A 55057-nucleotide genomic window follows, 5' to 3' on the forward strand; every position below is an offset into this window, starting at 1 on the left:
TGATCCCGGGCAAGGTGGTGTTCACGGTGGATTTCCGCAGCCCGGACCTGTCGGTGATCGAGGATATGGAGGCGCGTCTGCGCGTCGAGGGCCAGAAGATCGCCGATGCGATGGGGCTGGAGGTCGCCTTTGAAAAGGTGGGCGGATTCGATCCGGTGGCCTTTGACGAGGGCTGCGTCTCGGCCATCCGCAATGCGGCCGAGCGGCTGGGATACAGCCATATGAACATCATCTCGGGTGCCGGCCACGATGCCTGCTGGATCAACCGGGTGGCGCCGACGGCTATGGTGATGTGCCCCTGCGTGGACGGGCTGAGCCATAACGAGGCCGAGGAAATATCCAAGGACTGGGCGGCGGCCGGCACCGATGTGCTGTTTCACGCGGTGGTCGAGACGGCGGAAATCGTGGAGTGATCGGGGCCAACCCCCAAACCCCCGGAGTATTTCCGGCAAAGTGAAGGACAAGAGATGCTGCCGGATACGGCCACATTGCGCAAACGAATAAGGGCGGCGATCGAGGCCGATCTTTCCGACGCGCCGGTGGATGCGGTGGGTCGGGCCACGCTGCGCGATTTCGCGGCAATGCGGCAGGAGCCGGAGGCGGTCGAGGTGCAGTTCAGCGGCGGCGTCATGGGGCAGGGCTGGGCGGTCACGCGACCCAATGGCCCCTATCTGGTCGTCTACCTGCCGCAGGCGGGGTGTTTCTCGCTCTGTGTCGAGGGGCCGTTCGGACCGCTCGATATCGGGGTGCATGGCAATGCGATCGGCTGTTTCGGGTCGGTCTGACAAGAAAAACAGGGAGTTCAAGCATATGAGCACAGTCATCAGGAACGGCACCGTTGTGACCGCCGATCTGACCTACAAGGCGGATGTGCGGATCGAAAACGGCGTGATCACCGAAATCGGCCCGGGGCTGAGCGGTGACAAGGAGTTGGACGCCACCGGCTGTTACGTGATGCCCGGCGGCATCGATCCCCATGTGCATCTGGAGATGCCCTTTATGGGCACCTATTCCAGCGACGATTTCGAAAGCGGCACCCGCGCCGGGCTGGCGGGCGGCACCACGATGGTGGTGGATTTCTGCCTGCCCAACCAGGGTGAGAGCCTGCTGGATGCGATCAAGCGCTGGGACAACAAGTCGACCCGGGCCAATTGCGACTATTCCTTCCACATGGCGGTGACCTGGTGGGGCGAGCAGGTGTTCAACGACATGAAGACCGTGATCGAGACGCGTGGTATCAACACGTTCAAGCATTTCCTTGCCTACAAGGGCGCGCTGATGGTGAACGATGACGAGTTGTTCGCCTCGTTCAACCGACTGGCCGAGCTGGGCGGGATTGCCATGGTGCATGCCGAAAACGGCGATGTGGTGGCCGAGATGACGGCCAAGCTGCTGGCGGCGGGCAACACCGGCCCCGAGGCGCATGCCTATTCGCGCCCCTCTCAGGTCGAGGGCGAGGCCACCAACCGCGCCATCATGATCGCCGACATGGCGGGCGTGCCGCTATACGTCGTACATACCTCGTGCGAGGAGGCGCATGAGGCGATCCGGCGCGCGCGGATGCAAGGCAAGCGCGTCTGGGGTGAACCGCTGATCCAGCATCTGACGCTGGATGAAAGCGAGTATTTCCATCCCGATTGGGACCATGCGGCCCGGCGCGTGATGTCGCCGCCCTTCCGTAACAAGCAGCATCAGGACAGCCTGTGGGCGGGGCTGCAATCGGGCTCGCTGAGCGTGGTGGCGACCGATCATTGCGCCTTTACCACCGAGCAGAAACGCTATGGCGTGGGTGATTTTTCCAAGATCCCCAATGGCACCGGCGGGCTGGAGGACCGGATGCCGATGCTGTGGACCCATGGCGTGGCCACGGGGCGTCTGACGCCGAACGAGTTTGTGGCGGTTACATCAACCAACATCGCCAAGATATTGAATTGTTATCCGAAAAAGGGTGCGGTTCTGGTGGGTGCCGATGCCGACCTGGTAGTCTGGGACCCGGAAAAATCCAAGACGATCAGCGCAGGCAGCCAGCAGTCGGCCATCGATTACAACGTGTTCGAGGGCAAGGAGGTCAAGGGCCTGCCGCGCTTTACCCTGACCCGCGGCCAGGTGGCGGTGCATGACGGCGAGATCCGCACTCAGGAGGGCCATGGCAAGTTCGTGGCGCGCGAGGCGAACACGCCGGTGAACCGAGCTTTGAGCAGCTGGAAAGAGCTGACCGCCCCGCGCCCGGTTGAGCGCAGCGGCATTCCGGCGACGGGGGTCTGATGCGCCTATTCGGGCACAAGCGCGTCCAGTTCGGGCAGGAGAACGACACTCTCCTGCTCGTGCGGATCGGTGCGGGCCAGGATGGCGACGGCCTCGCTCTTGCCGGTGTTGATCGGCAGATGGGGAACACCGGCGGGGATGTAGATCAGATCACCGGCATTGGTTTCCATCTTGTGTTCAAGGGCATGGCCCCAGTACATGACCGCCGACCCCTCGATCACATAGATCGCGGTCTCGTGCTCGGCATGAAGATGGGCCTTGGCCCGGCCACCCGGCGGAATGCGCAGCATGTGCATGCAAATGGATCGGGCGCCGGTTGTCTCGCGCGCGATCCCCTGAAAATAATCGAACCCCTGCTTGCCGGCATAGGTTTCGCCAAGGCGGAGTTTTTGGCAGGTATCTGGCATCTGATCGGGCATCGCTCGGGGGTCTCCAACAGGATAATGACACTATGAATGGGACGGGGCAGCAGCCGGAGTTGTCAAGCGTGGTTTCCGCCAAGGGGCTGGATCTGACGTTTCAGACCAATGACGGCCCGGTTCACGCGCTCAAGGACGTGAACCTGGAAATCAACAAGGGCGATTTCGTCAGTTTCATCGGACCGTCGGGCTGCGGCAAGACGACATTCCTGCGCTGCATCGCGGCGTTGGAAACACCGACGGGTGGCAGCCTGACGGTGAACGGGATGACGCCTGACGAGGCGCGGCGCAAGCGCGCCTATGGCTATGTGTTCCAGGCGGCGGGCCTGTACCCGTGGCGAACCATCGCCAAGAACATCAAGCTGCCGCTCGAGATCATGGGGTTTTCCCGGCAAGAGCAGGAAGAGCGTGTGAGAAAGGTCCTGGAACTCGTTGATCTGGCAGGGTTTGGTGGCAAATTCCCCTGGCAGCTGTCGGGCGGAATGCAGCAGCGGGCGAGCATCGCCCGCGCGTTGGCCTTCGATGCCGATATCCTGCTGATGGACGAGCCGTTCGGGGCGCTGGACGAGATCGTGCGTGATCACCTGAACGAACAGTTGCTGGCGCTGTGGGCGCGGACGGGCAAGACAATCGGCTTTGTCACCCATTCGATCCCCGAGGCGGTCTATCTGTCGACCAAGATCGTGGTAATGAGCCCGCGACCGGGCCGGATCACCGATGTGATCGAAAGCCCGCTGCCCAAGGACCGGCCGCTGGATATCCGCGACAGCGCGGAGTTCATCGAGGTCGCTCATCGGGTGCGCGAGGGGCTGAGGGCGGGCCATGCCGATGACTGAGCAAGGTTTCGGGATGCGCGGCGGCGAGGCCGGGTGGAACCGGAATTCGGCTCGAATTCCGGCCCGATTTCCTTGCAGGAAATCGGTGTTGCGCGCGCGGGGAGGGACAGCATGAAATCTCTGCTTGCGGTCCTGACCGTCCTCGCCGTGATCGTGGGGCTCTGGTATGCAGCTTGTGTGCCGATGAACATTCACGGTGTTCTGGTCGCGGCCGAACGCGGCGGGGCGGTGGTGGAACCGGCCGATGGTGCCGCCCGGCGCGGCATGAGCGGTGTCTCGCTGGCGCTGAAGAACCGGTTTGCCGTGCCCGAGACCTGGGCGCAGGAGCGTCCGCGCCTGCCGGCACCCCATCAGGTGGCAATCGAGCTGTGGGACACCACGGTGATGAAGAAGATCACCTCGAAGCGCAGCCTGGTCTATCATGGCTGGGTGACGCTGAGCGCCACGCTGTTGGGCTTTGGTATCGGCACCGTTCTGGGGGTGTTGCTGGCGGTGGGGATCGTGCATTCCCGTGTCATGGACATGTCGGTGATGCCCTGGGCCATCGTCAGCCAGACCATCCCGATCATCGCGCTGGCGCCGATGATCATCGTGGTGCTCTATTCGGTGGGCGTTCAGGGGATCATCCCCAAGGCGGTGATCTCGGCCTATCTGAGCTTTTTCCCGGTCGTGGTCGGCATGGTCAAGGGGCTGCGCAGCCCCGATGCGATGCAGCTTGACCTGCTAAGAACCTACAACGCCTCGCAGGGCGAGACCTTTTGGAAACTGCGCCTGCCGGCCTCGATGCCTTATCTCTTTGCCTCGCTCAAGATCGGGATCGCGGCCTCGCTGGTCGGCGCCATCGTGGGTGAATTGCCGACCGGAGCTGTTTCGGGCCTGGGTGCGCGGCTGCTGGCGGGGAGTTATTATGGTCAGACCGTGCAGATCTGGTCGGCCCTGTTCGGGGCGGCGATTCTGGCGGCCTGCCTGGTGGGGCTTCTGGGGGTGATCGAGCGGCTGGTTCTGAAACGGATGGGGATGGCATGAGGATGGCATGGCATAAGGGGGGCGCTGCCCCCGTCGCGCAGGCGCGACTCCCCCGAGGTATTTGGGAACAGAAGAAGGATTGGGGGGCGCGCGGATGATGCTGGTTCTGGTGGCCTTGCTCGTCTGGGGCGCGGCCTGGTGGTTGAATACCCGTCTGGCCGAGGGGCCGCAGGCCGGGACCCGCCCGGTGCGGCTGGCGGTGCCGCTGATCTTTGGCGCCACGATCCTGGTGGTGTGGGAACTGGTGGTGCGGGGGCTGGAGGTGCCGCTGGTGATCCTGCCCGCGCCCTCGCTGATCGCGGCGCGGTTTGCGGGCAGCCTGCCGATCCTCTGGGCCGATTTCGTACAAACCTTTGTCAAGGGCGCGCTGAGCGGCTATCTGATCGGCTGCGGTGCGGCGTTCGTGATGGCGGTGGCGGTAGACCGGTCCGAATTCCTGCGGCTGGGCCTTCTGCCGGTGGGCAATTTCGTGGCAGCCTTGCCGATTGTCGGCACCGCGCCGATCCTGGTGATGTGGTTCGGCTTTGACTGGCAGTCAAAGGCCGCCGTGGTGGTGGTGATGGTGTTCTTTCCGATGCTGGTCAACACCGTGGCGGGCCTGCGTGAGACCACCGCGATGCAGCGCGACCTGATGGAGACCTATGCCGCCAGTTATTGGCAGAGCTTCTTCAAGCTGCGGCTGCCGGCGGCGATGCCCTTTATCTTCAACGGGCTCAAGATCTCGACCACGCTGGCCCTGATCGGGGCGATCGTGGCCGAATTCTTTGGCTCGCCGACGCTTGGCATGGGGTTCCGCATCTCGACCAGTGTCGGGCAGCTGGCACTGGACATGGTCTGGGCCGAAATCGTTGTGGCGGCGCTGGCCGGGACGCTGTTCTATGGTCTGGTGGCGCTGATCGAACATCATGTCACCTTTTGGCACCCTTCCCAAAGGCGTTAGGCTGATCCCATATCCGACAAGATCCCGGACCGAACCGGGGCAGAGAAACAGACAACCAACAAGGAGTGAAATCATGAAGAAACTGATGAATGGTGCGGCGCTAGCCCTGGCCCTGGCGGCTGGTCCGGCTCTGGCGGCTGACGAGGTCAAGCTGCAGCTGCAATGGGTGACCCAGGCGCAGTTCGCCGGCTATTATGTGGCCCTGGACAAGGGGTTCTATGACGAAGAGGGGCTGGACGTGACCATCCTGCCCGGCGGTCCCGACATCGCCCCGCCGCAGGTGCTGGCCGGTGGTGGCGCCGATGCGATGCTGAACTGGATGCCCTCGGCGCTGGCGGCGCGGGAAAAGGGCCTGCCGGTAGTGAACATCGCCCAGCCCTTCAAATCCTCTGGCCTGATGCTGACCTGCTGGAAGGATACCGGCATCACCGGGCCGCAGGATTTCAAGGGCAAGACCATCGGCGTCTGGTTCTTTGGCAATGAATACCCGTTCCTGAGCTGGATGAGCCAGGAGGGGATCAGCACCGACGGCGGCGCCGACGGGGTGACCGTGCTGAAACAGGGTTTCAACGTCGATCCGCTGCTGCAGCGCCAGGCCGATTGCATCTCGACCATGACCTATAACGAATATGGTCAGGTGCTTGATGCCGGTGTCAGCGAGGACGAGCTGGTGACCTTCAAATACGAGGATATGGGCGTCGCCACGCTGGAAGACGGCATCTATGTGCTTGAAGACAACCTCAAGGACGAGGCCTTCAAGGACAAGATGACCCGCTTTGTGCGGGCCTCGATGAAGGGCTGGAAATATGCCGAGGCCAACCCGGACGAGGCTGCGGGCATCGTTCTGGACAATGACGCCACCGGTGCCCAGACCGAGGCGCATCAGGTCCGCATGATGGGCGAGATCGCCAAGCTGACCGCCGGCTCGAACGGCGCGCTGGACCCGGCCGATTTCGACCGCACGGTCGGTACGCTGCTGGCGGGTGGCTCTGATCCGGTGATCACCAAAACACCCGAAGGGGCCTGGACGCATGAGATCACCGATGCGGCGCTGAAGTAAGTCTGACGAGCTGAACCGGGGTCATCCCCGCGATACGCGGTCCCTTTCGAGGGGCCGCGTTTTTTCATGCGGGAATGTCGGTTTTGTTTGGGACGATATGCAGGGGCATGATATGAAAATCACTGCAAGATAACGCGATTTGAGTCCAAGAGAGAGCAACCAGGGAAATAATGCAAAGTTTTGCGCAAGAAATGCAAGCTGCGTTTACCTTGATCCTGGCCGGTGATTCCGAACTGCTGGGCATTGTCGCTTTGTCGTTGCGGGTGTCGCTGCTTGCGGTTCTGTTTGCGGCGCTGATCGGTATGCCGCTGGGCGCGGCGCTGGCGGTGGGACGCTTCCCGGGTCGGCGCGCGCTGGTGGTTCTGGTCAATGCGCTGATGGGGCTGCCGCCGGTGGTGGTGGGGCTGCTTGTCTATCTGATGCTGTCGCGCTCGGGCCCGCTTGGGGTGTTGCAACTGCTCTACACGCCAACCGCGATGATCATTGCGCAGGTGGTGCTGGTCACCCCGATCATCGCCGCTCTGACCCGGCAGGTGGTCGAGATGCTGGATGCCGAATATGCCGAACAGATGCGCAGCCTGGGCCTGTCGCGGCTGGCCACGGTGCCGGTGCTGTTGTGGGACGGGCGGGTGGCCCTGCTGACCGCAGTTCTGGCCGGGTTCGGCCGCGCCATTGCCGAAGTGGGCGCGGTGATCATCGTCGGGGGCAATATCAACCATGTGACGCGGGTGATGACCACCGCCATCGCGCTTGAGACCTCCAAGGGCAATCTGGCACTGGCGCTGGCGCTTGGGGCGGTGCTGATCGGTATCGCCATCGCGGTCAATGCGCTGGTCAGCCTGCTGGGCGCGCGCAGCCGGGCCGAGGTGATGGCCCATGCGTGACCTGGTCGAGGAAAGCGGGCTGATGATCGAGGCGCAGGGCCTGCGTATCGCGCGCGGCGGTCAGCGCCTGCTGGATGTGGCGCATCTGCGGTTGGGCGGGCCGGGGCCGACCGTGATCCTGGGGCCGAACGGGGCGGGCAAGAGCCTGCTGTTGCGCTGCCTGCACGGGCTGATCGGGGCCGATGTCGGCGCCGTGCGGCAGAACGGGCGCCCGCTAGACGGTGACGAGCGGGCGCGCCAGGCCATGGTGTTCCAGCGACCTGTGATGCTGCGCCGCTCGGTGGCGGGCAATCTCGATTTCGTCCTGCGCCGCCGGGGTCTGGCCCGTCGGCAGCGCCAGGACCGGATCGCGGATCTGCTGGCGGAGGGCGGCTTGCAGTCGCGAGGCGGGCAGAGTGCGCGCTCGCTCTCGGTGGGCGAGGCGCAGCGGTTGGCGATCCTGCGCGCGCTGGCGACCGAGCCCGAGGTGCTGTTTCTGGACGAGCCCACCAGCGCGCTTGACCCGGGTGCGACCCAGGCGATCGAGGCGTTGGTGCTGCGCGCCAGCACCCGGGGCGTGCGGATCGTGATGGTGACCCATGATATCGGCCAGGCCCGTCGGCTGGCGGCGGATGTGGTGGTGATGATGGGCGGGCAGGTGGTCGAACAAGGCCCCGCCGCGCAGGTGCTGGACGACCCGGCCAATGGCGCGGTGCGCCGTTTCCTGGCCGGAGAGCTGATTTTCTGAACATTTACGGAGACTGGATATGATCGGAAGTGTTTTCCGCATGGGCGCGCTTGTGCTTGGCCTGATGGCGGGCTCGCTGGCACAGGCGGGTGACTTCATCGTGGTACAATCCACAACCTCGACCCAGAACTCGGGCCTGCTGGATCATATCCTGCCCGCGTTTGAGGCCGAGACCGGCATCGAGGTGCGGGTGGTCGCGGTGGGCACCGGCCAGGCGATCCGCAATGCGGCCAATGGCGATGGCGACGTGCTGCTGGTTCATGCCAAGGCGGCGGAAGAGAAATTCGTGGCCGAGGGCTGGGGCGTCGAACGCTTCGATGTCATGTATAACGACTTCGTGCTGGTCGGCCCGGCCTCGGATCCGGCGGGGGTGCGCGGTGGCAGCGATATCGTTGCGGCGCTGAGCGCGATTGCCGGGGCCGAAGCGCCCTTTGCCTCGCGCGGAGATGACAGCGGCACCCACAAGGCCGAGCTGCGCCACTGGGCCAGCGCGGGTATCGATGTGAGCGCCGCCTCGGGCGGGTGGTATCGCGAGACCGGCTCGGGCATGGGGGCGACGCTGAACCTGGCGGCCGGCATGGGTGCCTATGCGCTGAGCGACCGCGCTACCTGGATCGCCTTTGGCAACAAGGGCGATCTGGTGGTGGCGGTCGAGGGCGACGCACGGCTGTTCAACCAGTATGGCGTGATCCTGGTCAACCCAGCCAAACACCCCGGCGTCAAGGCCGAAGCAGGGCAGCGGTTCATCGACTGGCTGACCGGTGACGAGGGGCAGGCGGCGATTGCGGGCTATACGCTGGACGGCCAACAGCTGTTCTTTCCCAACGCCAAGTGAGCGCATTCGCTATCGGCAGGGAGAGATTTTTCGACGAAAAATCTCGCCTCCGGCGGGAGCATCTGGAGCGAAATGAAGGGGCGGCACTGTCTGGTGCTGCCCCTGTTTCGATCAGCCGCTGGCGCCGTTGTGATGCACGGTGCCAAGGCCGCTGAGGTCATAGCCCCCCATCTCGGTGGCGCGGGTCGCGAAGGCGGGGCCGCGCAGGAAGCTCATCAGGCGCGTCATCGGCGGGTCGAACGCGGCGCGTCGCCAGATCGCCAGATCGAAGCGTTCCTCATGGGTGGGCAGGAAGCCCAGCCCGTGCGGAGAGGCCAGCGCGCCCAGGCCGAACCCCGCCTCGGCCTTGCCCGATTGCAGCAGCATGGCCAGATCCTCTTCGGTTCGGGCGCAGGCGGGGTCGGGGGCAAGATCGGCGGGGGTGATCCCCAGGTTCTCCAGTTCAGCAAGGAACAGGTGCTGGCTGGCGGCGCTGGACTGGCGCATCGCCACCCGGCGCCCGCGCAGATCGGCCAGTCCGGTGATACCGCTGACCCCCGGGGCCAGCAGCAGCCCACGCTGACGTCGCGCGATCTCGATCAGCACCACCGGCGCCTCTCCCAGCGCGTCGCGCAGCGAGGCGGTGTTGAACCCGTCTGCCTCGCGGATATGCAGCGCGGCGGCCTGCGCCTTGCGCTCCTTCAGCCGGGTCAGCCCGTCGAACGAGCCGTCATAATAGGTGGCCAGCCCCGCGCCGCTCTCTCGCAGCGCCCAGTCGAGCAGCGGATCGTGGCTGCCCGCCAGGATCGGGGGCAGGGGCGGCTCGGCCACCCGCGGCCCCGCGCGCGAGGCATTGAGCCAGGCCAGCACCTCGGCCCGGGGAAACAGCAGCTTGCCCATGGCGCGCACATGCGGCACCTCGCCCGAGGCGGCGAGGTCATAGGCCTTGCGCTCGCCGATCCTGAGCAGATCGGCCAGCTCTCGGGTGGTCAGGAACTCGGCCATTCAGTCGAGACGCACATCCGCCCCGGTGCCGCGCTCGGCGGCCGAGAAACCGGCACGGCTCAGCACTTGCGGCGCGGCGACGGTGATGACGGCCATCAGGACAACGGCGCTGAGAAAGGCTTTCATGGGGACTCCTTTGCCAGGGTGGCCCGGCGCAGATAGGCGATCAGGTCGGCGCGGTCCTGGGCGCCGGTGATCCGTTGCATGGGCATCTTTGACCCCGGAATGTAATGGTCCGGGCCCAGATCGAAAAGCGAATTGATGCTCTCCTCGGTCCAGACGATATCCGAACCCGCCAGCGTGTCGGAATAGAGATAGCCGGGCAGGGTGCCGGCGCGGCGGCCAAAGACCCGGTACAGCGTCGGCCCGGCGCGCCGCCCGCCCTCGGGCGTCAGCGCGTGGCAGATCGAGCATTTGCGGGCAAACTGGCGCTCGCCATTGTCCATCTGGTCGGGGTCCTTCAGAAAGCTGCGCTCGCCGCTCGCCATCTTGCCATGTTCCGAGAGTGAGGCCACCGGCCAGCTGTACATGGTGTCGTCGATGCCGCCTGCATGGATATTCGCGCCATCCGGCGAAAAGGCCAGCGCCCAGACCGGCCCGCGCAGGGTGGCGCGGAAGTCGCGGGCGATGCGCCAGCTGGCGGTGTCGATCACCATGATATAGCCTTCGCCATCGCCCACCGCGAGCTGGCTGCGATCGGGGCTGAGCGCCAGCGCCAGAACCGGGCGACGGTCGAGGGTAAAGTCGCGCTCGGCCCCGGTGGCAAGGTCGAGAATCCGCGTCACCCCATCGACCGCGCCATAGGCCAGCCAGCCGTCTGCGTCATTCAGTACGATCTCGTTGATGCCGAACCCGTGCCGGGTGATCTGGCGCAATTCGCTGCCGCTCGCGACATCCCATAGCCGCAGCACGCCATCCATGCCGGCAGAGTAAAGCAGCGTACCATCGGGAGAAAAGGCGACCGCGTTGACCCCGCTGGCGGCATCAAGGCTGCGCGGTGCCCTGCTGTCCAGCGGCCAGAGGCCGATGGTTCCGTCCCAGCTGGCGGTGGCGGCGAGGGTCTCCGACAGGGCAAGACCGGTGATCTTGCCCTTGTGGCGGCCCAGGATGGTGCCTTCGGGCCAGCGGCGCAGGGTGAAATCGTCGCCTGCCGAGTAGAGCACGCCACCCTGAAACGCCACCGTATTGACGGCGGCCTCGTGCCCTTCGAACCAATGCGGCGCCCGCCCGGTCCACAGCCCCACGGAATTGTCGAAACTGGCGGTGGCGATCTGCCCCTCCGGGCCGACGGCAATGCCCATCACCGGCCCGCCGTGCCCCTTGAGGGTGAAGAACTCTGCCGCCGCGCAGGCGGGCCAGAGCAGCAGCGCCAGCGCCAGCGCGCGCATCATTCCGCCGGGCTGGGCCTGGCCTTGCTGGCCTCGGCCGATTTCACCTCGTCCAGCCACAGCGAATGGTGCTCGCGCGCCCATTGCTCCTCGACCTCGCCCGAACCCATGGCATCGAATGCGCCCTCCATCCCCAGCGAGCCCAGATAGATATGGGCGATGATGATGGTGATGAACGCAAAGGCCACGATCAGGTGCCAGAGCTGTGCATATTGCATCTCCTGATGCGGGGTCATCACCTCGGGCAGGGACAGGCCCATGGCCTGCGGCAGGCCGGTTGCATTGGCCAGCGCAAAGGTCTTGGCAAACATCGGCATTTCAAAGGGAAACAGCAGCGACAGGCCCGAGAGCGAGATCGACAGGCCCAGCAGGATGCACAGCCAGAAGATGATCTTTTGCCCGGCATTGAACTTTTTCGCGGGCGGGTGCAGCCCCTTGCTGAACAGGCCACCGCCCACGGCCAGCCATTTCAGGTCGTGCCGGTTGGGGATGTTATGGGCGATCCAGTTCACCGTCACGATGGCCAGACCGATCATGAAGGCCCAGGCGATGTTGTTATGCACCCATTTGCAGGCCAGCGCGAGGGTGGCAAAGGCCTCCTTGCCCAACAGCGGGATCAGGACGTCGCGCCCATAAAGCGTGATCAGCCCCGACACCGCCAGTACCAGGAACGACCCGGCAAACAGCCAGTGTCCGAACCGCTCGAAGGCGGCGAAACGGGTGACGCTGCGCCCGGTCCTGGCGCCGTCGATGCGGATGCGGCCGCGCAGCAGATAGAATAGCGCCAGCACCACGATCATGCCAGCCAGCGCATAGGTGCCATAATCGCGCAGCGCGCCTTCGCGCAGGCTCAGCCACCACATGCCATCGTCCTGGATGATCACATCGGCGGCAGGTCCGCGCGCCGAGACGGTGACATCCGCCGCGCCATAGCGCAGGGCGCGAAAAATCTCGCTGTCCGAGGCACCGCCGCGTACGCCCAGCTGAGCCTCAAGCGGCGCGGTCTGGCTGCCGGTATCGGTGGCGCGATAGGCATCGTCGACCTTTTCGCCCCGCTGGCGGGCCAGAATATCCTCTAGCGTGGTGGCGCCGCCGGTGGCGGAGCGGTCCGGTGCCCCCTCCTGCGCCACGGCGGGCAGGGCCAGACAGAGCAGACAGATCAGAAGTCGCAGAACCGGCATCGGAACCTCATGTGCAAACCGCACCGCCGGAAAGCCGCGAAACAGCGCGGCGGCGCGAGAATTTTCGCAGAAAATTCTTGGTCCTGCGGCGCAAATTTGATGCGCCGCAGGGGATCAGGCAGCCTCAGCCGCCCTTCTGGTCATAGGCGGTGCCCCAGCCCCAGGCGCCTGTACCAAAGCCGCGCGCCACGACGCGTTCGCGGTAGATGGCCGAGACCACGTCGCCGTCACCGGCCAGCAGTGCCTTGGTCGAACACATCTCGGCGCAGATGGGCAGCTTGCCCTCGGCGATCCGGTTGCGCCCGTATTTGGCGAATTCGGCCGTCGAATGGGTCTCTTCCGGGCCACCGGCGCAGAAGGTGCACTTGTCCATCTTGCCGCGCGATCCGAAGTTGCCCGCCTGCGGATATTGCGGCGCGCCAAACGGGCACGCGTAGAAGCAATAGCCACAGCCGATGCACAGATCCTTGGAATGCAACACCACACCGTCTTCGGTCTGATAGAAGCAGTCCACCGGGCAGACCGCCATACAGGGGGCGTCCGAGCAATGCATGCAGGCCACCGAGATCGAGCGTTCGCCCGGTTTGCCGTCATTGATCGTAACCACCCTGCGGCGGTTGATGCCCCAGGGCACTTCGTGCTCGTTCTTGCAGGCGGTCACGCAGGCGTTGCACTCGATGCAGCGCTCGGCGTCACAGAGAAACTTTGCTCTTGCCATTTTCAGTCCTCCTTACGCTGCCGAGATCTTGCAGAGAGTGGCCTTGGTCTCCTGCATCTGGGTCACCGAGTCATAGCCATAGGTCTGCGCGGTATTCGAGGCCTCGCCCAACACATAGGGATCGGCGCCCTTGGGGTATTTCTCGCGCAGATCGGCGCCCTGGAAGTGACCGCCGAAATGGAACGGCATGAAGGCCACGCCGGCACCGACCCGTTCGGTCAGCATCGCCATCACCTTGACCTTGCCGCCCTCGGGACCCTCGACCCAGACCTGCTGCCCGTCGCGAATGCCCAGATTGTTGGCATCGCGCGGGTTGATCTCGACGAACATGTCCTGCTGCAATTCGGCCAGCCAGGGGTTCGACCGGGTCTCTTCCCCGCCACCCTCGTATTCGACCAGACGTCCCGACGTAAGGATTATCGGGTAATCCTTTGAAAAGTCGTTCTTCTGGATCGAGGCATAGAGGGTGGGCAGGCGATAGGCATGCCGGTCCTCATAGGTGGGATAATCCGCCACCAGGTCGCGCCGGTTGGTATAGAGCGGCTCGCGATGCAGCGGGATCGGGTCGGGGAAGGTCCAGACCACGGCGCGGGCCTTGGCATTGCCGAAGGGCGCGCAACCATGCTTGATCGCCACCCGCTGGATACCGCCCGAAAGGTCGGTCTTCCAGTTGGTCTTGGGTCCGGCCACCGCGTCGATGGCGGCACGTTCCTCACCCGTCAGATCGCCGTCCCATCCCAGATCCATCAGCATCTGCATGGTGAATTCAGGGTATCCGTCCTGAATTTCGGCGCCCGGGTTCGACACGCCCTCGGCCAGCAGGTTGTCACCGTCACGTTCCACCCCGAACCGGGCGCGGAAGCAAAGCCCGCCCTCGGCCACCGGTTTGGACATGTCATAGAGGTTCGGCGTGCCGGGATGGCCCATTTCCGCCGTGCCCCAGCAGGGCCATGGCAGACCATAGTATTCACCATCGTTGGGACCGCCCACCGCTTGCAATGTCGTGCGGTCGAAGGTGTGCTGATTGGCCATGTGGCTCTTGAGCCGCTCGGGCGACTGGCCGGTATAGCCGATCGTCCAAAGCCCCGCGTTGAACTCGCGGGTGATGCTTTCGACATTCGGGGTCTCCGCATCGTCCATCTCGATATTGCGGAACAGCCGGTCGGCCCAGCCGAACTTGTTGGCGAACTTGGCGATGATGACCTCGTCCGGCAGGCTTTCGAACAGCGGATCGACCACCTTGTCGCGCCATTGCAGCGAACGATTGGAGGCGGTGACCGAGCCACGGGTTTCGAACTGCGTGCACGCAGGCAGCAGATAGACCCCGTCGGTGCGGTCATGCATGACGGCCGAGACGGTGGGATAGGGGTCGATCACGACAAGCATGTCGAGCTTTTCCATCGCCGTCTTCATTTCCGGCCCGCGGGTCTGGCTGTTGGGCGCGTGGCCCCACAGCACCATGGCACGGACATTGTTGTCCTGATCCATGTTGGCCGGATCTTCCAGAACGCCGTCGATCCAGCGGCTGACCGGGATGCCGCTTTCGTTCATCAGCGGCTTGTCCTTGCCATCCTTGTCCTTGATCGAGGCGAACTGTCCCTTGAGCCAGTCCAGATCCTCGCCCCAGACACGCGCCCAATGGGCCCAGGCACCGGCGGTCAGGCCGTAATAGCCGGGCAGGGTGTGGCTGAGCACGCCCAGATCGGTTGCGCCCTGCACGTTGTCATGGCCACGGAAGATATTGGTGCCGCCACCCGAGGTGCCCATGTTGCCCAGCGCCAGCTGGAGCACGCAATAGGCGCGGGTGTTGTTGTTGCCATTGGTGTGCTGGGTGCCGCCCATGCACCAGATCACGGTGCCGGGACGGTTGTTGGCCATGGTACGGGCCACACGTTTCAGCTGGCTGCCGGGCACACCGGTCACGCGCTCGGTCTCTTCGGGTGTCCAGTTGGCCACCTCGGCCTTGATCTGGTCCATGCCCCAGACACGGGTGCGGATGAACTCCTTGTCTTCCCAGCCGTTTTCGAAGATGTGCCACAGGATGCCCCAGATCAGGGCCACGTCCGTACCGGGGCGGAAACGCACATATTCATCGGCATGCGCGGCCGTACGGGTAAAGCGCGGATCACAGACGATGAGCGGCGCGTTGTTCTGTTCCTTGGCCTTCAGCACATGCAGCAGCGAGACGGGGTGCGCCTCGGCCGGGTTGCCGCCGATGATGAAGATGGCCTTGGAATTGTGGATGTCGTTATAGCTGTTCGTCATCGCGCCATAGCCCCAGGTGTTGGCAACACCTGCAACGGTCGTCGAGTGACAGATACGGGCCTGGTGATCCACGTTGTTCGTGCCCCAATAGGCGGCGAACTTGCGGAACAGATAGGCCTGTTCGTTATTGTGCTTGGCCGAACCCAGCCAATAGACGCTGTCCGGGCCGCTTTCGGCGCGGATCTTCATCATGCCGTCGCCGATCTCGTCGATGGCCTGTTCCCAGCTGATCTGCTTCCACTCGCCACCCTCTTTCTTCATCGGGTACTTCAGGCGGCGTTCGCCATGGGCGTGCTCGCGGACCGAGGCCCCCTTGGCGCAATGGGCGCCCAGGTTGAACGGGCTGTCCCAGCCGGGCTCTTGCCCGATCCAGACGCCGTTCTTGACTTCGGCGACGACGGTGCAGCCCACCGAACAATGGGTGCAGACGGATTTCACGGTCTCAACCGCCGATCCGGCGGCTGTCTGGGCGCTGGCCTGCGTCACGGTTCCGCCCGTGGCGCTGATCGCGGCCAGGCCGCCGATCGCCAGACCCGAACCGCGCAGGAACGCGCGGCGGTCGACATGGCTGTCGCCGACCTGGGACAGGATCGAGTTCCGCTGGGGGCGTCGCGCAACCCCGTTGGTCTTTTTCCTTAGCATCTTCTACCTCCCGTGCTGGCCACTGGTTGTGGCTGGCTTGGTACCTGTTGGAACCGGCGTCAGGGCCTCACGCAACCGTCTGCCGGGGGATGACGGCGTCCATTCGTCAGAAACGGGCGCTGTCCAGATAGGCGCGGGTATGCGCGGTGTCTTGAAGGCGGGTCTCGTCGGTGGGCAGCGCCGCTGCCTCGGCCTCGCTCCCCAGGGCCGCCGCGGCCACCGCCGCAGGAGCCGCCGTTCCGGCCAGTTTCAGGAAGTCCCGGCGGCTGGCGCCGTCTTCTCTGGTCTTCTTGCTCATGGAAACCTCCTGTTCCATTTGCGGGTCTGGCGCCCCCCTTTGGCGGGGGATGCCGGCGAAAGGCGGCTCAGGCCGCCGTCATCCGGAAGGCTTCGCGCTCGATCTCCATGAACACGCGGCCGGCGGCGCCGACCGAGGCATAGAGGACCGAGGCTTCGGCGCCTTCCAAATCCGAATAGAAATGCCCCGCCCAGGGGCCGATATGGCGCGACCAGAACAAGCGCTGGTCGGCCAGCGGGGCCGGGGTTGAGAACCGCCCCACGATCATGCCCGCCATCATCTCCATCAGCGAGGCGATATTGTCCTCGGGCTCGAATACGTTGGGCGCGCGGGTGATGGCGCGGGCAGCCATGTCCTGGCGCAGCTGGGCCAGCGGCTTTTCGTTCAGGAAACCGGTCAGGTAATAGCTGGCATAAGGCAACAGTTCGCCCCGTCCCAGCCCGATGAACAGCGCGTTGAACTCGCGTTCTGCGGCGGCGGGCTTGGTCACCCGCGCCACCCGGGCCAGCGCCCCGATGGCCTGGCCCAGATCGGTCTCGTCTCCGGAAAGGCCCGCGATCTGGTCGAGCAGCAGCTGGTCGGGCGGGGCCGACAGAAGCAGGCCGAGGAAATTGTAGAAATCCGCACGCAGGCGGTCCTCGTCGCTGATCGGTGCTGGGGCTGTCTCGGTCCGGGTCATTCCTTATCCTTCAAAGGTGAAGCGCATGCGCCGGGGCGCGGGTGGGGCGGTGGTGTCGCCCTCGGGGTGGGTGGCGTCAGGGGGCGCGGGCGCCTCGGGGTCCCGCAAGGGGACCGCCTCGTTGCCCGCCTCGGCTGCGGGCGCAGCCTCGGTCGCGGCCATGGCCAGCGGTTCCTCGGTGGGCAGGTCGGGCGTATCGGTGTCGGGTTCGGGGGCGGCCTCGGCTTCGGCCTGTGCCGCCAGCGCCTCGACATGGCGCAGCATGCCCCGGCCCACCTGATAGGCGGTCTGCAACCCTTCGATCACGCGGGTCGCATCGGTGAAATCCTCGCCGTAATCCACCAGCCCGTCCACATTGGCCAGCACTGGGTTCAGCCGCCAGAGACGGCGCAGCGCCCGGCGGCGCAGACGGTCGGGCACCAGTTCGCTCATGAAGCGGCTGACATCGTCGCCCGGTTGCAGCAGGTCGGGATCGGGCAGGTCCAGACGCGCCAGGATCTCGGCATCGTCCTGCTGCTCCAGCTCGGCCTGTGCCTCGGCCCGGGCGCGCAGCTCGAGCGCGGCCGTCTCGGCCCGCTCTTCGGCCGCGACACCGGCGCGCCGGCGGCTCCAGAAATCGCCCCGCGCGCTCATTGCACCAACCGCCGTTTGGGGGCGCGATAGACATCGCCCTGTTGCCGGATGCGCGCGTCGCCGCGCCCATCCTCGACCAGGTCCACCCGCTTGCGGTCGCGCCGCCGTTTGACGAAAGGTTCGGCATGGTGGTGCTGCAAGGTGAAATCGCGCACCCAGGCCACCAGCCCAGGCGTCATCGGGATCTTTTCCACGATATCGTCCGCCGTATCGGCATAGTCCTGCCCCTCGTAAGGAGAAGCGGTGACCAGTACCGCCTCGAGCGGGCGGTCGGCATGGTCGGTTTCGCGCAGGACCAGATAAATCGAGGGCACGCCATCGGACAGGTTGATCCGGTAGGCCTCGGCATCGGCGGCCCAGAGGATCAGTGGCAGGGTGGCGGCGTGATACTCGACCGCCTCGCCCTCGCGCCGGAGCTCGGCCCAATCCGCAGGTCCCGCGCCCGGCAGCACCGCAACCGCGCGCCAAGACCACCGGGCCCAGCGGGTCACCCCCGGTGTCTTGCGGACGACAACGCCCAGCGGCATCTCGATGTGAACTCTGGCGGCCTGGGCCAAATGATCCTCCCCGGAAAGCTCTCCCCTTCTTTCCGTCCGGGAAACTATGGGGCGGAAAATCCGGGCTGCCAAGACATTTTGCCCGATTGGCCTGAAGAGTTGACCAGTTTCACACGCGGTTGTGAATTCCCGCCCAAGCGCAATAGGACTTTAGTACCACTCGACCCCGGTGCGGATGCCGGTTGGATGATCCCGACAGGGCCTTTACCGGCGGTCCGGGCTGGGCCAAGCTTGGCCGCGCATGTGGTCCGGCGCGCCGGGCGAAAGGGGAGCGACATGACCGAGACGTTGATTTTATGCGATTGCGGCGGCAGCCAGACACTGGACCGCGAGCAGATCGCCAGCGGCTGCGGCGCGTCCTGCTCGCGGGTGTTTCGAGCGCTGTGCACTGACGAAATCGCCAGGGCGGCCGAACTGATGCAGGCGGGCGATGTGGTGATCGCCTGTGGCCAGGAACAGGCGGTATTCACCGATCTGGCCACCGAACTGGGGGTCGAAACGCCCGGTTTCGTCGATTTGCGCGATCGCGCGGGCTGGTCCGAGCAGGGAGCTGAGGCCGGGCCCAAGATGGCGGCGCTGGCCGCCGAGGCGCTGATGCCGGTAGCACCGCCCCCGGCGGTCGATGTGATCAGCGAGGGGAGCTGCCTGATTGTCGGTCCGGCGGATGTGGCCTGCGATCTGGCCGAACAGCTGGCCGGGCCGTTGGCGGTCACCGTGCTGCTGGACGCGGGCGATCCGCCGCTCAGCCGCGCCTATGACGTGGTGGCGGGGCGGCTGACCCGCGTCGAAGGGGCATTGGGCGGCTTTCGCCTCAGGATCGACGGGTTCCGGCAACTGATCCCGGGCGGGCGGGGCGCGTTTGCCTTTGGTCCGCCGCGTGACGGCGCGATCTCGGCCTGCGATATCGTGATCGACCTGACCGCAGGAACACCGCTTGTCCCGGCTCCCGACAAGCGCGAGGGCTATCTGCGCGCCGATCCGCGCGATCCGCTGGCGGTGGCGCGGCTGGCGCTCGAGGCGGTGCAGCTGACCGGCACGTTCGAGAAACCGCTCTACGTGCGGCTCGATGAAAGTTTGTGCGCCCATTCCCGCGCCGGGCAGCGGGGCTGTTCAAACTGCCTCGACATCTGCCCCACTGGCGCGATCACATCGGCGGGCGATCATGTGGCGATCGATCCGATGGTCTGTGCCGGCTGCGGCGCCTGCGCGGCGCTTTGCCCCTCGACCGCGATCACCTATGAGGCGCCGACCGTGGCGACGCTGCTGGCCCGGATGCAGCGGCTGGCGCGCGCCTATCGTGCGGCTGGCGGCGCGGCGCCGCGCCTGCTGGTGCATGATGCCCACGGGGGAGAGATGATCCGCCTTGCGGCCCGGTTCGGGCGCGGCCTGCCCGCAGATGTGATCCCGCTGGAGCTGGGCACCGTGTCGGGCCTGGGCCATGCCGAGATGCTGGCGGCGCTGGCGCATGGGTTTGCCAGCCTCTCCGTCCTCATGGGGCCCCGAACCGAGCGCGACGCGCTGATCCGCGAACTGGCGCTGGCCGAGGCGATTGGCGGGCAAGGGCGGCTGGAGCTGCTCGACTTTGCCGATCCCGATGCGCTCTCGGATCATCTGTATGAGGCGCCGGTGCCCGAGGCGCTGGCCACGCCGGTGCTGCCGCTGGGCAACCGGCGTCAGATCACCCGGCTGGCGGCGCAGGCGCTCAACCCCGGTGGGCCGGTGCTGGACCTGCCCCAGGGCGCCCCCTATGGCGCGGTGGCGGTGAATACCGATGCCTGCACGCTCTGCCTCAGCTGCGTGTCGCTCTGCCCCTCAGGCGCGCTGATAGACAATCCCGACCTGCCGCAACTGAACTTTCAGGAGGACGCCTGCCTGCAATGCGGCATCTGCCGGACCATCTGCCCGGAACAGGCGATCACGCTGGTCCCCCGGCTCGACCTGTCCGATGCAGCACTGGGGCAGCGGGTACTGAACGAGGAGGAGCCCTTTGCCTGCGTCGAATGCGGCGCGTTGTTCGGGGTGCGCTCCACCGTCGAGCGGATCATGGAGAAACTGGCCGGCACGCATCCCATGTTTGCCCAAAGCGCCCAGGCGCGGATGATCCAGATGTGCGACGATTGTCGGGTGGGAGCGCATTTTGCGCAGGAAAACAATCCGTTGTCCTCCAACCCTAAACCGAGAACCGTCACCACCGAGGATTATTTTACCAAGCGCAAGGACCATTGAACGACGCCCTTGTCTTCCTTTAGCCCAAAATACGCCCGCCGGGGGCGCAGATTTTTCGACGAAAAATCTGCGGGGCGCCCGGCCTCGGCCCTCGCGCGTGTTGCCTGTCACTTCACGATCAGCGGCGCGCCCAGATCGGCGGCGCCAGTGGCCGCGACAAAGGCCAGGATCGCCTCCAGTTCGTCGATCGTCACCGTCACCGGATGGATCGGCGGCGGGCGTTCGGCGTCAAACGGCGCGGTGACGCCCGGTATCTGGGTAAAGGCCGGATGCGGGCGCAGCACATAGAATTGCTGGAACCGCGCGTCCCAGTCGGGCAGGCTGCGCAGCACCGCGAAAGACGGGGTCGACCCGATCCCCTTCATCCGGTTCTCGGCGCCGGTCACGTGGCAGCGTCCGCATTTACCCTGGGCCAGGCTGGCCCCAAGCGCCGCGTCGCCTTCGAAATCGACGGTCTCAACCGCCGCCGCTTCGTCCCTCAGCGCGACGAATGCGGGCCCTTCGGAGGGGGTGAAGCTCTCGATCGTGCGCTGGCCGATCTCCGAGCGGAGCCAGTCGCGAAACCGCTCCTGTCGTGGCTCGGCCTCGATCTGGAGCAGATAGACCGTGTCGCCCTGCCGGAACACGCGGGTGCCATCGCCCTCGCTGACCAGTCGCATCGGCCCGACCGGATCCGCGACAACACGAATTCCGGTCTTGAGCGAGAAGCGCGGCAGAATATGTTGCAAGAGACCCGACCGTGTCAGAACCTCTGGGCTGGCAAGACCAATCGCCTCCTGCGCGTTGCAGGGGGTGGCGAAGGCGAGCAGGCTGAGGCACAAGAGGGCATGTCGCATGTCCCGCAGCCTAACGGCGGCGCGGGCACTGCGTCAAATGACGCGTGGGATACAGGAGAGACCGGGCCATGAGCGGCGATTACAACATGTCGATGCGCAAGTTCCTCAAGCAGGTGGGAGTCACCGGCCAGCAGGCGATCGAGGAGGGGTTGCGCAAGGCGGGCAGCCCCGAGGGCGGCGCCTTTCGCGCCCGGATGGTGCTGACCATCGAGGGGCTGGATGTCAGCCACGAGGTTACCGGCCTGATCAAGGATGGTGACGCATGAGCCTGCGCGAGGCCGTTCTGGCCAATCTCAAGAAGATCACCGACCCGGTTTCCGGACAGGACATCGTCAGCGCCGGCATCGTGCGCGCGCTCAATGTCGAGGGCGACACCGTGCGCTTTGTCATCGAGATCGACCCCAAGCTGGCCGAGCGGATGGAGCCGGTGCGCGCCGCCGCCGAGAAGGCCGCCCAGATGGTCGAGGGTGTGGCCAAGGTCTCGGCCATGATGACGGCGCATTCCGACAAGGCGCCGCCCGAGCTGAAGCCGCGCGCCAAGGCAGCGCCGCAAGGGCCGCAGCCGGTGGCAGGGGTCGACCGCATCGTCGCCGTCGCCTCGGGCAAGGGCGGCGTGGGCAAATCCACCGTGTCGGCCAACCTCGCCTGTGCGCTGGCCGCCGAAGGGCGGCGCGTCGGCCTGCTCGACGCCGATGTCTATGGCCCGTCGCAGCCGCGCATGCTGGGCGTGTCGGGGCGGCCTGCCAGCCCGGACGGCAAGACCATCCTGCCTCTTCGCAATCATGGCGTCACGATGATGTCGATGGGGCTGATGACCAACGAGGGGCAGGCGGTGGTCTGGCGCGGTCCGATGCTGATGGGCGCGCTGCAACAGATGATGAACCAGGTGCAATGGGGCGGGCTGGATGTGCTGATCGTCGACCTGCCGCCGGGCACCGGCGACGTGCAACTGACGCTGAGCCAGAAATTCGCCGTCGATGGGGCCATCATTGTGTCGACGCCGCAGGACGTGGCGCTGATCGACGCCCGCAAGGGGATCGACATGTTCCGCCAGCTCAAGACGCCGATCCTGGGCATGATCGAGAATATGTCGACGCATATCTGTTCCAATTGCGGGCATGAGGAGCATGTGTTCGGTCATGGCGGTGTCGCGGCCGAGGCCGAGAAACTGGGCGTACCGCTACTGGGAGAGATCCCGCTGCATCTGGATATCCGGGTCGCCGCCGATGGCGGCGCGCCGATCGTGGTCAGCAAGCCCGACAGCCCGCAGGCCGAGGCCTTCCGCAGGATTGCCCGCGACCTGATCGCCAAGGGACAGGCATGAGCACGCCCACCTTTCCGCCGCTGATGCAGGGTGTCGCCGCCCAGGGAGGTGACGCCCCGTTCGAGCGGGCGCAGGCCCAGGCGGCGCTTGGCTGTGATGGCGGGACGGTGGTGCACAGTGTTCAGGCCGACCGGCTGCGTGCGGCGCTGGTGCTGGCGCCCGAGGTGGCGCTGGCCGATGCGATGGCGATGCTGCCGCTGTGTGCGGTCGGATTCCAGAACGCGCTGGGGGCGCTGGCCCCACCCGAGGTGGCGGTGCATCTGGACTGGGCTGGCGATATCCATGTCAACGGCGGGCGCTGCGGGCGGCTTTGCGTGGCCGCCTCGACCCGTGATCCGCAGGTGCAGCCCGACTGGCTGGTGATCGGGCTCGATCTGGCGCTGCTGCCCACCTCGGACATGCCCGGTGCGCATCCCGACGAAACCGCGCTTTACGAGGAAGGCTGCGCCGATGTGACCGCTGTCACCCTGCTGGAAAGCTGGACCCGCCATGTGATGACCTGGATCAACCGATGGGAGGACGAGGGCAACGCGCCGCTGCACGCCGAATGGATGGGCCTGGCCCGTGGCGTCGGCGAAGAGGTGACGCGCGCCAACTGCACGGGGACCTTTCTGGGTGTTGACGAGAAGTTCGGGATGCTGATCCGTACCGGTGCCGATACCCGCCTGATCCCGCTGACCGCCTTGCTGGAGGACCCCTCATGAACCTGGCCCGGGCCATTCATTTCGACGAAAGCGACCTCAGGGTCTTTCACAGCCCGGCGCGCACCGGGGAATGGTGCATCTCGGGCGGGTTCGAATTCTCGAACTGGTCGGGCGCCGATCTGGAGGGCAAGGCGCGGCAGGCCTTTGCCAATGGCTGGCTGGGGCTGGAGACCTTCGGGAGGGTCACCTTTGTGGCAGTCACTCGGATCGAGGAGGGCGAGGTGGCGGCGCTGGCCGAGAACCTGGCGCGCCATTTCGTCAGCCATTACGGCGCCCCCTCGATCGAGGCGGCGCTGGAGGTGGCGCGGGGCGAGATCGCCCAGATGGCCGATCTGTGCGAGGGTCACGACCCCAACACGCTGCTGACGGTGGCGCGGGACCTGTCCGAGGCCGGTGTGCGCGAGGCCTATCGCACCATCCAGCCTCAGGAGGCCGAGCTGGACCTGCTGGCGGTGCATGTCACGCCCGACGAATAGAGCGCCGCGCCCGTTGTTGTCAAAAGGAGCGCCTGTGGCGCGCGCCTTTGGTGCCGCGCCTTGCGGCGCGGGATGCGAGGCGCTGCCTCGCGCTCCGGGATATTTGGGGCAAGAGGAAAGGGGCGGCGGAGCCTGATTTTCAGAGCAGGTCGGTGAAGCCGCCATATTGGCCGCGCTTGAACATCAGACCCTTGCCGGGGCGATGGGTGGCGCGCAGCACCTGGCCGACCAGGATCAGGTGATCGCCCGCCGGATGGCGCGCCTGGATTTCGCAATCGAACCGCGCCAGTGCGCCAACCAGTGTCGGCACCCCGTTCAGGCCCGGCGCCCAGTCGACGCCATCAAAGTCGAGACCGTCCAGCGCAAAGCGCTGCGCGATTGCATGTTGCCCCTCGGCCATCACATGGATCGCGTAGTGGCGGGTATTGGCGAAAGTTCCGAAACGGGCCGAGTCATTGGCCAGGCTCCACAGTACCAGCGCCGGTTCCAGCGAGACCGAGGCAAAGGAATTGGCGGTGATCCCCGCGGGCCCATGCGTGGATTGTGCCGTGATCACGGTCACGCCGGTCCCGTAACAGCCCAGCGCGTCGCGAAAGGCGCGGGCGCTGTCGGGGCCGGGGGTGAATGTGGTCTCGGTCATCTCAGCCTCGGGTCGGGATCGCGCCCCCACGTGCCATGGCGGGGCGGGATTGTCCATGCCGGGGATCGCCTGAATATCGGCGGTCGAGAGATCGGGTTTTCGGTTCATGCCCGCAGCAAAACACCAAAATATGCGTTTTTGATGTTAGAATTGCGCCGCATGGCGGCCGGGTCGCGACCGGATCAGTTCAGATCTTCGATCAACCGCCCGTGTTTGCGGGTTTCGCTGATCACCGCGCCAAACGTGTCGAGCCCGCGCGCGCGCAGCATCGGCAGCATCCGGCACAGCACCTCGGCGGTGGCCTGGGCATCCCCCAGGGCGGTATGGCGCAAAGGCGCGGGAATGGTGACACCCAGCCGGTCGCAAAGCGCGTCCAGTGTGTGGGTCTCGCTGGCGCCGAACAGCACCGCCGAGAGCAGCACCGTGTCGAGGATCGGGTGATCCCAGTCCAGCCCGCAACGCGGCCCGTGACGGCGCAGGAAGGCAATGTCGAAGGGCGCGTTATGGGCCACGATCACCGCGTCGCGGGCGAACTGGTGGAACTGGCGCGCGGCGGCCACGATATCCGGGGCGCCCGCGACCATCGCGTCGGAGACACCATGCACCCGGGTCGAGGCGGGCGGGATCGGGCGGCCGGGATCGACCAGCTGGTCGATCCGCTCACCCGGCACGATCCGCCCCTTGACCACCCGCACCGCGCCGATCTGCACGATCTCGTCCTTGTGCGGCAGGAGCCCGGTGGTCTCGGTGTCGAAGACGGCAAAGACCAGGCTGTCCAGTGCGCGCGCCTCCAGCGCCGCCTCGGCGGGCTGGTTGAGAAGGTCGAAATCATAGACCAGCGGGCGCGCCGCCTCGGGCGCGATGCGGCTGCTGGCCTCGTCGAGGATCAGCATGTAGCCCGGCGCGTCACCCAGCGGTTTCATTCGCGCCTGATAGCTTTGCGCGCCGTCGGTGCCGGTCAGGGTGCAGCTTTGCTCCAGCCCGGTCTTGACCAGCCGCGCATAGGCGCGTTCAAGCCCGGCGCGCTGGAAATAGTCAAACAGCGAGGCGTTGAGACGGGGATGGGCTATCTGCGCCAGAACGCCCGCCGCCTGCCCGTCATAAAGCACGATCTGATGGGCGGGGTTGGCCAGCAGCATGGCGACCGGGATCTCGGTCAACAGCGCGGTCAGCCGCGCGGTCTCGGCGGCCAGATGCGCGGTCTCTGACGCCACGGCGGCGGCAGTGTCCATGGCGCTGCTGCTGAGCTGGCCCGCAAGCCCGGCGGCAGCGGGCGCCAGATCGCCAAGATAGCGGGCCGCGTGCAGGTCGAGATCGCCCGCCACGCCCGCATGGGCGCGGGCGCGCATGCTGGCCGACAGACGCTCGATCGGTTTGGCGATGTTTTCGTCGAACAGCAGCCAGACGCCGGCCACCAGCGCCAGCAGGCCGAAGCCCGCGCTCAGCGCCGCCAGCACAAAGGCATCGAGCAATTCGGGAGTGCCCGCGCGGGAATAGGCCAGCCAGAGTGCGCCCAGCACCACCGCCAGCCCGCCCGCCGCCAGCAGGCAGAAGAAGAGAAAGATGCGCAGGCGCAGGCTCAAACCGGTCAGCATCTCACACCTCGCAGGCGGCCTGAATGACCGGGTCGCCTGCGGGCGGGCGGCGCCAGTCTGCTCCCGCGACGCTGCCATCGGCGGCGAACTCGGCCCCATCGGCCAGGCTGGCGCGGCGCAGGCTGTCGCAATCGACCAGCACCGGCAGGCGGTTCACCGCGGCCCAGCGGCCGAAGAAATAGAGATCGAAGAGGCGCTGGCCGGGCTGACCCGGATGGGTCTTGAGGCTGGTGGAATCCAGCGCGGCGAAGCGGTCGACATAAGGAACGAGATAGGTCCAGGGACGGTAGAGGGCGCGGCTCTCGACCGTTTCGATCACCACCATGCCCTCGGGCAGGGCGGCGCGGGTGCGGCTGTACCAGCCGTATTCGCTGGCGATGGTCACGCCGATCATGCCGCAGCCGGCGGCCACCGGCGCCAGCCAGCGCGGCAGCCGCCCGCCCAACAGCCGGTTCAGCGCCATCACCACGCCAGCCATGGCCAGACCCGCCACCAGGGTTCCGATCAGTTCCAGAAACATCGCCTCTTCTCCTCCAGCCTTCCAGGGGGCCAACCGTGCGGCAGGGGCAAGATTTTTCGTCGAAAAATCTCTGCCCGCGCGCCGGTCAGCTCAGCATGCCCTTGCCATGGCCCACTGCCGATTGCATCGTCTTTACCACCACGAAGGCATCGCGCAGATGACTTCGCTCAAAGTCCGACAAAGATGTGGGCGCCAGATAGTTGTCCGGCGCCTCGCCGCGCCGCACCAGCGCGGCCTGATGCTCCAGCCGGGTTTCGGCGATCAGGTCATAGGCGTCCTTGAGATCGCGCCCCCCCGACGCGCTGAGCACGCCCGCCGCTTCGGCGGCCTCGAGCCGGGCGCGGGTGCCGACCTCGGTCAATTCGCCCTGTAGCGCATAGATGCGGCCCAGATCGACCACTGGCACGACGCCATTGTGTTTCAGGTCGAGCGTATTGCGATGCTCGCCCGAACGGATGGTGGCGAAACCGCGCAACAGCCCCAGGGGCGGCGTGTGTTTCAGCGAGTTCGAGATCATATGCGCGACAAAGATCGAATTGGCTCGCGCCGCCCGCAGGGTTTCGGCCTGAAGATCGGTGAACAGCGCCTGATGCCCGCCGATCGGACGCAGGTCGAACATCACGCTCGCCAGCATCTGCGCCTCGGGGTTGGGCTTGGCAATCCAGCCGCGGAAATAGTCGCGCCAGACCCGCACCGGCTGGCACCAGCGCGGGTTGGTGGCCATCATCTCGCCAGGGCAATAGACATAGCCGCAGGTGTTGAGCCCGTCGCAGACGAACTGCGCCAGCTCACCGAAGTAAGGCATCTGGGCCTTGGTCACCGCGTCGTCCAGCATCAGGCAATTGTCCTGATCGGACACGCCAGTCTGTTCCTGCCGGCCCTGGCTGCCGCAGGCGAGCCAGAGATAGGGCACCGGTGGCGGCCCGAGCTTCTCTTCGGCCAGCGCCAGCAGGCGGCGGGTGGCGGTGTCGGCGATATCGGTGATCAGGCGGGTGACCACCTCGTGCCGGTTGCCGCCGGCGACCAGCTGCACCAGCAGGCGCGGGATCTCGGCGGTGACCTCGGCCATCTCAGCGGCACTGGTGGCGCGGGCGAGGCGGCTCACCAGTTCGGCGGAACTGACCGCCTGGAACCGGGTCAGATCGGTCTGGGTGACCATGCCCACCAGCCGCCCGGCCTCGACAATCGGGATATGCCCAATATGGCGCTCCATCATCGCGTGCAGCACGTCCGATCCGATGGCCGAGGGGGCGAGGGTGAGCGGGGCAGGGGTCATCACCTGATCGACCGGGGTATCGGGGCTGCGCGCCTCGGCCACCACCTTGCCCGAGAGATCGCGCTGGGTAAGGATGCCGACCAATGCACCGTCTTCGCAGACACAGAGAGAAGAGATCGAGCGCGCGCGCATCTCCTGCGCCGCCGCCTGTACCGTGGTATCCGGCGCGCAGGTGGCAGGATCGCGGGCCATCAGGGTCTCGACCCGGCTGGTGGCGAGGCTTTGCACCTGTGGGCGCGGCGCGCGGGCGCGGTTGAAGAATTTCGCCACCACCGGATGGGCGGCCATGAGGTCCGAGAACAGATCGGGCGGCAGCACCAGCAGCACCGAATGGGCATCGGCGCGGGCCGAGGTGACGGCGTGCCCGTCGCGCATCAGTCCACGCTCGCCAAAGGAATTGCGCAGGCCAAGGTGTGAGACCACCGCGCCGTTTTCATCACGGATCTCGATCTGGCCCTCGTAGACGATGAACAGGCCCGGAAGCTTTTCGCCCAGATCGTAGACGGCGAAATCGCGCTCTACCTCCCAGGCGTCCAGCCGGGTGGCGATCCGCTCCAGTTCTTCCAGCGGCAGCGCATCATAGGGGTGCACCGATTTCAGGAAACGGGTGATCTGGTCAGGGGTAAGGGGCATGGGTCAGCACCGGGTCTTGAATGAAAAAGTCCCGCCGGGACAGGGCCAGGCGGGACATGGTCAGTAAAGGCGGTCCGCAATCGGGAGGGAGTGCGGGCCGCCTTGCATCTCAGTGATCCTGAGCTGCGCCTGCGCCTCGGGGGATGCGCACGCTTTCGACCAGGTCCTTGATTTCCTGCGGGGTCTCCTTGGTCATGCCGGCGACCAGATAGGCGACGCCGAAGTTGACCGCCGCACCGATGGCGCCGAACGAGGTCGACTTGACCGTGCCCAGAAGCGGGTCGGCATCGGTGAAGGAGTTGGTGCCGGGGATGAAGAACCAGCCCTTGTGCAGGAAGATATAGAGCAGGGTCACGACCAGACCGGCCAGCATGCCAGCCACCGCGCCGCTGTTGTTGATCTTCTTCGAGAAGATCCCCATCATCAGCGCCGGGAAGATCGAGGCCGCTGCCAGGCCAAAGGCCAGTGCCACGGTCTGCGCGGCAAAGCCCGGCGGGTTCAGACCCAGATAGGTCGCCACCCCGATGGCCACGGCCATCGCGATCCGTGCCGACAACAGCTCTCCCTTTTCCGAGATGTTCGGATTGATCGAACCCTTGATCAGATCGTGGCTGACCGCCGAGGAGATCGCCAGCAGCAGACCGGCGGCGGTGGACAGCGCGGCGGCCAGACCACCGGCGGCGACCAGACCGATCACCCAACCGGGCAGGTTGGCAATCTCCGGGTTGGCCAGAACCAGGATGTCGCGGTTGAAGTTGGTCAGCTCGTTGCCGGCCCAGCCCTTTTCCGCGGCCTTGGCGGCCATGGCGTCGGATTTGTCGTTGTAATACTGGATCTTGCCGTCGCCGTTCTTGTCTTCCCAGCCCAGCAGGCCGGTTTTCTGCCAGTTGGCCATCCAGTCATAGCGCGGGTCGGTTTCGATCTGCTCGATGGTGACGGCCTCGCCATCGGTGCCATTGGGCCAGAACATGTCGGTGATGTTCAGGCGGGCCATGGCGCCCACAGCAGGGGCGGTCAGATAGAGCAGGGCGATGAACACCAGAGCCCAGCCCGCCGACCAGCGCGCGTCCGACACCTTGGGAACGGTGAAGAAGCGCATGATCACGTGGGGCAGACCGGCGGTGCCGATCATCAGCGACAGGGTGAACAGCACCATGTTGAACGTGTCGCCGTTATGGGTGGTGTATTCCGAGAAGCCCAGCTCTTTCAGGATCGCGTCCAGCTTGGCCAGCAGGGGTTCGCCGCTGGCGGTATGCTCGCCAAACAGGCCCAGGCCCGGGATCGGGTTGCCGGTCAGTTGCAGCGAGATGAACACGGCCGGGATGGTATAGGCCATGATCAGAACGACATATTGGGCAACCTGGGTATAGGTCACGCCCTTCATGCCGCCGAACACCGCATAGGCGAACACCACACAGGCGCCGATCAGCAGGCCGGTGGTGTTGGACACTTCGAGGAAGCGGCCAAAGGCCACGCCCACACCGGTCATCTGGCCGATCACATAGGTCACCGAGGCGACGATCAGGCAGATCACGGCCACCAGGCGCGCGGTCGAGCTGTAGAAACGATCGCCGATGAACTCGGACACGGTGAACTTGCCGAACTTGCGCAGATAGGGCGCCAGCAGCAGGGCCAGCAGCACGTAACCGCCGGTCCAGCCCATCAGGAAGGTCGAGTTGTCATAGCCCACAAAGGCGATGAGACCGGCCATCGAGATGAACGAGGCCGCCGACATCCAGTCGGCCGCGGTGGCCATGCCGTTCATGACCGGGTGCACGCCGCGCCCGGCGGCGTAGAATTCCGACGTGGACCCCGCGCGGGCCCAGATCGCGATGCCGATATAGAGCGCGAACGAGGCGCCCACGAACAGCAGGTTGATGGTAAACTGATCCATGGCTGATTACTCCTCGTCCACGCCGAATTCGGCGTCGAGCTTGTTCATGCGCCAGGCGTAGAAAAAGATCAGCGCCAGGAACACCAGGATCGAGCCTTGCTGGGCAAACCAGAAGCCCAGATCGGTACCGCCCACGGCGATGCCGCTGAGCATGGGGCGCAGCACGATGCCGAACCCGAAAGACACCAGCGCCCAGATCACGAGGCTGATGAGAATGATCCGCACATTGGCCTTCCAATACCCTGCCTGGGCATCGCTGGCCTGTGCGGAGGTTGTGCTGTGGTCCGCCATCGCGGGTCCTCCTTGCTTCCTCCTGAGATGCCCGGCTGCGGTCCGGACGGTCTCACTCCTTAAGTCCCGCCGGGTGTGGCGGGCATGACTCCTCCGGTCCGCCAGGGCGGTCCATCAGAATTGTCGTACGGGGGGTGGGGGCGGCGCGGGCCGCGCCCCGGTCTTTCCCGCCTAGGCCATCGCCCCCTTGACGATGGTGGCGAGGCCCTGGGCGATCTCGTCGATCTCTCCCATGGCGTCGATCCGTTGCAGCACGCCGTGGCCGTCGTAATAGGCGATCAGCGGCGCGGTCTGCGCGTGATAGGCCTCGAGCCGGCTGGCCACGGTTTCGGCATTGTCATCGGCGCGCCGCTTCATCTCGGTGCCGCCGCACTTGTCGCATTTGCCTGCCTCGGCCGGCTGCTTGAACGTGTCGTGATAGCCCTCGCCGCAGCCGCCACAGGTGTAGCGGCCCGAAATGCGGGTCACCATCTCTCCGTCCTCGACCTCGAGGCTGATGGCGGCGTTGATGCGCTGACCGCTCTCGGACAGCAGCGTGTCCAGCGCCTCGGCCTGCACGGTGGTGCGGGGAAAGCCGTCGAGGATCACGCCCTTGGCACAGTCAGGTTCAGCCAGCCGGTCGCGCAGGATGGCGATGACGATCTCGTCGGAAACCAGATCACCCGCCTCCATCACCGCCTTGGCCTGTTTGCCGGCGGGGGTTCCGGCGGCCACGGCGGCGCGCAGCAGATCGCCGGTCGATAGCTGCACCAGCCCGAACTTTTCTTCCAGCATGCGGGCCTGGGTGCCCTTCCCGGCACCCGGAGGGCCGAGAAGGATCAGAACGGCGGGGGTGGTCATCGTGGCAGCGTCCATGTCCATCCCCTTACTTGCCGGCGCGATTGGCGATCAGGTCATCGACCACCGAGGGATCGGCCAGGGTCGAGGTGTCACCCAGCGAGCCGAAGTCGTTCTCGGCGATCTTGCGCAGGATACGGCGCATGATCTTGCCCGAACGGGTTTTCGGCAGGCCGGGCGCCCACTGGATGACGTCCGGGCTGGCGATCGGGCCGATCTCGGTGCGCACCCAGCTGCGCAGCTCCTTCATCAGCTCGTCCGACGGCTCGCGGTCGTTCATCAGGGTCACGTAGCAATAGATGCCCTGGCCCTTGATCTCGTGCGGGTAGCCCACCACGGCGGCCTCGGCCACGGCGGCATGGGCGACCAGCGCGCTTTCGACCTCGGCGGTACCCATGCGGTGACCCGAGACGTTGATCACGTCATCGACGCGGCCGGTAATCCAGTAATCGCCTTCCGCATCGCGACGGCAGCCGTCACCGGTGAAGTAATAGCCCTTGTAATCGGCGAAATAGGTCTTCTGGAAGCGCTCGTGATCGCCCCAGACGGTGCGCATCTGGCCCGGCCAGCTGTCCTTGATGCACAGCACGCCCTCGACCCCGTTGCCGCTGATCTCGACGCCCGATTGCGGGTCGAGCACCACCGGCACCACACCAAAGAAGGGCTTCATCGCCGCCCCCGGCTTGGTCGCGTGGGCGCCCGGCAGCGGCGTCATCAGGTGGCCGCCGGTCTCGGTCTGCCACCAGGTGTCGACGATCGGGCATTTGCCCTTGCCCACCACCTCGTTGTACCAGTTCCAGGCCTCGGGGTTGATCGGCTCGCCCACGGTGCCCAGAAGGCGCAGATCGCTCAGGTCGTGCTTTTCGACAAAGCTGGTGCCCTGACCCATCAGCGCGCGGATGGCGGTGGGGGCGGTATAGAACTGGTTGACCTTGTGCTTGGCGCAGACCTCCCAGAAACGGCCCGCGTCGGGATAGGTCGGCACGCCCTCGAACATCAGCGTGGTGGCGCCATTGGCCAGCGGACCATAGACGATATAGCTGTGGCCGGTGACCCAGCCCACATCGGCAGTACACCAGTAGATGTCGCCGTCGTGGTAGTCGAAGGTGATCTCATGCGTCATCGCGGCATAGACCAGATAGCCGCCGGTGGTGTGCACCACGCCCTTGGGTTGGCCGGTCGAGCCGGAGGTGTAGAGGATGAACAGCGGATCCTCGGCGCCCATCTCGGCGGGGGCGCAGTAATCCGACGCCTCGAGCGCCATCTCGTTATAGTCAAAGTCGCGGTCGGCGATCCAGGTGGTCTGGCCACCGGTGCGCTTGACGACCAGGCATTTGACCGTGTCCTTGCAATGCAGCAGGGCGGCGTCGGCATTGGATTTCAGCGGCGTCTTGCGGCCACCGCGCGGCGCCTCGTCGGCGGTGATCACCACCTTGGCGTCGCAGCCGTTGACCCGGGCGGCCAGCGCGTCGGGCGAGAAGCCGGCGAAGACGATGGAATGGATGGCGCCGATACGGGCGCAGGCCAGCATGGCATAGGCCGCCTCGGGGATCATCGGCAGGTAGATGACGACGCGGTCACCCTTGCGCACGCCCAGGCTCTCCAGGATGTTGGCCATCCGGCAGACCGAGCCGTGCAGCTCCTTATAGGTGATGTGCTTGGCCGCTTCGGTGGGGGAGTCCGGTTCCCAGATGATCGCGGTCTGATCACCCCGGGTGGCCAGGTGACGGTCGATGCAGTTGGCCGCGACGTTCAGGGTGCCATCGGCATACCAGTTGATCGAGACCTCGCCGAAGTTGTAGTTGACGTCCTTGACCTGGGTAAAGGGCTTGATCCAGTCGACCCGCTTGCCCTGCTCGGCCCAGAACCCCTCGGGATCGGCCATCGAGGCGGCATACATCCGGTCATAGGTGTCCGCATTCACATGCGCACGTGCCACGGTGTCGGCGGATGGCGCATAGAGCTTGGTCTCGGTCTGAGCTGCTGGTGACATGGATGAGGCTCCTCCCTCTCACTGATTTCATTGCGACCGTTTTCACCCATTCGCATGGGTGTTGTCGATCCGCGTTCCAACCCTGCGCAGATCATAGCGAAATCTGAAAAGAAAGAAATAAACAGCTGTAAAACAAAGGATTGATTGTAAAGTTTTTTGATAGATTTCGTGTTGGTTGTAAATTTTCTGATGGATCTTCGTAAAAATTCAATGAAAATCAGACCGCATCCCTGTCAAGGAATTATCCAGGCCCGGCAGACGGTCGTGACCAACTTGGGGTTCCCGGGTCACGCGAAACCCGCATTCCGGGTGTGACATAATGTTTCGGGGAGGCTGCCGCCGGGGCAATCAGGCTGCGCGCGGCGACTCGGAACCTGCGGGCTTGGCACCGTTGGCCGTTGGCGCTAGCCTGACGGCAAGCGGTCCGGGAGGAAGGGCCGTAGCATAGGGAGAGACTTGATGAACAAGATGTTGAGCGGCGCCGTTGCGGCCGCGCTGACGGTATCGTTTGTGGGGGAGGCTGGAGCCACTGAATGGAATGTGTCGGTTTGGGGTAAGCGTCGTGCGTTTACGGAGCATGTCGAGAAGCTTGCGGAGCTGGTGAGCGAGAAGACGGGGGGCGCGTTCACCATCAATGTGAGCTATGGCGGCCTGTCCAAGCCGAAGGAGAACCTGGACGGGATCTCGATCGGGGCGTTTGAGATGGCGCAGTTCTGTGCGGGCTATCATGCGGACAAGAACCGGGCGATCACGGTGCTGGAGCTTCCGTTTCTGGGGGTGAACACGCTGGCCGAGGAAGTGGCGGTCTCGAACGCGGTCTATGCCCATCCGGCGGCGCAGCAGGAGATGGCGCAGTGGAACGCCAGGCTGCTGATGACCTCGCCGATGCCGCAGTACAACCTGGTGGGCACCGGCGCGCCGCGCGACGAGCTGGCCGAGTTCGAGGGCATGCGGGTGCGCGCCACCGGCGGTCTGGGCGCGGCCTTCTCGGCGGTGGGCGGGGTGCCGACCTCGGTGCCGGCGACCGAGGCCTATAACGCGATGGAATCGGGTGTTGTGGACACGGTGGCCTTTGCCCAGCACGCGCATCTGAGCTTTGGCACCATCAACAAGGCCGACTGGTGGACCGCCAACCTGAACCCGGGCACGGTGAACTGCCCGGTGGTGGTCAATATCGACGCCTATGAGGCGCTGAGCGATGACGAGCGCGCGGCGCTGGACAGTTCGGTGGACGAGGCGATTGCCCATTACCTGACCAATTACGGCGCCCTGCTGAAGAAGTGGGACGATGTGCTGGCCGAGAAGGGCGTTGAGAAGGTGATGATCTCGGACGCGGTGCTGGAAGAGTTCCGCGCCAAGGTGGCCGGCCCGATCAGCGCCAAATGGGTCGAGGACATGACTGCGCAGGGCCTGCCGGGGCAGGAGCTGCTGGACCTGGTGCATGCGACGCTGAAGGCGGCGCGCGGCAGCTGAGGCCGCGACAGGGGCCGGGCGTTGTCGTCCGGCCCCGTTTTTCTTTCCGATCCGGAATCTAGGGAGGCTTTGCCATGGCAGGGCATGCATCAGTATTGCAGGACGGCAGCGCGCTGAGCCGGCTGGACCGGGCGCTGTTGCGGCTGGAACGGGGTCTGGCGCTGATCAGCGGGCTGGCGGTGTTTTCGCTGATGCTGCTGGCGGTGGTCTCGGTGGGCGGCCGCAACGCGATGAACGCGCCGCTGCCGGGCTATGTGGACTGGATCGAGCAGGCGATGCCGCTGATCGCCTTCATGGGGATCGCCTTTGTGCAGCGCGAGGGCGGCCATATCCGGATGGACCTGGTCATCGGGCAGCTCAAGGGGCGGGCGCTGTGGCTGTTCGAGCTGGTCTCGGTGCTGCTGATCCTGGGGTTGATGATGCTGCTGGTCTGGGGCAGCTGGGCGCATTTCCTGCGGGCCTTTGATATGGGGGCGCCGCTGTGGAGCCGCGACAGCTCGATCGATATCGGCATCCCGCTCTGGCCGTCCAAGCTGTTGGCGCCGGTGGCGTTTTCGGTGCTGTGCCTGCGTCTGGGCCTGCAGGTCTGGGGCTATGGGCGGGCCTTTGTGCTGGGGCTCGAGGCGCCGGTGGCGGTGCCGCTGATCCAGGACGTGGCCGCCCAGGCGGCGGCCGAGGCGGAACAATTGGCGGGGCATGACAATGGATAGTATCGATATCGGCCTCTGGGTCACCGGCGGCCTTCTGGTTCTGGTCCTGACCGGCATGCGGGTGGCCTTTGCCGCCGCGCTGGCGGGGCTGGTGGGGCTGGTCTGGATCTTCTGGGCCAAGTTCGGCTATGACCCCGACCGCTTTGGCAAGGCGCTGACGGTGGCGGTCAAGACCGCCGGGCAGGTGCCCCATTCCAAGGTGTCGAGCCAGGCGCTGAGCCTGATCCCGACCTTCATCCTGATCGGATACCTGGCCTATTACGCCGGGCTGACGCGGGCGCTGTTCGAGGCGGCCAAGCGCTGGATGGCCTGGGTGCCGGGCGGGCTGGCGGTGTCGACGGTGTTTGCCACCGCGGGCTTTGCCGCGGTGTCCGGGGCATCGGTGGCGACCTCGGCGGTGTTTGCCCGCATCGCCATCCCCGAGATGCTGGCGATCGGCTATAACAAGCGCTTTGCGGCCGGCGTGGTGGCGGCGGCGGGCACGCTGGCCTCGCTGATCCCGCCCTCGGCGATCCTGGTGATCTATGCGATCATCGTGGAACAGGATGTGGGCAAGCTGTTGCTGGCGGGCTTTGTGCCCGGCGCCTTCAGCGCGGTGATCTATGTGGCGCTGATCGTGGGCATCGCGGTGGTGTTCAAATCGGTGGGCCCGCCGGTGACCGGCTTCACCTGGCGGCAGCGGTTCGCATCGCTGCCGGGCGCGCTGCCCATCGTGTTCGTGGTCGTGATCATCATCTCCTTTGTCTACAACCCCTTTGGCGGCGATGCCTGGGGTACGCCCACCGAGGGCGGCGCGCTGGGGGCCTTCGTGGTGTTCTGCATGGCGGTGTTCAGGGGCATGAAATGGGCCGAGTTCAAGAGCGCGCTGCTGGAGACGGCCAAGCTGACGGTGATGATCTTCACCATCATCTGGGGGGTGCTGATCTATGTGCGCTTCCTGGGCTTTGCCGACCTGCCCGGCGCCTTCTCGGACTGGATCACCAGCCTGCAGATGTCGCCGATGCTGATCCTGGTCTGCATCCTGTTGGCCTATGCGGTGCTGGGCATGTTCATGGATGCGATCGGCATGCTGCTGTTGACCCTGCCGGTGGTCTATCCGGCGGTGATGGCGCTGAACGGCGGCGAGGCGGTCAGCGCCGCCGACAGCGCATTCGGCATGTCGGGCCCGATGTGCGCGATCTGGTTCGGCATCCTGGTGGTGAAAATGGCCGAGTTCTGCCTGATCACCCCGCCGATCGGGCTCAACTGCTTCGTCGTGGCCGGCGTGCGCCCGGATCTCAGCGTACAGGACGTGTTCCGCGGCGTGATGCCCTTCTTCGTCGCCGACGCCGTAACCATCGCCCTCCTCGTCGCCTTCCCACAAATCGTCCTATGGCTGCCAACACTGGCCGGATAGAGCGGCGTTGACCCTTGCCCGGTGCCGCGATAGGGCACGGGGCAGGGCAGGGGGACAGACCGGATGCAGATCGAGACCGTCATCTATGTGCTGCTTGGCGGTCTGGCCGGCGGTTTCGTCAACGGGCTGGCGGGCATGGGCACCTCGCTCTTTGCGCTGGGTTTCTTTCTGGTGGTGCTGGACCCGGTTTCGGCGGTCGCCTTGACTGCGCTTCTGGCGGTGCTGGCCGGTGTGCAGGGGCTGTGGATCTCGCGTGCGGTGCTCAGCTCCGATCCGCGTCGCTGGCTGCGTTTCACGCTGCCTGGCATTCTGGGCGTTCCGCTTGGGCTGATGTTGCTTGACTGGGTCGATCCGGCGGTACTGCGCCGGATCATCGCGGCGGTGCTGGTGCTGTATGGCGGCTATTTCGGCTTGCGCCGCTCCTTGCCCCGCCTTGAAGGGCAGTATCGCTGGGTCGACCGGGCCCTGGGTTTTGTCGGCGGGATTCTGGGCGGTTTTGCCTCGCTCTCGGGCGTGCTGCCGACCATCTGGCTGTCGATGCGCGCCTGGCCCCGCGCCGAGACCCGGGCGGTGCTGCAAAGCTATAACTTCTCGATCCTGCTGTTCACCGTTGCCGGGCTTGCCCTGCGTGGCGCCTACGAGGCGCAAGTCTGGGTGGCCTTTGCCGTGGTGCTGCCCGCCGGGGTGCTGGCGGCGCAGGCTGGGATCTTCGCCTTTCGCCGCATCACCGATGCGCAGTTCCAGCGCCTGTTGGTGCTGCTCTGCCTGTGCCTGGGGCTGGGGATGCTGGCGCGCGAGCTGCTGGCGGGATAAGCTGCGCAGCCCGCCAACGCGCCCGTGATCGGCCGGGCCTTGACAGGGCGTCTGCACGCGGCTCTTGTCGGGCGCCGGCCCGTCCGGGACTAGGAAGAGAGGCGCCATGACCACGTTTGATCTGATGCTTTTCGCCTGTGCGGTGCTGTTGCTGGCGGGCACGATCAAGGGTTTCATCGGATTGGGCCTGCCCACCGTGTCGCTGGCACTGCTGACGTTGGGCACCGATCCGCGCATGGCGATCACCCTGATCCTGATGCCGATGCTGCTCAGCAATCTCTGGCAGATGGGGCGGGGCGGCTCACTGGCGGCGCTGATCCGCCGCTATGGCCGGTTCGCGCTGGTGCTGGGCCTGTCGGTCGGGCTGACCGCCTGGTTCAGCCGCGATGCGGGCGACCGGTTGCTGACGGGGGCGCTGGGGGCGATCCTGCTGCTTTACGCGCTGCTCGACAGCCTGCGCCGGGTGCCCCCGCTGCCCGACCGCCATGCCGGGCTGATCGAGGTGATCTGGGCCACGCTGACCGGCGTGATCGGCGGATTGACCGCCGGCTGGGGCGGGCCGATGGCCATGTATCTCAGCGCTCGCCGCGCCCCAAGGGACGAGTTTGTGCAGGCCAGCGGTCTGCTCATCGCCGCCGGCAGCCTGCCGCTGATGCTTTCCTATCTCGCCGCTGGTCACGCCGATCCGCGCGGTCTGGGCCTGTCCGCTCTGTTGCTGGTGCCCACTTTCGTGGGTTTTGCCCTGGGTGAGCGCCTGCGCCACCGTGCCGATCCGGCCCTGTTCCGCCGCGCGCTCATCGTGCTTTTCGTGGTGCTGGGCGCCAACCTGATCTGGCGCGCCCTCAGCGGCTAGACCCTCACAGCCGGATCCGCTCGGCGCGATCGGTGAGCGCAGGCAAATGCCCGGTGGAAACGCGGCGCAGATTTCCCGGCCAGCACCGACCGGCGGACACTTGCAAAGCCAGGCCGATGGAAGCCCTTGAGCGATCGAAGCAATACGAGATACCGGATCTGGCACGCCATCGTCAGTTCCCGATATCGCCGCGATGGATGAACGTCATTTCGCCGCCACCGGTTTGGCCCAATCCTCCCAAGCGGTGCCGGCGGTAAAGACCGGCCCGTCCCAGGTGAACGGGATCTGGTGGATGATCGTCTCGCGGCCCCGGATCAGAACCACGTTATAGGCCGGCGCCATCGGGGCGCCCTGCAAAAGGTCGGGTTCCTTCAGGTCGGGCAGTGACTGGTTGCCGGTCGAGGGTACGGCGGCAAAGGGGATGCCGCACCAGCTGCCATGCACGGGCGCATGGACATGGCCGAAATGCAGATACTCGATCCGCCCGGCAAACCGGGTGAGCAGGGCGCGCAGCGGTGCCCGGTCCTCGGGGATCAGCGCGATCCGGTCCTCTGCGGGCAGGCCCAGTTCCATCGGGTTGTGATGCAGGAAAATCCGCGCCCGCGCGCAGCCTGCCAACTCCGCCTCCAGCCAGGCCAGCCGCTCGGGTCCGAAATGGCCCGCATGGCTGCGTACGCCCACCGTGTCCAGATAGATGAGCCGCAGCCCGTCCAGCGTTTCGGCATGGTTGATGTAACCCTGATCGTCGCGGGGATGGTCGGGAAACACCGACACGAAGGCCTCGCGGTTGTCGTGATTACCGATCAGCAGGCGCACCGGCGGCCCCACTTCGCCCAGCGCCGCGCGCAGCGAAGCATAGGCCGCCCGCTCGCCCCAATGGGCCAGATCGCCGGTGATCACCACCCGCGCCGCATCGCCATGATGTGCCGCCACATGGGCCAGCGCCTGTGCCAGCCGCTTATGAGGGTCAAGCCCGCCCATCCGCTCGCCGGGCCGGGTCAGGTGAATATCGGAAATATGTACAAGCTTCATGAGGCGCGGTCCTGGTTTTCTTCTGTTCAAAAATACCTCGGGAGGGGGCCGGGGAGGGCAGCGCCCTCCCCGGTTGGTCGGATCGCGTCGGCGATCCGAAACCAGGGCCGGTCAGCCGTTGGGCAGGAGGTCGGCCACTTCTTCCACCAGTTCTTCCTGCAAGGCCTTCATGTCGGCCGCCTCGCCGGTCACGATCCGCTCGATCCCGTCATAGATCACCTGGGTGATCGCCAGACCGTTGTCTCCGGGATAGGCCAGCCAGTCGCGCAGCAGTGGCAGCTGGTCCACCGCGGTCTGCTTGTTGGGGTTCTGCTGATAGAAATCGGCCAGGATGATCTCGTTGGCCGCTTTGTTGGGGGGCATGTAACCGGTGGTTTTGGCCACTTCCGCCGCGCCTTCGCCCGAGGTGATGAATTTCAGCCAGGCCCAGGCCGCCTCTTGCACCCGCGGGTCTTCCGAGGTCGAGGTCAGCATTGCCGCGTTGCCGCCGGCGGGCAGGCCCCTGGGGGTCTCGTCCATGCCCGGGAAGGGGCCGGTCACCAGGTCGAAATCACCCTGGCTGCGCTCCACCGCGCCCAGCGCCGAGGTCGACCAGAACATCATGCCGATCTCACCGGCCGAGAACGAGGCCAGCGCCGCCTTCCAGTCCAGGTTCTGCATGTCGCATTTGGTAAAGATTGCCTGCATCTGCTCCAGTGCCGCCAGCGCTTCGGGGCTGTCCAGCGTCACATGGCCGTTCTCGACGATGGCCTTGTCCTGGCTCCACATCAGCGCCTGCATGAACCAGTTGCCGGTGATGTTCCAACCCCAGAAGACGGGGTTCTGCACGCCGTTGGCCTTCATGGTCTCACAGGCGGCGATCACCTCGTCCCAGGTGGTGGGCAGGGACTCGATACCGCCGGCCTTGAGGATATCCATGTTGTAATAGCCCACCGGCAGCGAGACCGAGAAGGGCAGGCCAAACACGGCATCGTCAAAGGTCGACAGCGACAGCATCGCCTGATGATAGCCCTCCGTCTCGAAATCGGCCTCCTTGGCGATGAAGGGGGCCAGCGACCTGGCGATGCCCTTCTCGACCAGGATCTGCTGGCGGTTCAGCCCCTGCATGGTGACATCGGGCAGATTGCCCGAGACCGCCTCGCGCAGGATGGTGTTGGTGCCGTCCTCGTAGCTTTCATAGGTGGCGCGGAATTTCACCTCGATATCGGGGTGGGCGGCCTCGAAGGCGGGCATCATCGCCTGATAGGTCACGTCGAAGAGGTGGCTATAGGGATAGGCGAATTCGATGGTCACCTTGTCCTGGGCAAAGACGGCGCTGGCGGAAAGCGCCAGGGCCAATGCGGTTGCGGTCGGTTTCATGGGATATGCTCCTGTTGCTGGGACCCTCTGGTTTGGCGATGGGCGGGTCCCGGGTTTTGTCCCCGTCGGGGACGGATCGGCAGGGCGGGTCCTGGCCCGTCCTACTTCATGCCTGAAAGGGTGATCCCCTCGATGAAGCGGCGTTGCGCCAGCAGAAAGGCCACGATCAGCGGCGCCACGATGACGGTGGCGGTGGCCATCATCGGGCCAAAGAAAGAGCCGTCGCCATCGCCCTTGAACTCGCGCAGGCCCAGCGGCGGCGTGAACAGGTCGCGATTGCCGGTCACCACGATGCGGGGCCAGAAATAGTCGTTCCAATGAGCCACCACGCTGAAGATGGCAAAGGCCAGCAGCGCCGGGATCGCGGTGGGCAGCATCACCCGCCAGACGATGGCGAACTCGCTCATCCCGTCCATGCGGGCGGCGTCGATCAGATCGTCGGGCACGGTCATGAAGAACTGCCGCATCAGGAAGATGCCGAAGACCGAAATCGTCCAGGGCACCACCAGCGCGGCATAGGTATTGGTCAGCCCCAGCTTGGCCAGCAGGATGTAAAGCGGCAGGGCAATGGCATGGACCGGGATCAGCAGGCAGAACAGCACCAGCCCGAACACCGCCTCACGCCCCCAGAAGCGCAGCTTGGCCAGCGCATAGGCCGCCGGCAGCGCCACCGCCACCTGAATGACAAAGATCGAGACGGTGACGATCACCCCGTTCAGCAGATAGCGCAGCAGCGGCGCCTGGGTGAAGGCCATGGTATAGTTGAACACCGCCGGCCGCATGGCGCAGTCGGCCTCGGCTTCGGCCAGCAGCGCATCGCGGATGGCGCCATCGCTTTGGCCTGCAAAGCGCGGCGCGGCGGCGGCGATGTCGGCGCGGCTGGGATCGCGCAGCTTGACGCAGCGCTCGTCCACCATTCTCTCCTGGCGACCGAAAAAGCCGCCTTCGCCCCGGTCGATCTCGCCCGGGCTTTTGAACGAATAGCTGACCATCATGTAGAAAGGCGCGATCACGATCACGGCGCCCAGGATCAGGATCAGATGTTTCCACCAGTCGCGGGTCATCCGTAATGCACCTTTCGTTCCACCAGCCAGCGCTGGATCAGGGTGAGAAACATGACAAAGACCAGGAACAGCACCGTGATGGCCGAGCCGATGCCGATCAGGTTCTGCTGCACGCCCTTTTCGAAAATGGCGAACATCATCACATAGGCCGACTTGCCCGGGCCACCGCCCTGCGGCCAGAACGCCTCGATCGTGTCGAAGACCTGAAAGGCGCGGATGCAGCTGATGGTGACCACGAATACGGTGGTTGGTCCCAGCGCGGGCCAGGTGACCAGCCGGAACCGCTCCCACGCGCTTTTGGCGCCATCCATCTCGGCGGCATGATACAGCTCGCGGTGCACCCCGGTCAGCCCGGCGAGATACAGCACCATGTTAAAGCCGAAGCCCTGCCAGATGCCGATGAAACAGACCACCCACAACGCGGTCTCGCGCTCGCCCAGCCAGAGCGGAAACCCCTCGGCACAGCCGCGCGCGAAGAAGGGCAGCGCCTCGGCCCAGCCGCCGCAGGCCAGCGCCAGCGTGCGGTTCACCATGCCGATGGTGGGGTGCAGCATGAACTCCCAGGCGATGGCCATGGCCAGCAGTGTCGCCATCACGGGCAGGAAATAGATCGTCTTGTAGAGATCGCCGATCCGGCCCAGCGACTGGATCAGCAGCGCCGCCCCCAGCCCCAGCCCGACCGACAGAGGCACCACCGTGATCACATAGGTGAAGGTGGCCAGAAACATCTTCTCATAGCTGGAGCGGGTGAAGAGGCGCTGGTAATTGTCCCAACCGACCCAGGCAAAGCTGTCATTGCCCAGCGCGTAATCGGTGAAGGACAGGATCGCCGCCACCGTAACCGGCACCAGCAGGATCAGGACCATCAGGATCAGGGCCGGGGCGGTCAGGCCCCAGGCGGTGCGCGCCCGGGCGCCGGTATCGTCGGGGCGGCGCATCTCAGGCCACCACGCCAGCGCGCGGGCGCGCCGCGGTCACCCGACGCAGCCGCTTGCCCGCGGCATCAAAGACCATCGCCGCGCCCGGATCGAAGTCGAGCCCCAGCCGCGTGCCCAGCGCCAGCCGGGGCCGGTCGGCCGGAGCGGCCTTGACCACCACCCGCTCGGCCTCGGCATCAATTGCGATCTGGGCAAACAGCTCGGCTCCCAGGTTCTCGACATGGGCCACACGGCCGCTCAGCGGCGCTGTTGCCGGATCGCAGAGCCGCAGCGCCTCGGGCCGCAGGCCGATGCGCAGGAACTGGTCCGTCGTCGGCGGAACCCGCAGCGGCAGCGGATGTTCGAGCACCGACAGGGCGCCGGAACGGTGCTCGGCAGGCAGCACGTTGATGCGGGGAGAGCCGATGAATTCGGCCACCCGGATGTCATCGGGATCGTCATAGATGGTCTCCGGGGCGGCGCATTGCAGGATCTCCCCCCGCATCATCACCGCGATGCGGCTGGACATGGTCATCGCCTCGACCTGGTCATGGGTGACATAGACGAAGGTGGCGCCCAGGCGGCGGTGCAGTTGGGCGATCTCGCTGCGGGTCTGCACCCGCAGCTTGGCATCCAGATTGGACAGCGGCTCGTCCAGCAGAAAGGCTGCAGGCTCGCGCACCAACGCCCGGCCCAGCGCCACCCGCTGGCGTTGGCCGCCCGACAGCTGGCCTGGCTTGCGCGCCAGCAGCGCGTCGATTTCCAGCGTGCGCGCGGCCCGGCTCACCGCCTGGTTGATATCGACATTTGCCGCACGCGCGCCGGGCCAGTACCGGCCCAGAAGCGGCAGGCGCTGCATCGCGTTCAGCCGCCGCATCCGCAGCGGCACCGCGATATTGTCGCCCACGCTCAGATGCGGGTAAAGCGCGTAGGACTGGAACACCATCGACAGGTTGCGCTCGGCGGCGCGGATGCCCGAGACGTCGCGGCCACCAATGCGGATATGGCCGGCGCTCTGGTGCTCCAGCCCGGCGATGATGCGCAGCAGGGTGGACTTGCCACAGCCTGAGGGCCCCACCAGCGAGACAAACTCTCCATCCGCGATGTCAAGCGAGATACCGCGCAGCACGCGGGTGTCGCCAAAGCTCTTTTCGATTCGGTCTATTTGCAGGCCAGCCATGCGAGTCCCCTCGGGTTTCGCGGCGACCCTAGGCAGGCGAGGCTACGGGAATGTGACGTCATATTAGTGAAACCGATAGCCGCTAGGGGGATGGCAAAAACCGGAGACCGGCATGCGCCCAAATCACCATCAGTTCGTCGCCTTTGCCTATGTGGTGCGCGAGGGCAGTTTCTCGGCCGCCGCCGCCCGGCTGGGGGTGACCCAGTCCACCGTCACCCAGCATGTGGCCAATCTGGAACAGGGGGTGGGGGCGCAGCTGCTCTTGCGCGGGCGCGACGGGGTCGAGGTGACGCCCACCGGGCGGGAACTCTACGATCTGGCCGACCGGCTGGTGGCGGTCGACCGGGCGCTGGCCGAGCGGCTGGAGGGGTTTGCCTCGATGCGGGCCGGGCGGCTCAAGGTGATCGCCAACGCGCCGCAGCCGGCGCTGCGCATCATCGCCGCCTTCACCGCCCGGTTCCCCGAGATCCGTATCGAATTCGGTCTGCATGACTGGACCACCGCCACCGGCATGATCCGCAGCCGGATGGCCGATGTGGGTCTGATCACCGAGGCGCCCGAACATGACGACTGGGAGCGGCTGTGCCTGGAGAGCACGCGCTATGTTCTCTATTGCCGCGCCGACAGTCCGTTGGCCGGGGCGGGGCCGCTGCGGCTGGCGGATCTGGGCGGGCAGACGATGATCCTGCCCGAGCCCGGGTCCCTGACCGAGCGGCTGGTCAGCGCGCGCTTGCGGGCCGAGGGGCTGCGCTTTGCCCGGCAGGTGACCATGACCACATTTCCGGTGATGTGCGAGGCGGTGTTGCAGGGGGTGGGGGTGGCCATCTTTCTGCAAAACAGCAGCCTGATCCGCGACGGGCTGGCGCAGGTGGAACTGGTCGATTTCGCCGGGCCGCAACAAACCTGGCTGGTGGCGACCCGCGACCGGGCGCGGCTGCGCCTGATCGCTGAATTCACCGCCTGCGCGCTGGCCGCGGGGGCGTGACGGGGTCCGGCTAGTAGCTCGCCTCGTAGGCGGCGCAGCGCCCCGAGGTGTCCAGTTCGGCCACATGGGCGATTTCGGCCTGCTTGTGGGCCAGATAGACCGGCACCAGCGGTTCCGGAAACCAGCCCGCCACGGTGGCATTGGCGCCCAGCCGCTCCAGCGCCTCTTCCAGCGTCTGTGGCAGGCGGACCAGGCCGCGCGCAGCCAGCGCCTCGGGCGGCAGCAGCGACAGATCCTCTTCGGTCGGTTCCGGGGCCGACAGCCCTTCCTCGATGCCCTGGCAGCCGGCATGCACGATCGCGGCCAGTGCCAGATGCGGGCAGGCGGCGGCATCGGCGGCGCGGTATTCGATATTGTACTGCCGCGCCACCGAGGCCGGATCGCGCGTTGTCACCGGGCAGATCCGCAGCGCCGCCTCGCGGTCGCGAAAGCCAAGGTTGTTATAGGCCGCCGACCAGCGATGTGGGGTCAGCCGCAGATAAGAGACCACCGAGGGCGCGGTCAGCGCCAGGATGCTGTCGAGGTATTTCAGCACCCCGGCGGCAAAGCTGGCGGTCAGGGCGGACATGCCGCAGGTGCCATCGGCGTCATAGGTGGCCGGGCTGTCATCGGCGCGCAGAAAGCTCATGTGGATATGCACCCCGTTGCCGACGCTGGCGGGGTCGCGGATCGGGGTAAAGGTCGCCTCTTGCCCCAGATGCCGCGCGCTTGACCGGGTGATCTCGCGCAGGATCACCGCCGCATCGGCGGCGCGCAGCCCGATTTCGGGTCCGATCACCACCTCATACTGGTTGGGCCCGTATTCCTTCATGATGCTGTCGGGCGACAGGCCCACCTGCGCCAGCCGCGCCATCAGCGTCTCGCACAGCGCGCGCTGCGCCTCGAACCCGCCCCGGCCATAGGCCTCGCCCACCGGGCCCGGGCCACCGCAGATCTGAAACTCGTGCTCGAAGGCCGCCAGCAGCCGGGTTCCGCTCAACGCCTCCAGCCGGTCCAGCGCCCCGCGCAGCAGGGCGCGGGTGCACAGGTCCCAGGGGCTGCCGTCCAGCTCGACGATATCGCCCAGCATGAAATGTTCGGTGACTTCGCCAAAGCTCAGTTCGACCTCGGCATCCTCATCGGGGATCAGCAGCAGATCGCCCAGCGCGCCATAGCGGCTGTTGCCGATGGTGTCGAAACAGGTGATCAGCGCGTTGGTGGGGGTCCAGCCGACGCCGCGCACCAGCCGCTTGTCGCGCTGCTCGGCGGGAAAGCCCTTGCCCCGTACCTTGCCCGCCAGATCGCAGGTTGCCGCAAATATCAACGGTGTCATCTCAGCTCTCCCGTGCATGTCCCCTGGCCGCGTCCCAGGCTTCGATCCGGGCGCGGGTCTGATCCCAATTGTCTTCTCCGACCCGGGTCGCCAGCGCCTCGGTCACCGCCAGCGCGGCCGAATAGCTGTCCCAGATCGTGCCCGTCTCGATCGGCACCGCCAGCACCTCTGAGGCATGGCGGGTGGCCGGCGACAGCCATTTGTCGGTCATCAGCACCACATGTGCCTTGCGGTCGCGCGCGGCCTGTTCGGCCAGCCGCGCCAGATTGGTCTGATAGCGGCGGAAATCGACCATGAAGAACACATCCCCGGGTCGCATCCTCAGCAGGTATTCGGGCCAGGTCTCGGGGTCGCGGGGCAGGTGGAACACGCCCTGACGCGCCTGGCGCAGGTGAAACGACAGATGCTGTGCGATGGTGTCGCTGATGCGCCCGCCCAGCGCATAGACCGCGCGCTTGGGATCGCCCAGAAGGGCGCAGATGCGCGAGAACTGCCCCTCGGTGATCGCATCGCGGGCCGATTGCAGCTGCGCCGCCGCGCGGGCGACGAATTCGTCCAGATAGCCGCCCTCGATCCGGGTGCCGCCATCATGCAGCTCGACCGGCGAGCGGTCGCCCTCTTTCAGTTCGGAAATCAGCCGGCGTTGCATCTCCTGATAGCCCGAGAGGCCGATCTTGGCCACGAACCGGGTGATCGAAGGGGCCGAAACCTCGGCCCGTTCGGCCAGTTCCTGGATCGAGATCAACCCGGCATAGGGATAATCCGACAGCAGCGCAGCAGCCAGCTTGCGCTCGGACTGGGTCAGGCTGTCGGCATGGGCCTCGATTGCGTGGCGAATGGTCATGGTCCCGATTATCATGAGAATAAATTTTCATTCAATGGCAATTTTCTTGACATTGAAAAAATACTTTCTCTACTCTGGCGGCATGCAAGCTGCTGCCGCGCCTCTTTTGCTGACAGATGCGGATCCCGCACCGGTTGATCTGGTGCAGGGCGACAGCACCGTGCCGCTGTTACTGGTCTGCGAACATGCCGGGCGGGCGGTGCCGCATGCGCTTGGTGATCTGGGGTTGGCGCCGGGGGTGCTCGACAGTCATCGCGGCTGGGATATCGGGGCCGAGGCGGTGGCGCGCGCGGTGGCGGCTGAGCTGGGCGCGCCGCTGATCCTGCAACGCTACAGCCGGCTGGTGATCGACGCCAACCGCCCGCCGTACAGCGTCGAGGCGATGCCCGAGGTCAGCGATGGCGCCGCCGTTCCGGGCAATCGCGGGTTGAGTGCGACCGCGCGCACCAGCCGCATCGCCGAAATCTTCGATCCGATGGATCGCCAGATCGCGCGCCTGCTGGACAACCCGCCGCGCCGGGCGGCCTTTTCCATCCATTCCTACACGCCCAACCTGTCGGGTCAGGTGCGCCCCTGGCATGCCGGTTTCCTGAGCCGTCGCAGCCATGCCACCGCCGAGACGCTGCGCGATCACATCGCCGACCGCCGCCCCGACCTGGTGCTGGCGATCAACGAGCCCTACCGGATCGAGGATGCCACCGACTGGTTCATCCCCGTCCATGCCGAGGCGCGCGGCCTGCCGCATTGCCTGATCGAGATTCGCAACGACCAGATCGACAGCGCCCCCGGCGCGGCCCTGTGGGCCGGGCTGCTGGCGGGTGCGATCGCCCATGTGATGGAGAGCCTGACATGACCCTGACCCGCGATCTGCCGCTAATCCCGGCGCAATCGGCGCTGCTGTTCATCGACGTTCAGAACTTCTCGGCCCATCGCAAGGGGGCAGAGTTCGACGGGCTGGACCCCGCCGAATTCGATGCCAAGTATGGCTGGTACTTCGACCAGCTCGACAGCCGCGTGATCCCCAACATGCAGGCGGTTCAGGCGGCCTGCCGCGCCGCCGGGGTCGAGGTGATGTATACCACCATCGAAAGCCTGACACTGGACGGGCGCGACCGCTCGCTGGATTACAAGATCACCGGGTTCAACGTGCCCAAGGGCTCGTGGGACGGCAAGGTGATCGACCAGATCGCGCCCGAGGGGGACGAGATCGTGCTGCCCAAGGGGTCGTCCTCGGTGTTTGTCTCGACCCATATCGACTATGTGCTGCGCAATCTCGGGGTGCGCCAGTTGGTGATCTCGGGGCTGATCACCGATCAATGCGTCGAAAGCGCCATCCGCGATGCCTGCGACCTGGGCTATCTGGTGACCCAGGTCAGCGATGCCTGCCTGACCTACAGCCAGGCCCGGCATGACAATTCGCTTTCGGCGATCAAGGGTTATTGCCGGCAGGTGACCACGCAAGAGCTGGTGGCGGAGCTGGCCCGTGCTTGAACTCAAGGGTCTCAGCAAGTCCTTTGGCGGCGTGCAGGCGGTGCGCGACGTGTCGATGCGGCTGGCGGCGGGGCAGGTGCATGGGCTGATCGGCCCCAATGGCGCGGGCAAGAGCACGCTGGTGAACCTGATCTCGGGGCTGCTCTCTCATTCGGCGGGGACATTGACGCTGGACGGGCGCTCACTTGACGGGATGAGCGCGGCCCGCCGGGCCGAATGCGGCATTGCGCGCACCTTTCAGAACCTGCGGGTGTTCCCGGCGCTGACGGTGGAGCAGAATATCGATGTCGCCCGCTATACCGCCGCGCGGGCCGGGCGCGGCGCCGATGCGCTGGTGGCCGAGGCGATGGTACAGTTCGATCTGGACAGCCGCCGCAACAGCCGCGCCGATGCGCTGGCCTATGGCCAGCTGCGCCGGCTGGAAATCGTGCGCGCGCTGGCACTGGCGCCGCGGGTGCTGATGCTGGACGAACCGGCCGCGGGCATGAACGAACAGGAGACCCAGGCACTGGGGCGCGCGCTGAACTGGGTGCGCGGCCAGACCGATTGCGCATTGCTGGTCATCGACCACGACCTGAAATTCATCATGTCGCTGTGCGAACGGATCACGGTGCTGAACATGGGCGCGGTAATCGCCGAGGGCACCCCGCGCGAGGTATCGGAAAACAGGCAGGTCATCGACGCATATCTGGGAGAAGGCAACGACCACGCCGCCTGAACGGGCGGCGGGCAACCAACAGGAGAATGACATGAGAAAGACCTCGATCGCGGCTCTGGCCTGCGTTGCACTGGCAAGCCCCGCGCTGGCGGCGGACACCATCAAGATCGGCCTCGGTGTGCCGATGACCGGCGATTACGCGCCCTATTCCGAATGGCAGGGTGCGCGCTGCATGGCGGACATGATCAACGCCAAGGGTGGCGTGAACGGCATGAAGATCGAAGTGCTGATCCAGGACAGTGGCGCCGATACGCAGACCGCGATCAGCCTGGCGCAGAAGTTCCTGGACGAGGGCGCGGTGATGCTGGGCACCATCCCGTTCTCGGACACGATGATCCCGGTGGCGCAGGTCGCCCAGGGCTATGGCGTGTCGATCTTTCAGCCACAATCGACCCAGGTCGAGATGCATGCGGGCATTGTCGACAACTTCTTCACCGGCGTCTCGCCCGACCCGTTCACCGCCACCGCGGCGGCCAATCACGCGCTGAGCCTTGGGGTCAAGAACGTGGTGCTGATGACCTCGGACGAGGGCGGCTCGTGGTCGGCGCGCACGCCGCTCTGGTTTGGTGACGTGGTCGAGGCCGGGGGCGGCAAGGTGTTGAGCAAGCTCAACTTCTCCTTCGGGACCTCGGACTGGTCGCCGCAGATCGCCGAGATGAAGGCCCTGGGCGAGCAGATCGACGCGGTCTATATCTCGTCGATCATGCCCGATATCGCGGTGCTGATCCGGCAGATGCGCAGCGCCGGGATCGAGGCCTATGTGGTCGGCTCGGACGGGTTTGACGACCCCTCGCTGGATGCCATCGGCACCGACGATCCGGCGATTCTGGACAAGGTGTTCTTTGCCACCCTGGCGCCCAGCCATGCCGACAGCGCGGTGGTCAGGTTCATCGCCGAGTGCAAGGAGATGGGGATCGACGTGCCGGGCCTGTTCCCTGCCACCGGCGCCGACACGGTCAAGGCGGTCGCCTGGGCGGTGGAACAATCGGGCAGTACCGATCCGGCAACCCTGGCCGAGACCCTTCGCAATGCCGACAGCATTCCGGTGATGTCGGTGGATGCGATCTCGTTCAAGGAGACCCGCACCTATGCCCAGCGCACCATTCCGGTGATCGGCTTCGAAGGCGGCAAGCGGGTGCTGATCTCGAACGAGATCCCCGCCAACACGCCCACGGACTGGAACTGAAGCTGAACTGAGGCTGGGCGGGGCCGCGCTGGCCCCGCCTGAACCAAATCTGGGGCGGCGGATGCTGAATGTCACGGACCTGCGGGTCTATCACGGACCGATCGAGGCGGTGCACGGGATCACCTTTCAGGTGAAGCCGGGGCAATGCGTCTCGCTGTTGGGGCCGAACGGGGCGGGCAAGACCTCGACCCTGTCGGCGATCACCGGGATTGCGCGGGCCACGGGCACCATTGCCTTTGACGGCACCGACATGGGCGGCCTGCCGGTCGAGGCGCGGATGCGGCGCGGGCTGGCGATCTCGCCCGAGGGGCGGCGCGTCTTTGCCAACCTGACGGTGAGCGAGAACCTGCGCCTGGGTGCCGCCATGCGGCCCGAGGGGCAGGCGGAACGGATCGCGCGCTGGTTCGACACCTTCCCGATCCTGGGCGAGCGGCGCGACCAGCAGGCCGGAACCCTGTCGGGGGGCGAACAGCAGATGCTGGCGATTGCCCGCGCGCTGATGTCCGAACCGCGTATCCTGCTGCTGGACGAGCCGAGCCTGGGCCTGGCGCCGCGCATCGTGGCGCAGATCTTCGCCATGATCGAAACGCTGCGCCAGCAGGGGATGACCATCCTGCTTGTCGAACAGAACGCGACCCAGGCGCTGAGGCTGTCGGATTACGCCTATCTGCTCAACAACGGGCGCATCGTGGCCGAGGGAACGGCCGGGACACTGGGCCAGAGCGACGCGCTGATGGCGGAACTGACGGGGATCGGCTGAGATGGATTATGTTGCGCAACAGGCGATGAACGCCCTCTCTTTCGGTGCCGAATACGCGCTGCTGGCACTGGGGCTGGCCATTGTGTTCTCGATCATGGGGTTGGTGAATTTCGCCCATGGCGAAATCATCGCGGTGGGCGGCTATACCATGGTGGCCATGGCCGCGCTGGCGCTGAGCAATCCGCTGATCGTGATCGGGGCGGCGGTACTGGCGGCGGTAGCCGGGTCCATGCTGCTGGAACGGGTGGCGTTCCGCCCGGTCCGCTATGCCGACCCGACCACGGGGCTGCTCACGGCCTTTGGTGTCTCGATCGTGTTGCAGAACCTGTTCCTGCTGCTGGTCTCGCCCCGACCGATCGCGGTGACCTCTCTCTATTTCCTCGACTGGCCCGTCGATCTGGGCGCGATCCGGGTCTCCTCGCTGCAACTGTTCGAGGCGCTGACCACGGCGGTGGTGATCGTGGCGCTGATGCTGTTCCTGCGCCGCACCGTGCTGGGACTGGCGATGCGGGCGGCGTCGCTGGATTTCGAGATGGTGCGGCTGAGCGGTATCCGCGCCAACCGGGTCTTTGCCATGGCGTTTGCCATCTCGGGCCTGCTGGCGGGGATCGCCTGCGTCTTCATCATGGCGCGCCGCGGTTCGGTCGATCCGCATCTGGGGTTCGATCCGGTGCTCAAGGCCTTTGTCGCCTGTGTGGTGGGCGGCTTTGGCAGCCTGCCTGGCGCGGTGCTGGGCGGCTTCCTGTTGGGGGCTGTCGAGGTGGCGATGCTGGTGATGCTGCCGCAATCGCTGGGGGGGATGACCGACGCATTCGTGTTCGGCATCATCGCGATGGTGCTGATCTGGCGGCCTGACGGCATCCTGTCGCCACCGGTCGAGAAGGGGGACAAGATATGACCCTGTCCCGGGCCCAGCGCCGCGGCATTGTCGGCGCCGCGCTGCTGGCGCTGATCCTGATCGCGATAGGTCTGGCTGCCACATGGTTCGGTTCGCGCTATCAGCTGCGGCTGGTCTATGGCGCCTATGTCAATTTGTTGGTGGTGCTGGCGCTACAGGTGTTCATGGGCAATGCGCGGGTCACCAATCTCAGCCATTCCGCCTTCATGGGGATCGGCGCCTATGCCGCCGCGATCTGCGTGACCCCGGAAAAGATTAAGGCGATCTCGCTGCCCGATGCGCCCTGGGGGCTGAACGCATTCGCGCTCGACCCTGTCAGTTCGGCCCTGATTGCGCTGGTGCTGACCGGGCTGGTGGCCTGGCTGGTGGGGGTGTTCATCGTGCGGCTGACCGGCATCGGCGCCACCATCGTGTCGCTGGCGGTGCTGGTCATCGTGCATGGGCTGTTCCTCTACCGCACCGATATCTTCAAGGGGAACCAGGCGTTTTTCGGCATCCCGCAGCTGTTCAACCTGACCTGGGTGGTGGGGCTGGCGGTGCTGGTGGTGTTCATCACGCGCGGCTTTCGCGAGAGCCGCTGGGGCGTCGCCCTGCGTGCCTCGGCAGATGACGAGGTGGGCGCGGCGGCCATGGGGGTGGATATCCACCGTCTGCGGCTGATGGCCTGGGTGCTGTCGGGGGTGCTGCTGGCGGTGGCGGGCATCGCCTATGCCTATTACCTGGGCACCATTTCGGCGCGGCCCTTCTATTTCAACCATGTGTTCCTGACGCTTGCCATGCTGATCCTGGGCGGCATGCGCACGGTGACGGGGGCGGTGCTGGGCACCTTTCTGATCTCGTTCGGGCTGGAATGGGTGCGCTGGCTGGAAACCGGGCCCGTGGTGCTGGGCATCGACCTGCCCGAGGCTTTGGGCCTGTCGGGCATCGTGCTGGGCGGGGTGATCGTGCTGACCATGGCGCTGCGCCCCGGCGGGCTGATGGGCGACCGCGAGATCGAGGACCTAATTTTGAAATAGGAGACGGCAATGGGCTGCAATCACACGATCCACAAGCACTCTCACCATTTCGGTTGGGACAACAGCATCGAGCCGGTGTTGCGGGTCACCTCCGGCCAGACGATCGAGATCGAGACCATAGACAGCTCGGGCGGGCAGCTGGGGCCGGGGTCTACCCTGGCCGATCTGGGTGCGCTGTCCTTTGACAAGGTGAACCCGGTGACCGGCCCCATTCATATCGACGGGGCCGAGCCGGGTGACGCGGTGGCGATCACCTTTCTCGACTTCAAGCCCTCGGGCTGGGGCTGGACCGCGAATATCCCCGGTTTCGGCCTGCTGAGCGACCAGTTCCCCGATCCGGCCCTGCATATCTGGAGCTATGACAAGGTGGCGATGCGCCCCGCGCTCTATGGTCCGGGCGGGCAGGTGCCGCTGAAACCCTTTGTGGGCACCATCGGGCTGGCGCTGGCCGAGGCGGGCAATCATTCGGTAGTGCCGCCGCGCAGGGTGGGCGGCAATCTGGACATTCGCGATAATGCGGTGGGCACCACGCTCTACCTGCCGGTCGAGGTGGCGGGCGGGTTGTTGTCGCTGGGCGACACCCATGCCGCGCAGGGCGATGGCGAGATCTGCGGCACGGCGATCGAAAGCCCGATGGATGTGGCGATCAAGATCGACCTGCTCAAGGGGGCCGACCTGGCCTTTCCCCGGTTCGAGACCGAGGGCCCGGTCAGCCGCCATTTCGATGTCGCGGGTTACAGGGCCACCACAGGGATCGGCCCCGACCTGATGCAGGCGGCGCGCGATGCGGTGTCGGGCATGATCGACTGGATTTCCGCGACCACGGGGATGAGCGCGCTGGATGCCTATATGCTCTGCTCGGTCTGCGGCGACCTGCGCATCAGCGAGATCGTGGACATGCCGAACTGGACCGTCAGTTTCTACTTTCCCAAGACCGCGCTGGGATAGGGCCGGGGGCGCGTGGCCCCCGCTGAGCGGCCTGCTCAGCCGGCAAGGCGCTTGCCCTCGGCGCTGAACAGCAGCGTGCGCGCCGGGTCATAGTCGATCTTGACCTCGGCGCCCGGGTCGATCTCGTATTGGCCAAAGACGCGAACGGTGAACCGGCTGTCCTGCCCCAGGTCGAGCATCACATTGGTGTCGCCACCCAGCTTTTCGATATGGATGACCTGCCCTGATAGCGGGCCGGTGTCGCCGATGCGGGCATGTTCGGGTCTGATGCCCAGCGTGGCGCCCACCGGCCCGCCCACCCGGTCGGCGGCCACGAAATTCATGGCCGGCGACCCGATGAACTCGGCGACAAAGCGGTTTGCGGGATTGTTGTAAAGCTCAAGCGGGCTGCCCACCTGTTCGACCCGGCCATCGCGCAGCACGACGATCTTGTCGGCCAGCGTCATCGCCTCGGTCTGGTCATGGGTGACATAGATCATCGAGGCGGTCAGTTGCCGGTGCAGATTGGCGATCTCGATCC

57 protein-coding genes (2 of these 57 running past the window's edge) are annotated in these 55057 nt (G+C 65.9%); 29 read left to right on the forward strand and 28 right to left on the reverse strand.

Annotated elements, in window-relative coordinates; genetic code table 11:
* The 3 genes in view from SPO_RS09060 to hydA are tightly spaced (at most 54 nt apart) and all read left to right on the forward strand, a layout consistent with a single transcriptional unit that may run on beyond the window.
* On the forward strand, positions 1 to 413 hold the end of the coding sequence (locus SPO_RS09060; RefSeq protein WP_011047514.1) for a Zn-dependent hydrolase. The gene continues 838 nt to the left of window position 1, outside the view; the window shows 413 of its 1251 coding nt (coding positions 839-1251); its start codon lies off the left edge, out of view; the stop codon is at positions 411 to 413.
* Between the two features lie 54 nt (positions 414 to 467).
* Positions 468 to 785, forward strand: a complete 318-nt coding sequence (locus SPO_RS09065) for a hypothetical protein (RefSeq protein ID WP_011047515.1) — start codon at positions 468 to 470, stop codon at positions 783 to 785.
* A gap of 25 nt (positions 786 to 810) precedes the next feature.
* Positions 811 to 2265, forward strand: coding sequence for a dihydropyrimidinase (gene hydA / locus SPO_RS09070; RefSeq protein ID WP_011047516.1), 1455 nt, complete (start codon positions 811 to 813; stop codon positions 2263 to 2265).
* A gap of 5 nt (positions 2266 to 2270) precedes the next feature.
* Here the strand turns inward: hydA and SPO_RS09075 are convergent, their stop codons facing one another.
* On the reverse strand, positions 2271 to 2684 hold the full coding sequence (locus tag SPO_RS09075) for a cupin domain-containing protein (RefSeq protein WP_011047517.1): 414 nt from the start codon (positions 2682 to 2684) through the stop codon (positions 2271 to 2273).
* A 32-nt stretch (positions 2685 to 2716) separates the two neighbouring features.
* On the opposite strand from SPO_RS09075, the gene SPO_RS09080 reads away from it, so the two are divergent.
* From SPO_RS09080 to SPO_RS09110, 7 genes are all read left to right on the forward strand, one after another.
* Entirely contained in the window at positions 2717 to 3520 is an 804-nt protein-coding gene (locus tag SPO_RS09080; RefSeq protein WP_011047518.1) for an ABC transporter ATP-binding protein, read from the forward strand.
* Positions 3521 to 3631: 111 nt separating this feature from the next.
* Entirely contained in the window at positions 3632 to 4546 is a 915-nt protein-coding gene (locus SPO_RS09085) for an ABC transporter permease (RefSeq protein ID WP_044028184.1), read from the forward strand.
* Positions 4547 to 4640: 94 nt separating this feature from the next.
* Complete coding sequence (locus tag SPO_RS09090) at positions 4641 to 5486, forward strand: ABC transporter permease (protein WP_044028185.1); 846 nt, start codon at positions 4641 to 4643, stop codon at positions 5484 to 5486.
* A gap of 73 nt (positions 5487 to 5559) precedes the next feature.
* Positions 5560 to 6546, forward strand: coding sequence for an ABC transporter substrate-binding protein (locus tag SPO_RS09095; RefSeq protein ID WP_044028186.1), 987 nt, complete (start codon positions 5560 to 5562; stop codon positions 6544 to 6546).
* 170 nt (positions 6547 to 6716) lie between these two features.
* Positions 6717 to 7430 carry an ABC transporter permease gene (locus SPO_RS09100; protein WP_011047522.1) on the forward strand — a complete coding sequence of 238 codons (714 nt, stop codon included), beginning with the start codon at positions 6717 to 6719 and terminating at the stop codon, positions 7428 to 7430.
* Positions 7423 to 8157 (forward strand): ATP-binding cassette domain-containing protein, encoded by a 735-nt coding sequence (locus SPO_RS09105; RefSeq protein ID WP_011047523.1) that lies wholly within the window; start codon positions 7423 to 7425, stop codon positions 8155 to 8157. The genes SPO_RS09100 and SPO_RS09105 overlap by 8 nt, the downstream gene beginning before the upstream one ends.
* A gap of 19 nt (positions 8158 to 8176) precedes the next feature.
* Positions 8177 to 8992 carry an extracellular solute-binding protein gene (locus tag SPO_RS09110; protein WP_011047524.1) on the forward strand — a complete coding sequence of 272 codons (816 nt, stop codon included), beginning with the start codon at positions 8177 to 8179 and terminating at the stop codon, positions 8990 to 8992.
* A gap of 111 nt (positions 8993 to 9103) precedes the next feature.
* Here the strand turns inward: SPO_RS09110 and SPO_RS09115 are convergent, their stop codons facing one another.
* The 10 genes from SPO_RS09115 to SPO_RS09155 all read right to left on the reverse strand — a co-directional run bounded on the left by SPO_RS09115 (position 9104) and on the right by SPO_RS09155 (position 18337).
* Positions 9104 to 9976, reverse strand: a complete 873-nt coding sequence (locus SPO_RS09115) for a helix-turn-helix transcriptional regulator (RefSeq protein WP_011047525.1) — start codon at positions 9974 to 9976, stop codon at positions 9104 to 9106.
* Positions 9977 to 10102, reverse strand: a complete 126-nt coding sequence (locus tag SPO_RS23425) for a hypothetical protein (RefSeq protein ID WP_268957406.1) — start codon at positions 10100 to 10102, stop codon at positions 9977 to 9979.
* Positions 10099 to 11364 carry a c-type cytochrome gene (locus SPO_RS09120; RefSeq protein ID WP_044029198.1) on the reverse strand — a complete coding sequence of 422 codons (1266 nt, stop codon included), beginning with the start codon at positions 11362 to 11364 and terminating at the stop codon, positions 10099 to 10101. Before SPO_RS09120 ends, SPO_RS23425 begins: the two co-directional genes overlap by 4 nt.
* Positions 11364 to 12545, reverse strand: coding sequence for a formate dehydrogenase subunit gamma (locus SPO_RS09125; RefSeq protein ID WP_011047527.1), 1182 nt, complete (start codon positions 12543 to 12545; stop codon positions 11364 to 11366). The genes SPO_RS09120 and SPO_RS09125 overlap by 1 nt, the downstream gene beginning before the upstream one ends.
* Before the next feature lie 124 nt (positions 12546 to 12669).
* Positions 12670 to 13263 (reverse strand): formate dehydrogenase FDH3 subunit beta, encoded by a 594-nt coding sequence (gene fdh3B / locus SPO_RS09130; protein ID WP_011047528.1) that lies wholly within the window; start codon positions 13261 to 13263, stop codon positions 12670 to 12672.
* Positions 13264 to 13275: 12 nt separating this feature from the next.
* Complete coding sequence (locus SPO_RS09135) at positions 13276 to 16170, reverse strand: formate dehydrogenase subunit alpha (RefSeq protein WP_011047529.1); 2895 nt, start codon at positions 16168 to 16170, stop codon at positions 13276 to 13278.
* A gap of 106 nt (positions 16171 to 16276) precedes the next feature.
* Entirely contained in the window at positions 16277 to 16468 is a 192-nt protein-coding gene (locus SPO_RS09140; RefSeq protein WP_011047530.1) for a twin-arginine translocation signal domain-containing protein, read from the reverse strand.
* A gap of 67 nt (positions 16469 to 16535) precedes the next feature.
* Entirely contained in the window at positions 16536 to 17147 is a 612-nt protein-coding gene (locus tag SPO_RS09145) for a TorD/DmsD family molecular chaperone (protein ID WP_011047531.1), read from the reverse strand.
* Positions 17148 to 17150: 3 nt separating this feature from the next.
* On the reverse strand, positions 17151 to 17780 hold the full coding sequence (locus SPO_RS09150; RefSeq protein WP_011047532.1) for a DUF3306 domain-containing protein: 630 nt from the start codon (positions 17778 to 17780) through the stop codon (positions 17151 to 17153).
* The gene (locus SPO_RS09155; protein WP_044028187.1) at positions 17777 to 18337 is read right to left on the reverse strand and encodes a DUF3305 domain-containing protein; all 561 of its coding nucleotides are present in this window, start codon (positions 18335 to 18337) and stop codon (positions 17777 to 17779) included. Before SPO_RS09155 ends, SPO_RS09150 begins: the two co-directional genes overlap by 4 nt.
* Positions 18338 to 18613: 276 nt before the next feature.
* Here SPO_RS09155 and SPO_RS09160 point away from each other — a divergent pair, with 276 nt between their 5' ends.
* A complete protein-coding gene (locus SPO_RS09160; protein WP_011047533.1) occupies positions 18614 to 20563 on the forward strand; it encodes a 4Fe-4S binding protein in 1950 nt (649 codons plus the stop codon).
* Positions 20564 to 20670: 107 nt separating this feature from the next.
* Here the strand turns inward: SPO_RS09160 and SPO_RS09165 are convergent, their stop codons facing one another.
* Positions 20671 to 21399: a hypothetical protein gene (locus tag SPO_RS09165; RefSeq protein WP_011047534.1), complete on the reverse strand. Its 729-nt coding sequence runs from the start codon at positions 21397 to 21399 to the stop codon at positions 20671 to 20673.
* Positions 21400 to 21467: 68 nt separating this feature from the next.
* On the opposite strand from SPO_RS09165, the gene SPO_RS09170 reads away from it, so the two are divergent.
* Genes SPO_RS09170 through SPO_RS09185 form a run of 4 tightly spaced genes read left to right on the forward strand, consistent with a single transcriptional unit; the run spans position 21468 to position 23903 of the window.
* Entirely contained in the window at positions 21468 to 21665 is a 198-nt protein-coding gene (locus SPO_RS09170; protein WP_044028188.1) for a DUF6494 family protein, read from the forward strand.
* Positions 21662 to 22723 carry an Mrp/NBP35 family ATP-binding protein gene (locus tag SPO_RS09175; RefSeq protein ID WP_011047536.1) on the forward strand — a complete coding sequence of 354 codons (1062 nt, stop codon included), beginning with the start codon at positions 21662 to 21664 and terminating at the stop codon, positions 22721 to 22723. The genes SPO_RS09170 and SPO_RS09175 overlap by 4 nt, the downstream gene beginning before the upstream one ends.
* Positions 22720 to 23427, forward strand: coding sequence for a DUF4444 domain-containing protein (locus tag SPO_RS09180; protein ID WP_011047537.1), 708 nt, complete (start codon positions 22720 to 22722; stop codon positions 23425 to 23427). Before SPO_RS09175 ends, SPO_RS09180 begins: the two co-directional genes overlap by 4 nt.
* Positions 23424 to 23903, forward strand: a complete 480-nt coding sequence (locus tag SPO_RS09185; RefSeq protein WP_011047538.1) for a DUF6505 family protein — start codon at positions 23424 to 23426, stop codon at positions 23901 to 23903. Before SPO_RS09180 ends, SPO_RS09185 begins: the two co-directional genes overlap by 4 nt.
* A gap of 139 nt (positions 23904 to 24042) precedes the next feature.
* On the opposite strand, the gene SPO_RS09190 is transcribed toward SPO_RS09185, so the two are convergent.
* From SPO_RS09190 to acs, 8 genes are all read right to left on the reverse strand, one after another.
* The gene (locus SPO_RS09190; RefSeq protein ID WP_011047539.1) at positions 24043 to 24543 is read right to left on the reverse strand and encodes a flavin reductase family protein; all 501 of its coding nucleotides are present in this window, start codon (positions 24541 to 24543) and stop codon (positions 24043 to 24045) included.
* A 182-nt stretch (positions 24544 to 24725) separates the two neighbouring features.
* On the reverse strand, positions 24726 to 26138 hold the full coding sequence (locus SPO_RS09195; RefSeq protein ID WP_011047540.1) for a 3'-5' exonuclease: 1413 nt from the start codon (positions 26136 to 26138) through the stop codon (positions 24726 to 24728).
* Position 26139: 1 nt separating this feature from the next.
* Entirely contained in the window at positions 26140 to 26658 is a 519-nt protein-coding gene (locus SPO_RS09200) for a hypothetical protein (RefSeq protein ID WP_044028190.1), read from the reverse strand.
* A gap of 85 nt (positions 26659 to 26743) precedes the next feature.
* Positions 26744 to 28567, reverse strand: coding sequence for a DUF294 nucleotidyltransferase-like domain-containing protein (locus tag SPO_RS09205; RefSeq protein WP_011047542.1), 1824 nt, complete (start codon positions 28565 to 28567; stop codon positions 26744 to 26746).
* Positions 28568 to 28676: 109 nt separating this feature from the next.
* Positions 28677 to 30461 carry a sodium:solute symporter family protein gene (locus tag SPO_RS09210; RefSeq protein WP_011047543.1) on the reverse strand — a complete coding sequence of 595 codons (1785 nt, stop codon included), beginning with the start codon at positions 30459 to 30461 and terminating at the stop codon, positions 28677 to 28679.
* 6 nt (positions 30462 to 30467) lie between these two features.
* Positions 30468 to 30752 (reverse strand): DUF4212 domain-containing protein, encoded by a 285-nt coding sequence (locus SPO_RS09215; protein WP_011047544.1) that lies wholly within the window; start codon positions 30750 to 30752, stop codon positions 30468 to 30470.
* Positions 30753 to 30923: 171 nt separating this feature from the next.
* Complete coding sequence (locus SPO_RS09220) at positions 30924 to 31607, reverse strand: adenylate kinase (protein WP_030003208.1); 684 nt, start codon at positions 31605 to 31607, stop codon at positions 30924 to 30926.
* A gap of 10 nt (positions 31608 to 31617) precedes the next feature.
* Positions 31618 to 33582, reverse strand: a complete 1965-nt coding sequence (gene acs, locus SPO_RS09225; protein ID WP_011047546.1) for an acetate--CoA ligase — start codon at positions 33580 to 33582, stop codon at positions 31618 to 31620.
* Positions 33583 to 34041: 459 nt separating this feature from the next.
* Here acs and dctP point away from each other — a divergent pair, with 459 nt between their 5' ends.
* From dctP to SPO_RS09250, 5 genes are all read left to right on the forward strand, one after another.
* Positions 34042 to 35055 (forward strand): TRAP transporter substrate-binding protein DctP, encoded by a 1014-nt coding sequence (dctP, locus tag SPO_RS09230; RefSeq protein WP_044028192.1) that lies wholly within the window; start codon positions 34042 to 34044, stop codon positions 35053 to 35055.
* Positions 35056 to 35129: 74 nt separating this feature from the next.
* Positions 35130 to 35765 carry a TRAP transporter small permease subunit gene (locus SPO_RS09235; RefSeq protein ID WP_011047548.1) on the forward strand — a complete coding sequence of 212 codons (636 nt, stop codon included), beginning with the start codon at positions 35130 to 35132 and terminating at the stop codon, positions 35763 to 35765.
* The gene (locus SPO_RS09240) at positions 35758 to 37161 is read left to right on the forward strand and encodes a TRAP transporter large permease (protein WP_044028194.1); all 1404 of its coding nucleotides are present in this window, start codon (positions 35758 to 35760) and stop codon (positions 37159 to 37161) included. The genes SPO_RS09235 and SPO_RS09240 overlap by 8 nt, the downstream gene beginning before the upstream one ends.
* 63 nt (positions 37162 to 37224) lie before the next feature.
* Positions 37225 to 37974: a sulfite exporter TauE/SafE family protein gene (locus SPO_RS09245; protein WP_011047550.1), complete on the forward strand. Its 750-nt coding sequence runs from the start codon at positions 37225 to 37227 to the stop codon at positions 37972 to 37974.
* Positions 37975 to 38080: 106 nt separating this feature from the next.
* Positions 38081 to 38827 carry a sulfite exporter TauE/SafE family protein gene (locus SPO_RS09250; RefSeq protein WP_044028196.1) on the forward strand — a complete coding sequence of 249 codons (747 nt, stop codon included), beginning with the start codon at positions 38081 to 38083 and terminating at the stop codon, positions 38825 to 38827.
* Between the two features lie 204 nt (positions 38828 to 39031).
* Here the strand turns inward: SPO_RS09250 and SPO_RS09255 are convergent, their stop codons facing one another.
* The 5 genes from SPO_RS09255 to SPO_RS09275 form a co-directional block, all read right to left on the reverse strand.
* The gene (locus SPO_RS09255) at positions 39032 to 39859 is read right to left on the reverse strand and encodes a metallophosphoesterase (protein ID WP_011047552.1); all 828 of its coding nucleotides are present in this window, start codon (positions 39857 to 39859) and stop codon (positions 39032 to 39034) included.
* Between the two features lie 111 nt (positions 39860 to 39970).
* Positions 39971 to 41218, reverse strand: coding sequence for an ABC transporter substrate-binding protein (locus SPO_RS09260; protein ID WP_011047553.1), 1248 nt, complete (start codon positions 41216 to 41218; stop codon positions 39971 to 39973).
* A gap of 101 nt (positions 41219 to 41319) precedes the next feature.
* The gene (locus tag SPO_RS09265; RefSeq protein ID WP_044028198.1) at positions 41320 to 42282 is read right to left on the reverse strand and encodes a carbohydrate ABC transporter permease; all 963 of its coding nucleotides are present in this window, start codon (positions 42280 to 42282) and stop codon (positions 41320 to 41322) included.
* Positions 42279 to 43220 carry a carbohydrate ABC transporter permease gene (locus tag SPO_RS09270; RefSeq protein WP_011047555.1) on the reverse strand — a complete coding sequence of 314 codons (942 nt, stop codon included), beginning with the start codon at positions 43218 to 43220 and terminating at the stop codon, positions 42279 to 42281. The genes SPO_RS09265 and SPO_RS09270 overlap by 4 nt, the downstream gene beginning before the upstream one ends.
* Before the next feature lies 1 nt (position 43221).
* Positions 43222 to 44379, reverse strand: a complete 1158-nt coding sequence (locus SPO_RS09275) for an ABC transporter ATP-binding protein (RefSeq protein WP_011047556.1) — start codon at positions 44377 to 44379, stop codon at positions 43222 to 43224.
* Positions 44380 to 44491: 112 nt separating this feature from the next.
* Here SPO_RS09275 and SPO_RS09280 point away from each other — a divergent pair, with 112 nt between their 5' ends.
* The gene (locus SPO_RS09280; RefSeq protein ID WP_011047557.1) at positions 44492 to 45364 is read left to right on the forward strand and encodes a LysR family transcriptional regulator; all 873 of its coding nucleotides are present in this window, start codon (positions 44492 to 44494) and stop codon (positions 45362 to 45364) included.
* Between the two features lie 10 nt (positions 45365 to 45374).
* On the opposite strand, the gene SPO_RS09285 is transcribed toward SPO_RS09280, so the two are convergent.
* Positions 45375 to 46676, reverse strand: a complete 1302-nt coding sequence (locus tag SPO_RS09285; protein ID WP_011047558.1) for a glutamine synthetase family protein — start codon at positions 46674 to 46676, stop codon at positions 45375 to 45377.
* Between the two features lies 1 nt (position 46677).
* Entirely contained in the window at positions 46678 to 47520 is an 843-nt protein-coding gene (locus SPO_RS09290; RefSeq protein WP_011047559.1) for a MurR/RpiR family transcriptional regulator, read from the reverse strand.
* Between the two features lie 82 nt (positions 47521 to 47602).
* On the opposite strand from SPO_RS09290, the gene SPO_RS09295 reads away from it, so the two are divergent.
* The 8 genes from SPO_RS09295 to SPO_RS09330 all read left to right on the forward strand — a co-directional run bounded on the left by SPO_RS09295 (position 47603) and on the right by SPO_RS09330 (position 54537).
* On the forward strand, positions 47603 to 48373 hold the full coding sequence (locus SPO_RS09295) for an N-formylglutamate amidohydrolase (protein ID WP_044028205.1): 771 nt from the start codon (positions 47603 to 47605) through the stop codon (positions 48371 to 48373).
* Positions 48370 to 49011 (forward strand): isochorismatase family cysteine hydrolase, encoded by a 642-nt coding sequence (locus tag SPO_RS09300; RefSeq protein WP_011047561.1) that lies wholly within the window; start codon positions 48370 to 48372, stop codon positions 49009 to 49011. The genes SPO_RS09295 and SPO_RS09300 overlap by 4 nt, the downstream gene beginning before the upstream one ends.
* A complete protein-coding gene (locus tag SPO_RS09305) occupies positions 49004 to 49729 on the forward strand; it encodes an ABC transporter ATP-binding protein (protein WP_011047562.1) in 726 nt (241 codons plus the stop codon). The genes SPO_RS09300 and SPO_RS09305 overlap by 8 nt, the downstream gene beginning before the upstream one ends.
* 31 nt (positions 49730 to 49760) lie before the next feature.
* Positions 49761 to 50915: an ABC transporter substrate-binding protein gene (locus SPO_RS09310; RefSeq protein WP_011047563.1), complete on the forward strand. Its 1155-nt coding sequence runs from the start codon at positions 49761 to 49763 to the stop codon at positions 50913 to 50915.
* 61 nt (positions 50916 to 50976) lie between these two features.
* Positions 50977 to 51675, forward strand: a complete 699-nt coding sequence (locus SPO_RS09315) for an ABC transporter ATP-binding protein (RefSeq protein ID WP_011047564.1) — start codon at positions 50977 to 50979, stop codon at positions 51673 to 51675.
* Between the two features lies 1 nt (position 51676).
* On the forward strand, positions 51677 to 52573 hold the full coding sequence (locus SPO_RS09320) for a branched-chain amino acid ABC transporter permease (protein WP_011047565.1): 897 nt from the start codon (positions 51677 to 51679) through the stop codon (positions 52571 to 52573).
* On the forward strand, positions 52570 to 53589 hold the full coding sequence (locus SPO_RS09325; protein ID WP_011047566.1) for a branched-chain amino acid ABC transporter permease: 1020 nt from the start codon (positions 52570 to 52572) through the stop codon (positions 53587 to 53589). The genes SPO_RS09320 and SPO_RS09325 overlap by 4 nt, the downstream gene beginning before the upstream one ends.
* Before the next feature lie 9 nt (positions 53590 to 53598).
* Complete coding sequence (locus SPO_RS09330) at positions 53599 to 54537, forward strand: acetamidase/formamidase family protein (RefSeq protein WP_011047567.1); 939 nt, start codon at positions 53599 to 53601, stop codon at positions 54535 to 54537.
* A gap of 35 nt (positions 54538 to 54572) precedes the next feature.
* Here the strand turns inward: SPO_RS09330 and SPO_RS09335 are convergent, their stop codons facing one another.
* Positions 54573 to 55057, reverse strand: the end of a protein-coding gene (locus tag SPO_RS09335; protein ID WP_011047568.1) for an ABC transporter ATP-binding protein. It continues 517 nt past the right edge of the window; the window shows 485 of its 1002 coding nt (coding positions 518-1002); the start codon falls outside the window, past its right edge; its stop codon occupies positions 54573 to 54575.

Origin of the sequence: Ruegeria pomeroyi DSS-3, from assembly GCF_000011965.2 — a bacterium.
Taxonomy (GTDB): Bacteria; Pseudomonadota; Alphaproteobacteria; order Rhodobacterales; family Rhodobacteraceae; genus Ruegeria_B; species Ruegeria_B pomeroyi.

Excerpts from the sequence above, each read along its gene's own strand:
- SPO_RS09065 (WP_011047515.1), top strand. The coding sequence starts at position 468 with ATGCTGCCGGATACGGCCACATTGCGCAAACGAATAAGGGCGGCGATC.
- hydA (WP_011047516.1), top strand. The coding sequence starts at position 811 with ATGAGCACAGTCATCAGGAACGGCACCGTTGTGACCGCCGATCTGACC.
- SPO_RS09075 (WP_011047517.1), bottom strand. The coding sequence starts at position 2,684 with ATGCCCGATCAGATGCCAGATACCTGCCAAAAACTCCGCCTTGGCGAA.
- SPO_RS09080 (WP_011047518.1), top strand. The coding sequence starts at position 2,717 with ATGAATGGGACGGGGCAGCAGCCGGAGTTGTCAAGCGTGGTTTCCGCC.
- SPO_RS09085 (WP_044028184.1), top strand. The coding sequence starts at position 3,632 with ATGAAATCTCTGCTTGCGGTCCTGACCGTCCTCGCCGTGATCGTGGGG.
- SPO_RS09090 (WP_044028185.1), top strand. The coding sequence starts at position 4,641 with ATGATGCTGGTTCTGGTGGCCTTGCTCGTCTGGGGCGCGGCCTGGTGG.
- SPO_RS09095 (WP_044028186.1), top strand. The coding sequence starts at position 5,560 with ATGAAGAAACTGATGAATGGTGCGGCGCTAGCCCTGGCCCTGGCGGCT.
- SPO_RS09100 (WP_011047522.1), top strand. The coding sequence starts at position 6,717 with ATGCAAAGTTTTGCGCAAGAAATGCAAGCTGCGTTTACCTTGATCCTG.
- SPO_RS09105 (WP_011047523.1), top strand. The coding sequence starts at position 7,423 with ATGCGTGACCTGGTCGAGGAAAGCGGGCTGATGATCGAGGCGCAGGGC.
- SPO_RS09110 (WP_011047524.1), top strand. The coding sequence starts at position 8,177 with ATGATCGGAAGTGTTTTCCGCATGGGCGCGCTTGTGCTTGGCCTGATG.
- SPO_RS09115 (WP_011047525.1), bottom strand. The coding sequence starts at position 9,976 with ATGGCCGAGTTCCTGACCACCCGAGAGCTGGCCGATCTGCTCAGGATC.
- SPO_RS23425 (WP_268957406.1), bottom strand. The coding sequence starts at position 10,102 with ATGAAAGCCTTTCTCAGCGCCGTTGTCCTGATGGCCGTCATCACCGTC.
- SPO_RS09120 (WP_044029198.1), bottom strand. The coding sequence starts at position 11,364 with ATGCGCGCGCTGGCGCTGGCGCTGCTGCTCTGGCCCGCCTGCGCGGCG.
- SPO_RS09125 (WP_011047527.1), bottom strand. The coding sequence starts at position 12,545 with ATGCCGGTTCTGCGACTTCTGATCTGTCTGCTCTGTCTGGCCCTGCCC.
- fdh3B (WP_011047528.1), bottom strand. The coding sequence starts at position 13,263 with ATGGCAAGAGCAAAGTTTCTCTGTGACGCCGAGCGCTGCATCGAGTGC.
- SPO_RS09135 (WP_011047529.1), bottom strand. The coding sequence starts at position 16,170 with ATGCTAAGGAAAAAGACCAACGGGGTTGCGCGACGCCCCCAGCGGAAC.
- SPO_RS09140 (WP_011047530.1), bottom strand. The coding sequence starts at position 16,468 with ATGAGCAAGAAGACCAGAGAAGACGGCGCCAGCCGCCGGGACTTCCTG.
- SPO_RS09145 (WP_011047531.1), bottom strand. The coding sequence starts at position 17,147 with ATGACCCGGACCGAGACAGCCCCAGCACCGATCAGCGACGAGGACCGC.
- SPO_RS09150 (WP_011047532.1), bottom strand. The coding sequence starts at position 17,780 with ATGAGCGCGCGGGGCGATTTCTGGAGCCGCCGGCGCGCCGGTGTCGCG.
- SPO_RS09160 (WP_011047533.1), top strand. The coding sequence starts at position 18,614 with ATGACCGAGACGTTGATTTTATGCGATTGCGGCGGCAGCCAGACACTG.
- SPO_RS09165 (WP_011047534.1), bottom strand. The coding sequence starts at position 21,399 with ATGCGACATGCCCTCTTGTGCCTCAGCCTGCTCGCCTTCGCCACCCCC.
- SPO_RS09170 (WP_044028188.1), top strand. The coding sequence starts at position 21,468 with ATGAGCGGCGATTACAACATGTCGATGCGCAAGTTCCTCAAGCAGGTG.
- SPO_RS09175 (WP_011047536.1), top strand. The coding sequence starts at position 21,662 with ATGAGCCTGCGCGAGGCCGTTCTGGCCAATCTCAAGAAGATCACCGAC.
- SPO_RS09180 (WP_011047537.1), top strand. The coding sequence starts at position 22,720 with ATGAGCACGCCCACCTTTCCGCCGCTGATGCAGGGTGTCGCCGCCCAG.
- SPO_RS09185 (WP_011047538.1), top strand. The coding sequence starts at position 23,424 with ATGAACCTGGCCCGGGCCATTCATTTCGACGAAAGCGACCTCAGGGTC.
- SPO_RS09190 (WP_011047539.1), bottom strand. The coding sequence starts at position 24,543 with ATGACCGAGACCACATTCACCCCCGGCCCCGACAGCGCCCGCGCCTTT.
- SPO_RS09195 (WP_011047540.1), bottom strand. The coding sequence starts at position 26,138 with ATGCTGACCGGTTTGAGCCTGCGCCTGCGCATCTTTCTCTTCTTCTGC.
- SPO_RS09200 (WP_044028190.1), bottom strand. The coding sequence starts at position 26,658 with ATGTTTCTGGAACTGATCGGAACCCTGGTGGCGGGTCTGGCCATGGCT.
- SPO_RS09205 (WP_011047542.1), bottom strand. The coding sequence starts at position 28,567 with ATGCCCCTTACCCCTGACCAGATCACCCGTTTCCTGAAATCGGTGCAC.
- SPO_RS09210 (WP_011047543.1), bottom strand. The coding sequence starts at position 30,461 with ATGGATCAGTTTACCATCAACCTGCTGTTCGTGGGCGCCTCGTTCGCG.
- SPO_RS09215 (WP_011047544.1), bottom strand. The coding sequence starts at position 30,752 with ATGGCGGACCACAGCACAACCTCCGCACAGGCCAGCGATGCCCAGGCA.
- SPO_RS09220 (WP_030003208.1), bottom strand. The coding sequence starts at position 31,607 with ATGGACGCTGCCACGATGACCACCCCCGCCGTTCTGATCCTTCTCGGC.
- acs (WP_011047546.1), bottom strand. The coding sequence starts at position 33,582 with ATGTCACCAGCAGCTCAGACCGAGACCAAGCTCTATGCGCCATCCGCC.
- dctP (WP_044028192.1), top strand. The coding sequence starts at position 34,042 with ATGAACAAGATGTTGAGCGGCGCCGTTGCGGCCGCGCTGACGGTATCG.
- SPO_RS09235 (WP_011047548.1), top strand. The coding sequence starts at position 35,130 with ATGGCAGGGCATGCATCAGTATTGCAGGACGGCAGCGCGCTGAGCCGG.
- SPO_RS09240 (WP_044028194.1), top strand. The coding sequence starts at position 35,758 with ATGGATAGTATCGATATCGGCCTCTGGGTCACCGGCGGCCTTCTGGTT.
- SPO_RS09245 (WP_011047550.1), top strand. The coding sequence starts at position 37,225 with ATGCAGATCGAGACCGTCATCTATGTGCTGCTTGGCGGTCTGGCCGGC.
- SPO_RS09250 (WP_044028196.1), top strand. The coding sequence starts at position 38,081 with ATGACCACGTTTGATCTGATGCTTTTCGCCTGTGCGGTGCTGTTGCTG.
- SPO_RS09255 (WP_011047552.1), bottom strand. The coding sequence starts at position 39,859 with ATGAAGCTTGTACATATTTCCGATATTCACCTGACCCGGCCCGGCGAG.
- SPO_RS09260 (WP_011047553.1), bottom strand. The coding sequence starts at position 41,218 with ATGAAACCGACCGCAACCGCATTGGCCCTGGCGCTTTCCGCCAGCGCC.
- SPO_RS09265 (WP_044028198.1), bottom strand. The coding sequence starts at position 42,282 with ATGACCCGCGACTGGTGGAAACATCTGATCCTGATCCTGGGCGCCGTG.
- SPO_RS09270 (WP_011047555.1), bottom strand. The coding sequence starts at position 43,220 with ATGCGCCGCCCCGACGATACCGGCGCCCGGGCGCGCACCGCCTGGGGC.
- SPO_RS09275 (WP_011047556.1), bottom strand. The coding sequence starts at position 44,379 with ATGGCTGGCCTGCAAATAGACCGAATCGAAAAGAGCTTTGGCGACACC.
- SPO_RS09280 (WP_011047557.1), top strand. The coding sequence starts at position 44,492 with ATGCGCCCAAATCACCATCAGTTCGTCGCCTTTGCCTATGTGGTGCGC.
- SPO_RS09285 (WP_011047558.1), bottom strand. The coding sequence starts at position 46,676 with ATGACACCGTTGATATTTGCGGCAACCTGCGATCTGGCGGGCAAGGTA.
- SPO_RS09290 (WP_011047559.1), bottom strand. The coding sequence starts at position 47,520 with ATGACCATTCGCCACGCAATCGAGGCCCATGCCGACAGCCTGACCCAG.
- SPO_RS09295 (WP_044028205.1), top strand. The coding sequence starts at position 47,603 with ATGCAAGCTGCTGCCGCGCCTCTTTTGCTGACAGATGCGGATCCCGCA.
- SPO_RS09300 (WP_011047561.1), top strand. The coding sequence starts at position 48,370 with ATGACCCTGACCCGCGATCTGCCGCTAATCCCGGCGCAATCGGCGCTG.
- SPO_RS09310 (WP_011047563.1), top strand. The coding sequence starts at position 49,761 with ATGAGAAAGACCTCGATCGCGGCTCTGGCCTGCGTTGCACTGGCAAGC.
- SPO_RS09315 (WP_011047564.1), top strand. The coding sequence starts at position 50,977 with ATGCTGAATGTCACGGACCTGCGGGTCTATCACGGACCGATCGAGGCG.
- SPO_RS09320 (WP_011047565.1), top strand. The coding sequence starts at position 51,677 with ATGGATTATGTTGCGCAACAGGCGATGAACGCCCTCTCTTTCGGTGCC.
- SPO_RS09325 (WP_011047566.1), top strand. The coding sequence starts at position 52,570 with ATGACCCTGTCCCGGGCCCAGCGCCGCGGCATTGTCGGCGCCGCGCTG.
- SPO_RS09330 (WP_011047567.1), top strand. The coding sequence starts at position 53,599 with ATGGGCTGCAATCACACGATCCACAAGCACTCTCACCATTTCGGTTGG.